Consider the following 57,262-nt stretch of genomic DNA (forward strand, 5'->3'; position numbering starts at 1 on the left):
CCCCTGCGGCACTCTGTACGCCCGCCCCGGCCCACCGTCGGACCGTCACGCAACGTATTCGACTGTCACGTCCGTCTGCACTGCTTCTGCCTCCGCGACCCCCCGGCGCCCGCACGCGGAACACCGCCGGATCGCGGTGCCGACAGCCTATGCGGTACGACTCCGCCGGTCACCGGCGCCGGTCACCCGCCCCTCCGCTTCCGTGACCGGCCGTCACCCTGCCGTGACAGCCCGCCCCCGCCCTGGCGTGTCGCCCCGCCCCAGCTTCCCCAGCCGCCACCCGATTTGGCACTCTGTGACCACCGGGGGGATGCTCGGGAGGGGATGACGATCATGAACGCGACGCAGACGGGGACGCACACCGGACCAACCGGCGGCCCCCACTCCGGCGACCCCCGCGTCGGCTGGAGCGCCACCGACACCACCCCGGCGCCCCTCCTCCTCCAGCGCCGCGACGGCATCCTCCCCACCATCGCCGCCGCCCTCTCCGTCCGCGGCGCCACCCTCACCGGCACCGCCGCCCGCGGCGACACACCCCCCGCGCTCCACCCGCTCGTCCAGGACTTCCTCGACACCCTCACCAGCGACCAGCGCGACCGCTTCACCGGACGCTGCGCCGAAACGATCCTCATCTCCCGGCACATCGCCACCGCCGACGCCGCCCGCAGCAAGCGCGCCGCCCGCAAACCCATGACCAACGGCGAGGCCCGCAAGGCCCTCAAGCACGCCAAACTCACCACCCGCCGCATCCGCGAGGACGGCGACCCCCTCCACGGCAGCTACGCCGCCCCCTGCCGCGCCTGCACCGCCCTCACCGCCCACTTCGGCGTCCGCACGGTCGACCCCGCCGCCACCGACGGCTGAACCACCCCCCGCACCACCGAACGACCTCGACGAACGAAGGGCCGATGCACACCGACCGCACCTCGACCACCCGGTTCGCCGTCCCCGTCGACGCCGCACTGCGCGCCGCCGGATGGCAGCCCGGACGCTGGGACATCAAACAGGCCGAGGTCTGGGCCGACACCCTCCGCGACCACACCTCGCCCGCCGGACACCGGCACACCGTCTTCCCCGCCGCCGTCGAGGCCTGGGCCGAATTCGGCGGACTCCACATCCGGCCCACCGGACCCGGCCGCCAGGTCGCCCCCACCGCACTCCACCTCGACCCGCTGCACGGCCTCCACCTCGCCCGTACCCTCGGCGACCTCGGCCGCGCCCTGGACACCGAGGTCTGCCCCCTCGGCGCCGAGACCGACACCCAGGCACTCCTCGCCATCGACGCACAGGGCCGCGTCTACGCCCTCGACCACACCGGCGACTGGTACCTCGGCCCCGACATCGACCACGCCCTCGCCACCCTGGTCTCCGGCATCCAGCCCCAGCGCCTCACCGCGGGCTGACCCCCACCGCAGGGCCCCCATCGCGGGCTGACCCCCCACCGGAGGGCAGGGCCCCCGTCGAAGGCCGGCCCCGCAGCACCCACAGCGCCCTACGACGCCGGAATCACCGCCGACACCCGGAAACCCCCCGCGTCCGTCGGCCCCGACACGAACACCCCGCCCAGCGCGGACACCCGCTCCCGCATCCCCACCAGACCGTTGCCCCCCGACGGCAGCCCCGCCGACGACCCCACCCCCGACGGAGGCTCGTTCTCCACCTGCATCGCGATCTCCGACACCCGGTGCGCCAGACGCACATACGTCTTCGCACCCGCCGCGTGCTTGTGGACGTTCGTCAACGCCTCCTGCACCACCCGGTACGCCGTCGCCTCCACCTCCGGCGCGTACGACCGGTACTCCCCCTCCACCGACAGATCGACCACCATCCCCGCCGCGGCCGACTGCCCCACCAACTCCTCGATCTCCGACAACGACGGCCCCTCGACCGCCTCCTCCCGCACCACCCGCGACGCCGCGGCCGCCGCGGCCACGCCCACCGCCGCGAGCGGCACCGACGCCCCCTGCGCCCGCGACCGCACCGCGTCCCCGCCCGCACGCAGCACCCCGAGCATCTCCCGCAGCTCCGTCAGCGCCTGCCGGCCCATGTCCCCCACCAGCGCGGCGTTCTTCACCGCCTTCTCCGGATCCTTACGCGCCACCGCCTGCAACGCCGCCGCGTGCACCACCATCAGACTCACCCGGTGCGCCACCACGTCGTGCATCTCCCGCGCGATCCGCGTCCGCTCCTCACCCCGCGCCCACTCCGCGCGCTCCTCCGCCCGCTCCGCGAGCAGCTGCAGCTCCCGCTCCAGACTGTCCGCCCGCTCCCGCAGACTCTCCATCAGCCGCCGCCGCGCCCCCACGTACAGACCCAGCAGCAACGGCGGAGCCGTCACACCCACCGCCATCGTCACCGACGCGAACGGCACCAGCCAGTCACCGACATCCACGTCCCCCCGCGCGATGTCCTGCCGCATCCGCACGAACATCACGATCAGCACGCCCACCGACTGCATGCCCGCCAGCGACCCGATGATCCGGCGCGGCAGATCCGACGCGGCCAGCGAATACAGCCCCACGATCCCCAGCAGGAACCCCATCGCCGCCGGCGTCACCGCGATCGCCACCAGCACCACCGCGATCGGCCACCGGCGCCGCACCAGCAGCACCGAACCGGCCACCAGCCCGAACAGCACCCCCACGGCCACCGGGATGCCCGCCTCCCAGGCGAACGGCACCCCCTCGAACCCGCACTCCAGCGCGGACACCACCGCGAGCCCCACATCGAGCACGGCACCGCGCCGCCGCTCCCACCACCAGGGCCCTCCCCGGGCCGTCACATGGTCTTCCCCCGTCGTGGTCATGCCCCCAGCCTAAAGGCGCCCCCAGCCCCATTTCCGGGGAGTTTTCACCTCGGCGACGGACCACACCGAGTGACCGGTCGGCCGCGATACGCCCCACAATCCCTCGAACTGCTGAATCGCTCACCGTTCGACCCGGGAACCCTCCATTCCGCCCGGACGGTATGCCCATGGCACATCCGACCGGCACATACGCCGACTTCGAAGGTCTGCGCGAGCAGGCCGTCGCCCTCCGGCGCGCGGGCCTCAGCCGACGCCAGATCCGCGACCGCCTCCACGTCGACAACAACGACATCCTCAACCGCCTCCTCCAGGGCGAACCGGCCCCGGAGTGGACCAGGCGCCCCAACGCCAAGGACGACCTGCGGGCCAAGGCCCGCGAGCTACGCCTCCAGGGCTGGACGTACGACCGGATCCAGGTCGAACTGGGCTGCTCCAAGAGCTCGATCTCCTTGTGGGTACGGGATCTGCCGAAACCGGAGCGGAAGCGAAGCCGTGAGGAGGCGGAGGCCATCGCCCGGCGGGGCTGGGAGGCGAAGCTGCGGCTCCGCGAGGAGGAGCGGCAGCGGACGCGAGCGGCTGCGACGAACGAGATCGGCTCACTGACGGACCGCGAGCTGTTCCTGCTCGGGGTGGGCCTCTACTGGGCCGAAGGCTCGAAGCGGAAACCGCACAACCCGCAGGAGCGCGTCACCTTCGTCAACAGCGACCCGGACATGATCTCGGTCTTCCTGGCCTAGCTGCGCCTGCTCGACGTGGACCCGGCGCAGATCAGGTTCGCCGTACACATCCACGAGAGCGCCGACGTCCAGGGCGCCGAACAGTTCTGGGCCGACCATGTGGGCGTGGACCGGGCCGACTTCCTCAAGACGACGCTCAAGAGGCACAACCCGGCGACGAACCGGAAGAACACTGGTGACACGTACCGGGGATGCCTCCGCGTGGACGTGAGGAACGGAGCCGACCTGTACCGTCGCATCGAAGGCTGGTGGTACGGCATAGTAGGGGCTGCCACCTCGTCCGATGCGCGAAATCGGACATGAAGGTAATCCCGGGTCGTCTAAGGGCAAGACGTCAGATTTTGGCTCTGATCATGGGGGTTCGAGTCCTCCCCCGGGAGCACATCCTCAGTTCGGGTCCTGACCGGTCACTGGTCAGGACCCGCTCTCATGTCCCCCCGGAAACGCCCCGGTATCCTGCGGATGTCCATCCCCCCACCTCCAACACAGCCGAAGGGCATCCCGTGAGCGCCAATCGCCCGGCAGCCGTAGTCGTTCTCGCAGCGGGTGAGGGCACCCGTATGAAGTCGGCCACACCGAAGGTCCTGCACGACATCTGTGGCCGTTCCCTGGTGGGCCATGTACTCGCCGCCGCCGGTGAGCTGGACCCGGCCAGCCTCGTCGTGGTCGTGGGTCACGCCCGCGAGAAGGTGACCGCCCATCTCGCCGAGGTCGCCCCCGAGGTGCGTACCGCCGTGCAGGCGGAGCAGAACGGCACGGGGCACGCCGTGCGGATGGGTCTGGAGGAGCTGGGCGGTTCCGTGGACGGGACCGTGGTGGTGGTGTGCGGCGACACCCCGCTGCTGACCGGTGAGACGCTGCGCCGGCTGTCCGAGACGCACGTGGCGGACGGCAACGCGGTGACGGTGCTGACGGCGGAGATGCCGGACGCGACCGGCTACGGCCGCATCGTGCGGGACGGCTCCGGCGCGGTGACCGCGATCGTGGAGCACAAGGACGCCTCCGACGAGGTGCGGGCGATCCGGGAAATCAACTCGGGTGTGTTCGCGTTCGACGGCGCCCTGTTGGCGGACGCGCTGAAGAAGGTGCGGACGGACAACAGCCAGGGTGAGGAGTACCTGACGGACGTGCTGGGGATCCTGCGTGAGGCGGGGCACCGGGTGGGTGCGTCGGTGGCGGGTGACCACCGGGAGATCGCGGGGATCAACAACCGTGTGCAGCTGGCCGAGGCGCGGCGGATCCTGAACGAGCGGCTGTTGACGGCGGCGATGCTGTCGGGCGTGACGGTGGTGGATCCGGCGTCGACGTGGGTGGACGTGACGGTGACGTTCGAGCAGGACGTCGTGGTGCATCCGGGGACGCAGCTGCATGGTGCGACGCATCTGGCGGAGGGCTGCGAGGTGGGTCCGAACACGCGGCTGACGGACACCCGGGTGGGTGCCGGGGCGCGGGTGGACAACACGGTGTCGATGGGTGCCGAGGTGGGTCCGGAGGCGTCGGTGGGTCCGTTCGCGTATCTGCGTCCGGGGACGCGGCTGGCGCGCAAGGGCAAGATCGGTACGTACGTGGAGACGAAGAACGCGTCGATCGGTGAAGGGACGAAGATCCCGCACCTGTCGTACGTGGGCGATGCCACGATCGGCGAGTTCTCGAACATCGGTGCGGCGAGTGTGTTCGTCAATTACGACGGACAGGACAAACATCACACGACGGTCGGGTCGCACTGCCGGACCGGGTCGGACAACATGTTTGTGGCTCCTGTCACGGTCGGCGACGGCGCCTACACGGCCGCGGGCTCGGTCATCACGAAGGATGTGCCGCCCGGTTCGCTGGCGGTGGCCCGCGGCCAGCAGCGGAACATCGAGGGCTGGGTGGCGCGTAAGCGTCCCGGGAGTGCTGCCGCGAAGGCCGCGGAGGCGGCGTCGCGGGAGCAGGCCGGCGAGGACTGACCGGAAAGCGTTCCGTCCGGGACGGCGTACCGTGATAGGTGCAGATGCGCACCCCCACCAGCTGAGAAACCTCTGAGGAGACAGTGCTGTGACCGGGATCAAGACGACCGGCGAGAAGAAGATGATGTTCTTCTCCGGCCGCGCCCACCCCGAGCTTGCCGAGGAGGTCGCCCAGCAGTTGGGTGTCGGGGTTGTCCCGACGAAGGCCTTCGACTTCGCGAACGGCGAGATCTATGTGCGGTATCAGGAGTCGGCCCGTGGCGCCGACTGTTTCCTGATCCAGAGCCACACGGCGCCGATCAACAAGTGGATCATGGAGCAGTTGATCATGATCGACGCGTTGAAGCGTGCGTCGGCCCGTTCCATCACGGTGATCGTGCCGTTCTACGGGTACGCCCGCCAGGACAAGAAGCACCGTGGCCGTGAGCCGATCTCGGCGCGGCTGATCGCGGACCTGATGAAGACCGCGGGTGCGGACCGGCTGCTGACGGTGGATCTGCACACGGACCAGATCCAGGGCTTCTTCGACGGCCCGGTGGACCACCTGTTCGCGCTGCCGCTGCTCGCGGACTACGTGGGTGCGAAGGTGGACCGCTCGAAGCTGACGGTGGTGTCCCCGGACGCCGGCCGGGTGCGGGTGGCGGACCGCTGGTGCGACCGGCTGGGCGCGCCGCTGGCGATCGTGCACAAGCGCCGGGACAAGGACGTGGCGAACCAGGTCACGGTGCACGAGGTCGTCGGCAAGGTGAAGGGCCGCGTCTGCGTCCTGGTGGACGACATGATCGACACGGGTGGCACGATCTGCGCGGCGGCGGACGCCCTGTTCGCGCACGGCGCGGAGGACGTGATCGTGACCGCGACGCACGGTGTGCTGTCGGGTCCGGCGGCGGACCGGCTGAAGAACTCCCGGGTGAGCGAGTTCGTGTTCACGAACACGCTGCCGACGCCGAGCGAGCTGAGCGAGAGCCTGGACAAGATCACGGTGCTGTCGATCGCTCCGACGATCGCGCGGGCGGCGCGTGAGGTGTTCCAGGACGGGTCCGTGACCAGCCTGTTCGACGAGCAGTAAGGGTTCTGCAGTCGCGCGTCTGTTCGACTGCCGGTGATCGTTTTGGGTACGGCCTCCTGGTCCGAGTAGACTTCTCGAGTTGCTCGGCGAGGGAGGCCGTACCGCTTCTTCTGAGGCTCGTACGGCGGTCCGTTATCGACGCGCTCTTCGTAGCAGGCCGTTCGTGGCCGGGTGACCACGTCCGTTTCTGACTTCGAGGAGTGAGTATGTCCGAGGTGAAGATCTCCGCCGCGTCGCGCACCGAGTTCGGCAAGGGTGCCGCGCGCCGTATCCGTCGTGAAGACAAGGTTCCGGGTGTCCTGTACGGCCGCGGTTCCGACCCGCTGCACCTGACCCTTCCCGGTCACGAGCTGCTGCTGGCGCTGCGTACGCCGAACGTCCTGATCGCGCTGGACATCGACGGCGAGAGCAACGAGCTGGCGATCCCGAAGTCCGTGCAGCGTGACCCGCTGAAGGGCTTCCTGGTCCACGTCGACCTGCAGCTGGTGCAGCGCGGCGAGAAGGTCCAGGTCGAGATCCCGGTGCACACCGAGGGCGAGCTGGCCCCCGGCGGCAACCTGCTGGAGCACGTCCTGTCCGCGCTGCCGGTCGAGGCCGAGGCCACCCACATCCCGGAGAGCGTGACCGTGTCGGTCGAGGGTCTGGCGGCCGGCGCCGCCGTCCTCGCCAAGGACATCACGCTGCCGAGCGGTGTGACCCTGTCCGTGGACGACGACGCCGTGGTGCTGCAGGTCCTGGCCGCGCAGGCCGAGGAGGCCCCGGAGGGCGCCGAGGGCGACGAGGCCGCCGCCGAGGCCTGAGCCTCGTAGTTCGAGGTCTGAGCCTCGTAGAGAGTCGTCGTTCGTCGGCCGCTGCTCCCGTGCGGGGGCGGCGGCCGACGCGTATGTGTGGAGGAGGGCGTGGGTGTGACGGCGGATGCGGGTGCGGCGGGTCCCTGGCTGATCGCGGGTCTGGGCAATCCGGGGCCGGGGTACGCGATGAACCGGCACAACGTGGGGTTCATGGTGGCGGACCTGCTGGCGGAGCGGATGGGCGGCCGGTTCAAGCGGGCGGCGAAGGCGCAGGCCCAGGTCGTGGAGGGCCGGGTCGGGCCGCCGGGGCCGGGGAGCCGCCGGGTGGTGCTGGTGAAGCCGATGTCGTACATGAACCTGTCGGGCGGGCCGGTGAACGCGCTGCGCGACTTCTACAAGGTGCCCGTGGACCGGGTGGTGGCGGTCCACGACGAGCTGGACATCGACTACGGGACGCTGCGGCTGAAGCTGGGCGGCGGGGACAACGGGCACAACGGCCTGAAGTCGCTGACGGGGGCGTTCGGGCGGGAGTACCACCGGGTGCGGTTCGGGATCGGCCGGCCGCCGGGGCGGATGCAGGTCGCGGACTTCGTGCTGAAGGACTTCTCGTCGGCGGAGCGCAAGGAGCTGGACTACTTGGTGGACCGGGCGGCGGACGCGGTGGAGTGTCTGGTGACCGAGGGGCTGGAGCGGGCGCAGAGCGCGTACAACTCGTGACCTGCTGAGGAGGACTTCGCGGGACATGTCGCCCGGTGCCGCCCCCGCGGGTTGACCAGCCGCGAGGTCATGGCCAAAGATCGCGGCCATGCCTTCTGCGGTCCGTCCTTCGCGCGGTGACTCCGCGCTGCGTTTCGGCCGGCTCGTGGCGATGGGCACGGTCGCCGTGCTGATCCTGATCGCCGGTGTGTGGGCGTCGTGGGGCACGGCGCAGCACGTGATGCTGACCAAGGGGCGTGAGCGCGGCACGGTGGAGGTGACGCGGTGCGCCGACGACGGCGGCTGCTCGGGCCCGTACGCGCCGCTGTCTCCCGGGTCGCAGCCGCGCGCGAAGGTGGTGCTGGACGACTCGGTGGCGGTGGAGAAGGGCCGCACCTACACGGTCGTGCTGAAGCCGGGTGGCCGGGAGGCGGTGCGGTCCGGCCCGGCGGGGGTCCTGTACGCGTGGGTTCCGCTCGGGGGCGCGCTGCTGCTGGCGTCGGTGGTGGTGGCGGGCGGTCTGCTGCGGACGCGGCTCGCGTGGCTGATGGCGCTGGCGGGCGCGGGGCTGCTGACGGCGGCGTTCGTGGCGCTGTAGGTGCCGCTGGTGCGTGGAAAGGGCGGTGCCCCTGACCTCCTCGAGGTCAGGGGCACCGCCCTTTCGTGCGGCCGGCCCGTCAGCCGGTGTTGCGGCCCGTCAGCCGGTGTTGCGCAGGCCGGCGGCGACGCCGTTGACGGTGAGCAGCAGGGCGCGGGAGAGCAGCGGGTCGGGCTGCTGCTCCGCGGCGGCCGCGTCGCGCTGGCGCTTGAGCAGGGCCACCTGGAGGTAGGAGATCGGGTCCAGGTAGGCGTCGCGGATGGTGAAGGTCTGCTTGAGGACGGGGTCGGCGTCCAGCAGTTCCCGCTCGCCGGTGACGCGCAGCACCTCGGCGACGGTCAGCTCGTGCTCAGCCTTGATGGTGTCGAAGATGTGCTTGAGCTCGTCGGGGACGAGGGTGTCGACGTAGTGCTGGGCGATCCGCAGGTCGGTCTTGGCGAGGGTCATCTCCACGTTGGAGATGAAGTTGCGGAAGAAGTGCCACTGCCCGTACATCTCGTCGAGCACGCCCTCTCCTCCCAGTGTTGCGGTCAGGCCGGCCTCGCGCAGGGCCTTGAGGCCGGAGCCGACGCCGAACCAGCCGGGGACGATCTGCCGGGACTGGGTCCAGCCGAACACCCACGGGATGGCGCGCAGTCCGTCGAGCGAGACGCCCGAGCCGGGGCGGCGGGAGGGCCGCGAGCCCAGGTGCAGCTCGGCGAGCTGGTCGACGGGCGTGGAGGCGAGGAAGTACGTCGGCAGGTCGGGGTCCTCGACGAAGGCCCGGTACGCGGTGTGGGCGGCGTCGGAGACGACGTCCATGGCGGCGTCCCAGCGGGCGAGGGCCTCGACGGACTGGCGGGGCGCGGTGTGCAGCGCGGACGCCTGCAGCGTGGCGGCCACCGTCAGTTCCAGGTTCTCCCGGGCCAGGGACGGGATGAGGTACTTGTCGGAGATGACCTCGCCCTGCTCGGTGACCTTGATCTCGCCTTCCAGGGTGCCCCAGGGCTGGGCGAGGATCGCGTCGTGGGAGGGGCCGCCGCCGCGGCCGACGGTGCCGCCGCGGCCGTGGAAGAGGCGCAGGCGGACGCCGTAGCGGTGGGCGACGTCGCGCAGCCGGCGCTGGGCGCGGTGGATCTCCCACTGGCTGGTGGTGATGCCGCCGAACTTGGAGGAGTCGGAGTAGCCGAGCATGACCTCCTGGACGTCGCCCCTGAGCGCGACGAGGCGCCGGTAGGACGGGTCGGAGAGCATGTCCTCGAGGATGGTGTCGGCGGCCTTGAGCTCGTCGGTGGTCTCCAGCAGCGGCACGATGCCGATCCTGGCCCAGCCGGCGTGCAGGTCGATGAGGCCGGCCTCGCGGGCGAGGACCGCGGCGGCGAAGACGTCGTCGGCGCCCTGGCACATGGAGATGATGTACGACTCGACGACCTCGGGTCCGAAGACCTCCAGGGCGCGCTTGACGGTCCGGAAGACGCCGAGGGTCTTCTCGCCGGCCGCGTCGACGGGCGCCGGGGTGGGGGCGAGCGGGCGCCGGCTGCGCAGCTCCTTGGCGAGGAGCTTGGAGCGGTAGTCGCGGGGCATGTCGGCGTAGCGCCAGGACTCCTCGCCCAGCCGGTCGAACAGCTGGCCGAGGGCGTGGTGGTGGGCGTCGGCGTGCTCGCGGACGTCCATGGTGGCGAGCTGGAGGCCGAAGGCGGCGAGGGTGCGGATGGTGCGGGCGAGGCGCCCGTCGGCGAAGAGGCCGCCGCGGTGCTCGCGCAGGGAGGCCTGGATGATCCGCAGGTCGGTGAGGAGTTCACCGGTGCCGAGGTAGTCGCGGCCGGGCTCGTGGGGGGTGCCCTTGGCGAGGCGGAGCTTGGTGTTCTCCAGCTTCTGCCGGATGCAGGTGGCCTTGAGCCGGTAGGGCTCCTCGGCGTTGAGTCGCTTGTAGCGGGGGCTGATCTCCGGGAGGGCCTCGAGGTCGGCCTGCAGGGAGGTCAGCAGTTCGTCCGTCGCGCCGGTGTAGCGGATGGAGTTGGACAGGAAGCCGCGCAGCTCGTCGATCATCTCCAGGGCGTCGTTGATGCCGTGTTCGTGCTGGAGGATGAGGACGTCCCAGGTGACCTGGGGGGTGACGTTGGGGTTGCCGTCGCGGTCGCCGCCGATCCAGGTGCCGAAGGTCAGCGGGCGGGTGTCGTCCGGGAGATGGACGCCGACGCGCTCCAGCTCGGCGGTGAGGTCCTCCAGGACGTCGCCGACGGCGCCGGCGTGGAGTTCGTCGAGGTAGTAGATGGCGTTGCGGGCCTCGTCGGCGGGCTCGGGGCGCACCACGCGCAGTTCGTCGGTCTGCCAGACGAGGTCGATGTTCTCCGCGAGGCGGGTGTCCAGGCGGCGCCGGTCGGAGGCGAGGACCGGGGTCTCCAGGAGGGCGGCGATCCGGCGGAGCTTGTTGAGGACGGAGCGGCGGGCGGCCTCGGTGGGGTGCGCGGTGAAAACGGGCCGCACGTTGAGGTGGCGGACGGTCTCGCGCAGGTGCTCGGGGTCGGCGTCCTTGAGGCGGTCGGCGGTGCGGGAGAGCAGACCGCCCTCGGCGGCGCGACGGGCCGCCAGTTCGCGTCCGCGGTGGACCTGTTCGGTGACGTTGGCCAGGTGGAAGTACGTGGAGAAGGCGCGGACCAGCTTGGCCGCCGTCTCCAGTTCGGTGCCGCGCAGGAGCTCGGCGGCGGCCTCGCCGTCCTCGCGGGTGAGGCGGCGGACCTTCTCGACGAGATCGAGGAGCTCCGGGCCCTCCTGCCGTACCAGGGTCTCCCCGAGGAGGTCGCCCAGTCGGCGGATGTCGGCACGCAGCTCGGTGCTCGTCGTGGTGGTCTGGTCGTCGGCACTGCTCACAGGTGCGGCTCCTTGCAGTGTTGAAGCTCGTCTGGGAGGGAACCCGAACGGGCGTCTCGCGCGGCGTGCGCCTTGCGGGCCGGACGTCCGGGAAGAAATCAGAGCGGACCGCGCTGTCCGACCGACTTCCAAGGATAGGTGCGAGCCGGACGCGCTGGCCCACGGGCTCTTGCCGCCGGGCAACGCACTGCCATACTTACGATGCCGTAGGTTACGGGACCGTAGGAAAGCGAGGCGGTTCCGGCGGTTCGGCACCTTCCCTCAGTCCACATACCCCACAGGGGAACGCATGACCTCACGCTCCGATGTGCTCGACGAAGCCCCGAAGCAGTCCCGGTCCGACGACGACGTGCCCTCCGCCACGCTGGGCGGGGAGCGGAAACGCTCCGTCGAGCAGCTGACACTGCTGCTCTTCATCGTCGTCCCCTTCCTGGCAGTGGTGGCCGCTGTGCCGCTGGCCTGGGGATGGGGAGTGAGCTGGCTGGACCTCGGCCTGCTGGTCTTCTTCTACTTCCTGGGATGCCACGGCATCACCATCGGCTTCCACCGTCACTTCACCCACGGCTCGTTCAAGGCGAAGCGGCCGCTGAAGATCGCGCTGGCGATCGCCGGTTCGATGGCGGTCGAGGGGCCGCTGGTGCGCTGGGTGGCCGATCACCGCAAGCACCACAAGTTCTCCGACGCCGAGGGCGACCCGCATTCGCCGTGGCGGTACGGGGAGACGATCCCGGCGCTGATCAAGGGCCTGTGGTGGGCGCACATCGGGTGGATGTTCGACGAGGAGCAGACACCGCAGGAGAAGTACGCGCCGGATCTGATCAAGGACCGCACGCTGCGGGCGATCTCCCGGCAGTTCGTGCTGTGGACGCTGGTGTCGCTGGGGCTGCCCGCGCTGATCGGCGGCCTGGCGACCATGTCGTGGTGGGGCGCCTTCACCGGCTTCTTCTGGGGTTCCCTCGTCCGGGTGGCCCTGCTGCACCACGTGACGTGGTCGATCAACTCGATCTGCCACGCGGTCGGCAAGCGTCCCTTCAAGTCGCGGGACCGTTCGGGCAACGTGTGGTGGCTCGCGGTGCTGTCGTGCGGTGAGTCCTGGCACAACCTGCACCACGCCGACCCGACGTCCGCGCGGCACGGGGTGGAGCGCTGGCAGGTGGACTCCTCGGCCCGGCTGATCCGTTGGTTCGAGCAGCTGGGGTGGGCGTCCGACGTGCGGTGGCCGTCACGCTCGCGTATCGATTCGCGGCGCGTCGCCTCGGATGGCGCCGCCCGGCGCGGGAAGGAACCCGCCGAGGCGGCATGATGGGCGCCGTGGCGACCGACTCCAGCACCCCCAGCAATGACAAGCCGCGGCGTGCGCGCCGCACCCGGATGACCGGTGCGGAGCGCCGCCAGCAGCTGCTGGAGATCGGCCGCACCCTCTTCGCGGCGAAGGGGTTCGAAGGCACGTCGGTGGAGGAGATCGCGGCGAAGGCCGGGGTCTCCAAACCGGTGGTCTACGAGCATTTCGGCGGCAAGGAAGGGCTGTACGCGGTGGTCGTGGACCGCGAGATGCGGCGTCTGCTGGACATGGTGACCGGCTCGCTGACGGCCGGTCATCCGCGTGAGCTGTGCGAGCAGGCCGCGTTCGCCCTGCTGGACTACATCGAGGAGTACACGGACGGGTTCCGCATCCTGGTCCGCGACTCGCCCATCCCCCAGTCGACGGGGTCGTTCGCCTCGCTGATCTCGGACATCGCCACCCAGGTGGAGGACATCCTGGGCCGCGAGTTCAAGAGCCGCGGCTTCGACCCGAAGCTGGCGCCGCTGTACGCGCAGGCGCTGGTGGGGATGGTCGCCCTGACGGGCCAGTGGTGGCTGGACGTCCGCAAGCCGAAGAAGGCGGAGGTGGCGGCCCATCTGGTCAACCTCGCCTGGCACGGTCTGGACGGCCTGGAGCCGAAGCCGCGCCTGATAGGCCACCGGAAGAGCTGAATCTACGGCACACCAGATTAATCTTGTGTAATATCTGCGCATGACTGAGATCACGATCAGCGCAGCCCGTGCCCAGCTCGGCGACCTCGTGCGTCGCGCAGCCCACGGCCGCGAGACCATCGCCCTCACGGATCACGGGCACGTGGCCGCGCTTCTCGTGTCGCCGCAGGTCATAGAGGACCTGGAAGACGCGCTGGCGGTTGCCGACCACGAGCGCCGCAAGGCCGCCGGCCTCCTCGGCGAAGGCATCCCCCACGAAGAGGTCGGACGCATGCTGGGGCTGCGCCCGTGACCTACCGCATCATCTGGGAGCCCAACGCCACAGACGCGGCCGTACGGTTCCTCCGCGACGACCCGTCAGGGCTGGCCGCTGTCTACGAGGCCGTCGACACCCTGGCGAAGGAGCCCCGGCCCGCCCACTCCGTCGCCTACGGACCGACAGCGCGCCGACTGCGCGTCGGCGACTACCGGGTGCTCTACGTCATCGACGACGACGTGATCCACATCCTCGTCACCCACCTGGGCCGCACCCCCTGAATCACGTCTCCCTGACGGCGACGGCGAAGACGCGGCGGAACGGGAACGGGGTGCCGTGCGCGGTGGCCGGGTAGGCCTCGCGCAGCGCGGCGCGGTACTCGTCGAGGAAGGCGTCCCGCGCCCCGGGTTCGTCGGCGAGGGCGGTGAGGACGGGCCGCAGGCCGGTGCCCTTGACCCAGTCGAGCACCGGGTCCTGGCCCGTCAGCAGGTGGACGTAGGTGGTCTCCCAGGCGTCGACCGCGCAGCCGAGGTCCGCCAGGTGCGCCAGGTATTCCTCGGGGCGGGAGACGGCGTCCTCGTGGCGCAGCACGCCGGTCAGGCGGTCCCGCCAGCGGGGGGAGGCGGCCAGGTCGCGCATCAGGGTGTGGCTGGGGGCATCGAAGTTGCCGGGTGCCTGGAAGGCGAAGGTGCCGCCGGGCGCGAGCCCGTCGATCCACGCGCCGAACCGCCGCACGTGCCCGGGGATCCACTGCAGGGTGGCGTTGCTGACGATCAGGTCGTACGGCTCCCGCGGGGTCCAGGTGCGGACGTCGGCGTGGGCGAAGTCGAGCCGGCCGCCCCCGTCGGTGGGGCCCTCGTGGTCGACGCGGGCCTTGTCGAGCATCTCGGGGGCGTTGTCGTAGCCGGTGACGCGGGCGGTGGGCCAGCGGCCGGTGAGCAGGGCGGTGACGTTGCCCGCGCCGCTGCCGAGGTCGGCGATGCGGGGCGGGGCGCCGGGCAGGCGGGGGACGCGGGCGAGCAGGTCGGTGAAGGGCCGGGTGCGGTGCCCGGCGTGGCGCAGGTACTGGGCGGGGTCCCAGACGGGACGGGCGGCGGCTGCGGACACGGGACCTCCCGGATCGCGGATCGGCGTCACCTCCAGCGTCACCCACCATTCCTCTCGACGTCAAGACACTCGACATCAAGAGACTTCACGTCGACACAACCACTACACTGATCCTTATGGAGGACGAGGTCGATCGGCTGGTCGCAGCGTGGCGCCGGGAGCGCCCGGACCTCGACGTGGAACCGCTCGAGGTGCTGAGCCGGGTGAGCAGGCTGGCCCGGCACCTGGACCGCGCGCGCCGCCTCGCCTTCACCGAGCACGGCCTGGAGTCCTGGGAGTTCGACGTCCTGACCGCGCTGCGCCGCGCGGGCACCCCGTACCAGCTCTCCCCGGGGCAGCTGCTCACGCAGACGCTCGTCACCTCGGGCACGATGACCAATCGCATCGACCGCCTCGCCAAGAAGGGTCTGGTGGAGCGGCTGCCGGACCCCACTGACCGGCGCGGTGTGCTGGTGCGGCTGACCGAGGAGGGCCGGGACCGCGCCGATCAGGCGCTGGCCGGGCTGCTCGCCCAGGAGCGGGCGATCCTCGAAGGCCTCACCCGCACCCAGCGTGTGGAACTGGCGTCCCTGCTACGCCAGTTGACCGCCCCGTTCGACAACATTCCCGGTTAGGTCCACCGGTCCGACACCCGCCCGGCGGGCGAGGGCCACCGCGGCCAGCGTGGAGTGCACGCCCAGCTTGCCGAGGACGTTCTGCATGTGGGTGCGCACGGTGTGCGGGGACAGGTACAGGCGCTCGGCGACCGCCTTGCGCCCCAGGCCCGCGACCATGCACCGCAGCACCTCGCGCTCCCGCGGGGTGAGCGACTCCACCAGCCGTTCGCTCTCCGTGCGGTGGCGGCGGGCGGCGGTCAGCTCCCGCAGGACGCCCGTCAGCAGGGCGGGCGGCAGATGGGTCTCGTCGCGCAGCACCCCGCGGATGACGGTGAGCAGCCGGCTCAGCGAGCAGTCCTTGGCCACCCAGCCGCAGGCGCCCGCCTGCAGGGCGAGGGCCGCGCGGGCCGGGTCGTCCTTCTCGGCGAGGACCACCACCCTGACCTGGGGCTGCGCCGAACGCACCCCGGTCACCAGCGAGATGCCGTCGACCAGCCCGTCCTCGCCGACGGCCTGCACGGGCACGGCCGGGCGGCCGGCCGGTGCCGCCGGCACGCCCAGATCGGCGTCGACGAGCAGCACGTCGAACCGCCGCCCCTCGGCGGCCGCCCGCTCCAGACACCGCAGCGCCGCCGGGCCACTGCCCGCCGCGGACACGTCGACGTCGGGCTCCGCGGCCAGCGCCGCGGCCAGTGACTCGGCGAAGATGCGATGGTCGTCGACGACCAGGACTCGAATGCGAACCACGTAACCCCCTTCCCCGTGCTCTTCCCAGAGCAGGGGACTACCCCGTCGCCGGTGGACGACACCGGCGCGGACCCGGCACCGAGGCCCCCGTGGCTTTCCCTCGCCGGACGCGGGACGGGCCGACGCCCGCGCCCGGCCGCCGTGCCCGGCTGTCTCGCCCCCTGAACGCACGCCGGCCCCCACCGGCGCTGAGCATCAGAGTACGGGCGGGGGCCCGGAGCGGAAGCGGATTTGCAGAACTTGCGGCCTTGCGCGTTTAAGGTGTGCCGCATGTTTCGTCTTGAGACAGAAGTCGACAAGGCCCGACGCGATCTGCTCCACAAGCGGCTCCGGGACACCAACACGGCGGCCTCGCCGATCCTGCGTGCGCTGCGCGGCACCCCCGCCGAGCGTCAGGCGCCTTTGCACGTGTGGGCCCTGGACGCGAACGGCGAACTCGCCGGCGGCCTGGTCGGCCACACCTGGACGACCTGGCTCCACGTCACCTACCTGTGGGTCGACGCCGCCCACCGCGGCCGGGGCCTCGGCTCCGCCGTCCTCACCGAGGCGGAACGCCTCGCCGCCACCGACCGCGCCTGCACCGCGGCCCGCGTGGAGACCTGGGACTTCCAGGCCCCGGACTTCTACAAGAAGCACGGCTACGACGTGGTCTGCGTCATCCCCGACTACCCCCCGGGCATCACGGAGTACACGCTGACGAAGCGGTTGGGGTGATCACCAAGGGTGCTTCCGGGCCGGGCGGTTCACCCTGACCCACCACCGAACGTCATCCCTGGTCGGCCCAGGGCACCTCCGTCGACGGCCACCTCGGCCCAGACGGTGAGGCACCCGCCCTCCCGCAAGGTCCCCCACCGTTCGGCCAGGGCGTCCGTGATCAGCAGCCCGCGACCGTTCTCCTGCTCCACTCCCGGCACGTGCGGCACGACGGCCGCGCCTCCCCCGCCCTCGTCGGGGCAATCCCCAGGACCGGGCGGTGTCCCGCATCTGATGGCGAGCGGCTCGGGCGGAGCCGAAGTCGTCACCAGGAAGAGTGAGCTCCGCGACCATGCCCGCGGCTTGGAACCGCAAGCAGCCGTGGAGGGGCACAGGTCGACCTGTGATCCGCTCGAGGATGTCGCGGCGCAGACGCTGGATCCGGGCCTTCTCCTCTTGCTCGACCGAGGCGACGTACGGACGCACCAGAGGGCTGGACTCACCGTCGATGCGGGCGTGCCAGTGACGGACGGTAGGGGCGATCGTTCTGCGCACCGATGCGCGGCCGGGCGCCCTCGGGATCGCCGGCCCCTCCGCCAGGGACCCTGCGGACGTGCCGCACGGACACCTGACGCGACGCCGCCCCCCTCCCTTGACGGCGCGATGCCTTCCAGGTGGGGCACCGACAGCGCGAAGCCAGTCCCGTACGCGGGCGACGAATCCTCTCATGCACTTCACCTCTGTTCACGATGTGCTCTCGCCGCCCGGCGCGTGTGGCCGGCGACGGTCGAACTCCGCCCAGACCTCCGCGCCCCTTGCCGTCACGTCATGGCCGTACCGGTCCGCGTCGGCGAGGACCAGGAGCAGGGCACGACGGCTGGACTCGGTGAGCCGCGCGGGAAGCCGCACCCGGACACGGATGCGCCGAGGAAGCACTTCGGCCGACGCCTAGCTCCCCGTCACGGCAACGAGCCGAGCGGCCAGTGCGCGAACACGCGCCTCGGAAGCGCACACGGAAACACCTCCTGTAGCGACGTGAGCACGCTGGCGGACTCGCTGCGCGCGCGGATCCTGGCAGGTGAATGGGAGGTCGGCGCACGTCTGCCGTCGCGCGCCCAGCTCGCCGAGGAGTACGGCGTGGGCCGCAACGTGACGCAGCGGGCCATGGACCGGCTGATCGTCGAGGGCCTTGCGGAAGGCCGGGCGGGATCGGGCACGTTCGTGCGAAAGCCCCGCGAGCGCCTGCGCATGGTCCGTTCACGCCACCGTGAGCGCAGGGGCGGGTCTCCCTTCCGCGCGGACATGAAAGAGCGTGGACGGGACGGCACTTGGGAGTCGCACAGCCAGGCGCGCGTGCCCGCCCCGGAGGCCGTCGCCGAACGCCTCGCCATCGCTCCGGGGGACCTGTGTGTGAGCACCCGCTACGAGTTCCTCGCCGACGGGCAGCCCGTCCAGCTGTCCCACTCCTGGGAGCCGTTGGCGGTCACGGACGGGACTCCGGTCGTCCTGCCGGAGATGGGCCCGCTCGCCGGAGCCGGCGTGGTGGAGCGCATGCGCTCGATCGGCGTGCACGTCGAAAGCGCGGTGGAGGTGCCGCGCCCCGCCCGTGCCACGCAAGCCGAGGCCAACCTGCTGGGCATCAGCGTCGGCGACCTCGTGCTGCACATCGAACGGACCTACTACGACGCGGACGGCAGGCCGGTCGAGACGGCGGACATCACGGTGCCGGACGCGCGGTGGGAAGTCGCCTACGAGTTCGGCGTGGACCGCCCTGCCTGACGGCTGTCTCGCAGCGGGCCTTGGCCGGCCGGAGAACTGGCGAAGTCGGCGAGCGCGCGGAAGTCGTTCTCCCTCAGGCCTGTCCGCGGGTTGACGTGGTGCAGGAGCCCGGGCCCTGGATGGTGGGCGGACACGTACGTCCGGTCCAGCTCACTCTGCTCGTCGTCCACCCAGGCAAAAGGGCGGCCCCCCGCGTAGTCCACCAGCGCCGCGGTCTTCCAGTGGACTCCGTCGGGACGTTCTCGCAGCAGGACGTCCCCGAAGTCGACGAAGGGGAGTTCCGGAAGACCGACGACCGGTGCGATCCACCGGTTGGCGTCGTCCATCCACGTGGTGGCCCAGCACAGCTCGAAACCGAGCTGGAGCAGGCTGCGCCCGTGCTGCGGGTTGAGCCAGACACGCAGGGGACGTCTCCGGGACGTCAGACCCCCGTCGTCGCGGCCGGTTCCGCTCCGGGGGACTCTGAGGGTGGTGTAACCGTCGGGGCGTCTCTCCCGGCTGGGCCGCGTAAGGGTTGAGCGGCCCGTCCACGTCGAGGAACAGCAACGGTCGGTTCACGGTCGCCTCGCTCCTGCTCGCTGTGGACTGCCCCGATCAGCGTAGCCGCGGGATCGAGCCGGATTCGGCCGGTTCACATGATGGTCGACGCCTCGAAGGGGACGGGTCCACCGCGTCCTGCACGGGGATGCCCCGCCCGGCGACGGCCGTGGCGGGGCATCTCCAGGCGAGCGCGGCGGTTACCGCACCCGCCGCGCCCCCGCCGAAGGCACCGCCTCGAAGACGCGGGGGGTCTTGTGGCCCGCCGCCGCGAAGGCTTCCTCCACCGCCTTCGTGATGGTGGGGACGTCCGCCTCCTCCGCGAGGACGATCGCCGAGCCGCCGAAGCCGCCACCCGTCATGCGGGCGCCCAGCGCGCCGGCCGAGACCGCCGTGTCGACGACCAGGTCGAGTTCCGGGCAGGAGACGCGGAAGTCGTCGCGCAGGGAGGCGTGACCCTCGATGAGGAGGGGGCCGATGGCGCGGGTGTCACCGGACTCCAGGAAGGAGACGACCTGCTCGACGCGGTGGTCCTCCGTCACCACGTGACGGACCAGGCGCCGCACCTCCTCCTCGTCGCCGAGGCGCTCCAGCGCCGCGTCCAACTGCTCGTACGGCACGTCCCGCAGGGCGTCGACGCCGAGCAGGGCGGCGCCCTTCTCGCAGCCCTCGCGGCGCTTGCCGTACTCGCCCTCGCTGTGGCTGTGCTTGACCTGGGTGTCGACGACGAGCAGGCGCATGCCCTCGGCGGCCAGGTCGAAGGGGATCTGACGCTGGGACAGGTCCCGGGTGTCGAGGAACAGGGCGTGGCCGGCCTCGCAGCAGGCGGACGCCGTCTGGTCCATGATGCCGACCGGCGCGCCGACGTAGACGTTCTCCGCGCGCTGCGAGAGGCGGGCGAGCCGCCAGCCGCGCAGGCCCAGGTCGTACAGGTCGTTCAGCGCGAGGGCGACGACGACCTCCAGGGCCGCCGACGAGGACAGGCCGGCGCCCGCCGGGACGGTGGACGCCAGGTGGATGTCCGCGCCGGTGACGGCGTGCCCCGCCTCGCGCAGCGCCCACACCACGCCCGCCGGGTAGGCGGTCCAGCGCTTGTCCGACTCGGGGACGAGGTCGTCCGGCGTGAGTTCGACGACCGGCCCGTCGATGTCGGCGGAGTGCAGCCGCAGGACGCCGTCGTCGCGCCGGGACACCGCCGCCACCGCGGTGTGCGGCAGGGCGAACGGCATGACGAAGCCGTCGTTGTAGTCGGTGTGCTCGCCGATGAGGTTGACCCGGCCGGGTGCCGCCCACACCCCGTCGGGCGCACTCCCGTACAGCTCCTCGAACCGTTCGGCGACGGCTCCCGCGACGGCCGCGCTGGACTCGCTCATGCCCTTGACCCCTGCCCCTTCGTTGCCTCTTACTTGGCGCGCTGCTGCGCGAACTCCCACGCGTCCGCGACGATCCCCTCGAGGTCCGCGCGCGACGGGTTCCAGCCCAGCTTCTCGCGGGCCGTGGCGGCGGACGCCACCAGGACCGCGGGGTCGCCGCCCCGGCGCTCCGCCACGACCTCGGGGATCGGGTGCCCGGTGACCTTGCGGACGGTCTCGATCACCTCGCGGACCGAGAAGCCGTTGCCGTTGCCGAGGTTGCAGACCAGGTGCTCGCCGGGCGTGGCCGCCTTCAGCGCGAGCAGGTGGGCCTCGGCCAGGTCGGCGACGTGGATGTAGTCCCGTACGCAGGTGCCGTCGGGCGTCGGGTAGTCGTCGCCGTAGACGGAGATCGCCTCGCGCCGGCCCTGGGCGACCTGGAGCACCAGGGGGATGAGGTGCGACTCGGGGTCGTGGCGCTCGCCGTACCGCCCGTAGGCGCCGGCCACGTTGAAGTAGCGCAGGGAGACCGCGCCCAGGCCGTGGGCCTTCGCCTCGCCGGTGATCATGTGGTCGACGGCGAGCTTGGAGGCGCCGTAGGGGCTGGTGGGGCGGGTCGGGGCGGTCTCCAGGATCGGCACCTGCTCGGGCTCGCCGTACGTGGCGGCCGTGGAGGAGAACACCAGGCGGCCCACGCCCGCCTCGCGCATCGCGCCGAGCAGCGCCATGGTGCCGCCGACGTTGTTGTCCCAGTACTTCTCCGGCTTCTGCACCGACTCGCCGACCTGGGAGAAGGCGGCGAAGTGCAGCACTCCGTCGTACGAGGAGTCCAGCCATTTGGCGGCATCGCGGATGTCGCCCTCGACGAACGCGGCGCCGTCGGGGACGCCCGCACGGAAGCCGGTGGAGAGGTTGTCGAGCACGACGACCTCGTGGCCGGCCTCGACCAGATGCTGGGCGACGACACTGCCTACGTATCCCGCGCCCCCGGTGACCAGGTATTTCCCGCTCATGAACTCGCTACCTCCCGCAGTCGCTCGGCCGCGCGCTCCGGCGGCACGTCGTTGATGAACACGTTCATGCCGGACTCGGAGCCCGCGAGGAACTTCAGCTTGCCGGACGTACGGCGGATGGTGAAAAGCTCGAGGTGCAGCGCGAAGTCGTCGCGCGTCACGCCCTCGAAGTCCTCCAGCGGACCGAACGGCGCCTGGTGCCAGGCGGCGATGTACGGCGTCGGCGGTTCGTTCTCCCCGAAGATCCGGTCGAAGCGCCTGAGCAGTTCCAGGTACACCTGCGGGAACTCCGCGCGTGCCGCTTCGTCCAGTGCCGGCAGGTCGGGCACCCTGCGCTTGGGATACAGGTGGACTTCGTAGGGCCAGTGCGCCGCGTACGGCACGAACGCCACCCAGTGTTCACCCTCCAGGACGACCCGCTCGTCCGCCCGCTCGCGCTCGACCACGGCGTCGAACAGGTTCTCGCCGCCGGTCGCCTCCTTGTGCGCGGCCACCTGACGCAGCATCAAGGCGGTGCGGGGGGTGGTGAAGGGGTAGGCGTAGATCTGCCCGTGGGGGTGCTGGAGCGTGACGCCGATCTCGGCGCCGCGGTTCTCGAAGCAGAACACCTGTTCAACGGAGGGCAGATGCGACAGCTCGGACGTCCGGTCCGTCCAGGCGTCCAGCACCAGCCGTGCCTGCCGTTCGCTCAGAGCGGCGAAGGAGGCGTTGTGGTCGGAGGTGAAGCAGACGACCTCGCAGCGGCCGGAGTCCCCGGCGAGCGAGGGGAAGCGGTTCTCGAAGACCACCACGTCGTACGAGGAGTCGGGGATCTCGCTCAGCCGCTCGCCCTCCGACGGGCACAGCGGGCACTGGTCGGCCGGCGGGTGATACGTACGCCCCTGCCGGTGCGAGGCGATGGCGACGGCATCGCCCAGCAGGGCGTCGTGCCGGATCTCGGAGGTGGTGACGGTGGCGTCCAGCGGACGGCGGTCGACCGCGTCCCGGACCGTGTCGTCACCGAGGTCGTAGTAGATGAGCTCGCGGCCGTCGGCCAGCCGGGTCGAGGTCTTCTTCACTGGGGTACTCCTCCACGCCCGCCCGTCACTCAACACAATCGAACATAACACATCACAACCAACCAGCGGACGGCTCTCATCACAATCAAACAAAGAACATGTAGGAACGTGTTCAGTCCTTGAACACGGAAGCGTAGATTCCGCATCGATCAGTTCGCGAACGAAGCGAGTGCGTATGCATACCCCCACATACCTGGCCGCGGAGCTTCGGCTCCCCACCAACTGGCTGGACTACACGATCCTCGGGATCTACTTCGTCGTCGTACTGGGCATCGGTTTCGCCGCCCGCCGGTCGGTCAGAACCAGCCTGGACTTCTTCCTCTCCGGGCGCTCGCTGCCCGCCTGGGTCACCGGACTGGCCTTCATCGCCGCCAACCTCGGTGCCACCGAGATCCTCGGCATGGCCGCGAACAGCGCGCAGTACGGCGTCTACACGACGCACTGGTACTGGATCGGCGCCATCCCCGCGATGGTGTTCCTCGGCCTGGTGATGATGCCGTTCTACTACGGCTCCAAGGTCCGCTCGGTCCCCGAGTTCCTGCTGATGCGCTTCGACAAGGCGGCGCACCTGCTGAGCTCGATCCTCTTCGCGGCCGCCGCCATCCTGATCGCCGGCGTCAACCTCTACGCCCTCGCGATCGTCGTCGAGGCCCTCCTCGGCTGGCCGCAGTGGGTGGCCATCGTCGTCGCCGGGGCCTTCGTCCTCGGCTACATCACCCTGGGCGGCCTGTCCTCGGCCATCTACAACGAGGTCCTGCAGTTCTTCGTCATCCTGGCGGCGCTCATCCCGATCACCGTGCTCGGCCTGAAGAGCGTCGGCGGCTGGGACGGCCTCAGCGACTCCCTCACCAAGGCGCACGGCGACAACTTCGTCACCGCCTGGGGCGGCACCGGCATCGGCAGCGACAACCCGCTCGGCGCGAACTGGCTGACCATCGTCCTCGGCCTGGGCTTCGTCCTCTCCTTCGGCTACTGGACGACCAACTTCGCCGAGGTGCAGCGCGCGCTGTCCGCGAAGAACCTGTCGGCGGCCCAGCGCACGCCGCTGATCGCCGCGTTCCCGAAGATCTTCATCGTCTTCCTGGTGATGATCCCCGGCCTGGTCGCCGCCGTGCTGGTCCCGAAGATCGGCACCAGCGGCTCGGACCTCCAGTACAACGACGCCATCCCGTTCCTGATGCAGCAACTGCTGCCCAACGGCGTGCTGGGCATCGCCGTGACCGGTCTGCTGGCCGCGTTCATGGCGGGCATGGCCGCGAACGTCTCCTCGTTCAACACCGTCTTCACCTCCGACATCTGGGCGAAGTACGTGGTGACGGACCGCGAGGACTCCTACTACGTGCGCTTCGGCCGCCTGATCACCGCGATCGGCGTGGTCGCGTCCATCGGCACGGCGTTCCTGGCCAGCTCCTTCTCCAACATCATGGCCTACCTCCAGACGCTGTTCTCCTTCTTCAACGTGCCGATGTTCGTCGTCTTCATCATCGGCATGTTCTGGAAGCGCGCGTCGATGAAGTCGGGCTTCTGGGGTCTGGTCGCCGGCACCACCGCCGCGATGATCAACTACTTCGTCATCTACGAGCAGGGCATCATCGACATCCCCTCCGACCAGGGCGCCAACTTCGTCTCCGCGATCGCGGGCTTCGTCGCGGGCGCGGTGGTCATGGTCGCCGTGTCGCTGTTCACGGCACCCAAGCCGAAGGCCGAGCTGCAGGGGCTGGTGTACGGCACCCGCTCGCCCGGCATGGCGGAGCCGCCCGCGGAGGGCGACGACGCGTGGTACCGCAAGCCGGCGCTGCTGGGCTGGGGTGCGGTGATTCTGGCTGCCGCCTGCTACATCCCGTTCTCGTTCTGACCGCGGGAGGATTGAGAGAGCATGTCCGAGCACAACTCCGAGAGTGACCTCCAGAAGGAGATCACCGAGCTGGAGACCAAGTCCGCGACGGCCGCCCGGTTGTTCGACATCCGGCGGATCATCGGTGGGTTGTTCGTGCTGTACGGGGTGATCGTGATGATCGCCGGGTTCACCGCGTCGGATGCCGACATCGACAAGGCGCAGGGGGTCAACATCAACCTGTGGACGGGGTTGGGGATGCTGATCCTCGGCCTGCTGTTCCTTCTCTGGCTCTGGCTCCGCCCGACGGCGCCGCCGCCACCCCCTGTCGACGAGGACACCCCCACGACCTGACGGTCCCCTTCCGACACGGGGTGTGCGGCTCCCTTCTCACGGGACTGCACACCCCGTACCCATATCCGCCAACGGGCACGGGCACGGGCCCTGCACCCCCGTGTGCGGATACGTCACCGGCGCGCGTACGGACCCTGCACCTCCGTGTGCCGGTGACCGCCCGGCGCCTGGTGCGGGCCGGGGGGAGTCCGCACACCCCGGCGCTGACGGGGTGCCGCCGCGCCCACCCTCCCCCACTCTCGGCTCCGCTCGAGCGGGGGGACCCCCATCGCCCCAGCGGCACGACTGCCCGCAGTTGGCGGCAGGCGCGCCGCCAAGCTGCGGAGGGTGATGGGCGCCACGGTGTTGGTGAAGTCGCCGACGGCGGGGAGGGGACGGGGTGGGGGTGGGCGCCCGCAGCGGCTGGCGCGTCAACACCCCACACCCCACAAGCACGCTTCATCGCGCCAGACCGAGGACGACCGCCCCACCGCGGCCCCGCACCACCACCCCACCCTGGGCGCTACACCCGCCCCCACCGCACAGAACCCTGCGCCGCAGGCATCACACCCCAGCCCCCACCGAGCCGCGGGCGTCTAACCTCAGCCCCACCGAGCCGCGGGCGTCGGACCTCAGCCCCACCGAGCGCCAAGGCGTCAGCCCTCCGCCTCCCGTGGCGACGCGCGGTCCAGGAGGCCCGTGCGGGCCGCCAGGGCCGCCGCCTCCAACCGCGACCCCACCCCCAACTTCATCAGCACCCGCTGCACATGCGTCCGAGCAGTCGACGGCGCGATCCCCATCCCCGCCGCGATCAGCCGCGTGTCCTCCCCGTCCGCGACCCGCACCAGCACCTCCACCTCCCGAGGCGTCAGCATCCGCAACAACCGCGCCCCCTCGTCATCCGGCTGAGCCGCGGGATTCAGCAGCTCCCCGAACGCCCCCTGCAACAACGCCGGCGCCACCGCGGCCTCCCCCGCCCGCGCCTTCAGCATCGCCCGCTCGACCCCCTCGATCCGCTCGTCGTGCCGGACGTACCCCGACGCCCCCGCCGCGAACGCCGCCGCGATCCCCCGCGGCGACGGCACCGGCCCCAGCACCACCACCGCCACCTGCGGCCGCTCCCGCTTGATCTTCACCACGGGATCGAACGTCCCGGCCTCCGCCGGCGCCGCCGTCCCCAGCAGACACACCTCCGGCGCCCTGCTGATCACCAGATCCGCCGCCCCCGCCGCGGGCGCCGCCGCGGCCAGCACCCTGTGCCCTCGCAGCTTCAGCGCCGAGGCCAGCGCCTCGGCGAGCAATCGGTGGTCGTCGACCACCATCAGCCGCACTCCCATCGGACAATCATCCCCCCAGACAACACGCCCCCGGATGCCCCCGGAAGCTACACGCTTGTTCGACGTCGCGCTCCCCCTACCGGCGAGAATCGCCCCGGAACGCCGAAATTCTCGTGTTCGGTGGCGAAGAGCGCGTGATGAGCGGTACGCGAACGGCCCCGCCCCTGAACAGGGACGGGGCCGTTGCAGCCCACCAGGGATACGACCGAAGCCGAACGGCGACCGATCAGCTCGTACCGAACGCGATCACCGAGTACTCCTTGTCACGACTGGTGTAGTCACTCGCGAACACGGAGGACATGTACAGACCCCCCTGCCCGTAGAGGACCTCCGAGTAGTCCGGCGACATCCGCGACTCGACGTCCCGCACGGCCTCCGTCGACGGGTTCTCCATCAGCACGGTCTGCTTGAAGGAGCCGCCGTCGATGCTGACGACCTGCCCGCCCTTGTCGTACGGCGGACGCTTGTACGCGATCACGTTGCCGCCGTCCATCCGCAGCGGGTAGATCTCGTAGTCGTCACCGGCGTCGGCCCGCTGGCCGGTCTGCTTGCCGGTCGCCAGGTCGAAGGCCACGACCTCGTTGGTCTGGCCGTAGGACTCCCCGCCGGTGTCGTGCTCCTCGGTCGCGATGTACAGCCGGTCGTTGCCGACCGTGACCCCCGTGCAGTTCTCGACCTTGTAGATCGCGTCGCAGCGGGCCGCGAACTCGTCGCCCGGCGCGGAGAGGCGGGCGCGCAGCTTGCCCGTCTTGTTGTCGACGGAGAAGAAGTCGGAGATGCCGCTGCCGTCGCCGGCGGAGTCACCGACGTCGGCGGCCACCACCAGCGGGTCGGTGGACACGACGGCCGCGTACTCGATGCCGGCGTCCATCTTGTACTCGGTGATGACGTCGCCGGTCTTGGGGTCGAGGGTCTGGATGTGCAGCTGACGGTCCTCACCGTACGAACCGCACTTGCGGACCGCGACCAGCTTCGCGCCGCCGCCGTACCCGGCGTCGTAGCAGGAGTCGGACGTCTTGGGCGCCCACAGCTCCTTGCCGTCGGCGATGCTCCAGGCGGCGCCGCCGCTGGTGCTGCCGGCCGCCACGGTGCCGCCGCTGAGCGTCACGTTGTTGAAGTTGATCGGCATGGTGCCGGACTTGGCCGACTTGGACCACACCTGCTTGCCGGACTCCAGGTCGATCAGCGCGACCTGGGTGCAGGACTGGGGGTTCCCCTTGGTGGGCATGGCCGGCTTGTGGGCGATGGCCGTCTTGTTGTCCTCGGTGAGGTGGCCGGTCGACGCGCACACCGGACCGGGCAGGTCCAGCGTCCACTTCTTGCCGCCGGTCGCGCGGTCGTAGCCGGTGATCTCGGAGAGCCCGCTCTTGGCGTAGACCGTGTCGGTCAGCCAGGAGCCCGCGATGGGGATGCTGGTGGTGCCCTTGGGCACCTTCGGCGCGGGCACCTGGAAGAGGACCTTGGACTTGGGGTCGGAGGGCGCCTTCTCCTTGGCCTCGCCGGACGTGCCCCCGGTGCCCTCGCCGGAGCCGCCGGTGGAACCGTCGCCCTTGCCCTTCTCCTCGCCCTTGCCGTCGCCGCCGCCGGCGGTGGTCTGCTTGTCGTCGTCGCCGGACGAGGACGCGTACCAGACGCCGCCGCCCACGATGAGGGCGATGGCCACGACGGCCGCGGCGATGATGGCCACCGTGCTGTTGATCTTGCGCCCGCCCGGCTGCCCGGGCTGCGCCTGCATCGGCACCGTCGTCTGCGGATAGCCGTACCCCTGCTGCCCGTATCCCGGCTGCCCGTACCCGGGCTGGCCGTACGGACCGGGCTGCTGCGGCTGGCCGTAGGGCCCCGGCTGCTGCGGCTGTCCGTACGGACCGGGCTGCTGGCCCGGGTAGCCGTAACCGGCCTGCGGCTGCGGAGGCTGCGGCTGCTGCGGGTAGCCGTATCCGGGCCCCTGCGGGGGCGTCGGCGGCGCGGCGGGCGGCTGCCGGCCCGGGGCCTGCGGGTAGCCGTACCCCGGCTGGGGCGACTTGCCGAGATCCGGCCCGGCGGACGGCTGCTGCCCCGGAGGCTGCGCGGGCGGAGCCGGCTGCCCGGACGGGGCGGGCGGCGTGGGCTGAACGGGCTGCTGCGGCGGATCGGACGGGTCCTGCGGCGGTCCGAACCCCGGCTGCTGCGGGGGCTGGTTGGGCGGCGGGGGTGGCTGGCTCATGACGTGGGTACCTCGGGGAAGGGAACGACGGGCGGCGGGAAAGTGACGTGAGCGGTGCCCACGGGTCTCACTTGCCGTAGGCGAGCATCAACTTCTCCTTAGCGTCGTCGTTGCCGTTCAGCCGGGTGGTGGACAGGTAGAAACGGCCGTCGACCCAGTCGATCGCCTTGCTGAAGAAGCCGTTCTCGATGTCGGCGACGGCCTGCGGGTTCTGCATCAGCACGACCGGCTTGTGGTTCGCGCCGGACACCGGCAGGGCCACGATGCGGCCGCCCGCGTCGTAGGACGGCTCGACGTACGCGACGAGCTTGCCGTTCTCGACCTTCATGGGGACCATCGACTCCTCCACGGGGGAGGACTGCCGCCACAGTTCCTTGCCGGTGGCGAGGCTGATGGCGACGATCTCGTTGGCCCCGGTGGTCGCCGCGGTCGGCAGGTAGAGGGTGTCGCCCTCGGCGACGACGCCGTCGCAGCCCTGGAGGTCGCGCGCGAGGATGGCCCAGCCGCAGCCGGCGTCGAACTTCTCGTCGACGGAGACCTGCGAGCGCAGCTTGCCGGCCGCGGTGAAGGAGGCGATGTTCCAGGCCTTCTTGTCGCCGTCCTCCTCCTTGGTGGCGTAGACGACCAGCGGGTTCACGGAGTACGTCCGCTCGACCCTCCAGCCCTTCTGGTACTGGTAGGTCCACTTGACCTTGCCGGTCGCCGGGTCGAGCTCACGGACCTCGTCGTGCTCGTTGGTGCCGCCGGCACCGCAGGACGCGACCTGGATCAGCCGCTCACCGCCCGCGAAGGCGGAGGGGAAGCAGGGGGCGTCGCCGTACCGCTTGGAGTCGAACAGCTTCCTTCCGGTCCGCACGTCGTACGCCGTGCCGGACTGCGAGCGGCCCACCATCAGCGTGTTGCCGGTGAGGGACATCTCGATGGACAGCACGGAGTCGAACAGGGCGCCGTCGGCGACCTCCTGCGTCCAGCCCTTCTCACCGGTGGTGAGGTCGAGAAGCTGGAGCCGGTTGCACTTGGCGCTGTCGCTGCTGCTGCTCATGTAGGCGACGACGACCTTGTCGTCGGCCGTCTTCTGCGGGGTGACCGCGCAGATCTTGTTCGGGAAGCTGATGGTGTCCCAGGCGGGCTTGCCGTCGCTCACGTTGTAGGCGTAGACGTCCTTGTAGGCCGCCTTGACCGCCGTCTTTCCGGTGACCCACAGGCCGGGGGCGTCGGCGCCGGAACCGGGCGCGTCGGGCGCCTCCTTGTACCAGAGCACCTTGGACTCACCGGCCTGGCGGCCCTCGTTGAGGTCCTCGGGGTCCTCGCCGCCGTCGCCGCTGCCGTCGCCGGGGTTGACCGGGGCGGCGTCGGACTTGCCGGGCTTGGGGTCCTCGGTCGGCTGGGCGACCGGCTCGTCCTTCTTGTCGTCGCCGCCGGCGACGGCCCACACGGTGCCGCCGACGACGAGCGCCACCGCGACCGCCGCGGCGACGATCAGCAGGGGCTTGCCCTTGAAGGGGTTGCGGGAGCCGCCGCCGGGCGGGGTGCCGGGCGCGCCGGGGAACTGCGGCTGCTGCGGGTGGCCGTAGCCGGGCTGGCCGTACGGTCCCGGCTGCTGCGGCTGGCCGTAGGGGCCGGGCTGCTGCGGCTGGCCGTACGGGCCGGGCTGCTGCCCCGGGTAGCCATAACCGGCGGGCGGCTGCTGCGGGTAGCCGTACCCGGGCTGCGGAGCGCCGGCCGGCGCGTTCTGCGGGGGCGGCGGCGTCGACGGCGGGCCCTGCGGCGGTCCGAAGCCACCGCCCGGCGGCGGATCCTGCGGTGGTCCGAAGCCGCCCTGAGGCGGCTGGTTGGGCGGCTGAGTCATCAGCGCGTTCCCCCTTGCTCACTGATTTTTAGCCACGCCCTGAGGTACGTGATGACCCAGAGTCGTCGTCGGTCACTTATCAGACGGCTCTTTCTATCACCCGGTACCGACACGCCACCGGGCCGCGTCCTCCCCTGTTCCCAAGGGAGGACCGGCCTGTGATGCGCCCGTTACGTGCCTCCACGCCCTCTTCACGCGCCGTGCGCTCCCCGCGCGCAGGCGCGCGGCGCGGACCTCGCGCCGGGTCAGGCGTCCTCGGCCAGTTCCAGCCAGCGCAGCTCCAGTTCGTCGCGCTGACCTGCCAGGTCCCGCAGTTCGGCGTCCAGTTCGGCCACCTTCGCGAAGTCCGTCGCGTTCTCGGCGATGGCGGCGTGCAGGGTGGCTTCCCTGGCCGAGACCTTGTCCAGCTGGCGCTCGACCTTCTGCAGTTCCTTCTTGGCGGCGCGCTGGTCGGCGGCGCTCTTCTCGGGCGCCTCGGACCGGGACGCCGCCGCGGCCGGGGCGGAGGAGGCCGCGGCGGCCTCCTCCATGCGCCTGCGCCGCTCCAGGTACTCCTCGATGCCGCGCGGCAGCATCCGCAGGGTGCCGTCGCCGAGGAGGGCGAAGACCCGGTCGGTGGTGCGCTCGACGAAGAACCGGTCGTGGGAGATGACGATCATGGAGCCGGGCCAGCCGTCGAGGAGGTCCTCGAGCTGGGTGAGGGTCTCGATGTCGAGGTCGTTGGTGGGCTCGTCGAGGAAGAGGACGTTGGGCTCGTCCATCAGCAGCCGCAGCAGCTGCAGCCGGCGGCGCTCACCGCCGGACAGGTCGCCGACCGGCGTCCACTGCTTCTCCTTGTTGAAGCCGAAGGTCTCGCAGAGCTGGCCGGCGGTCATCTCGCGGCCCTTGCCGAGGTCGACCCGCTCGCGCACCTGCTGCACGGCCTGCAGCACCCGCAGCTCGGGGTCGAGTTCGGCGACCTCCTGGGAGAGGTAGGCCAGCTTGACCGTCCTGCCCACGCGGACGCTGCCCGCCGCGGGCTGCACCTCGCCCTCGCTGCGGGCGGCCTCGGCGAGCGCCCGCAGCAGGGACGTCTTGCCGGCGCCGTTCACCCCGACCAGGCCGATGCGGTCGCCGGGGCCGAGCTGCCAGGTCACGTGCTTCAGCAGCACCTTCGGCCCGGCCTGGACGGTGACGTCCTCCAGGTCGAACACCGTCTTGCCCAGCCGCGTGGAGGCGAACTTCATCAGTTCGCTGCTGTCGCGCGGCGGCGGCACGTCCGCGATCAGCTCGTTGGCCGCCTCGACGCGGAAGCGCGGCTTGGAGGTGCGGGCGGGGGCGCCGCGGCGCAGCCAGGCCAGCTCCTTGCGGACCAGGTTCTGCCGCTTGGCCTCCTCGGTGGCCGCGATGCGCTCACGCTCGGCGCGGGCGAAGACGTAGTCGGAGTAGCCGCCCTCGTACTCGTGGACGACGCCGCGCTGCACGTCCCACATGCGGGTGCAGACCTGGTCGAGGAACCACCGGTCGTGGGTGACGCAGACGAGCGCGGACCGGCGGTTGCGCAGGTGCTCGGCGAGCCAGGCGATGCCCTCGACGTCGAGGTGGTTGGTCGGCTCGTCGAGGACGATCAGGTCCTGCTCCTCGATGAGCAGCTTGGCGAGCGCGATACGGCGACGCTCACCGCCGGACAGCGGTCCGATGACGGTGTCCAGGCCCTTGGGGAAGCCGGGCAGGTCGAGTCCGCCGAACAGCCCGGTGAGCACGTCCCGCACCTTGGCGTTGCCGGCCCACTCGTGGTCGGCCATGTCGCCGATGACCTCGTGCCGGACGGTGGCCTCGGGGTCGAGCGAGTCGTGCTGGGTGAGCACGCCGAGCCGCAGCCCGCCGGAGTGCGTCACCCGCCCGGTGTCGGCCTCCTCCAGCCGGGCCAGCATGCGGATCAGCGTGGTCTTGCCGTCCCCGTTGCGCCCCACGACCCCGATCCGGTCCCCTTCCGAGACGCCGAGCGAAATCCCGTCCAGCAGCGCACGCGTCCCGTACACCTTGCTGACGTTCTCGACATTGACCAGATTGACGGCCATTTCTCTCCTGCCCGGTGGATCGATCAGTTCTCAAGCGTAGGCCCTGCCGGGGGGCGCCCGGGACGCGAGGAGATGGTCACCCTTGTGATGACCTGATCGGAATCGGGCTGACCGCGGTCGACCCGCGCCGCCGACGCGTCAGAGGACGGTCGCTCCCGGGACCGGGCCCGGGGCCGTGCGGGCGGTGCGGGTGGTGGCCAAGGGGCGGAGTTCGGCGGCGATCTTCTCGGCCGTCCTCCCGTCGCGGGCCAGGAAGGCCGTGGTCGGGCCCGAGCCGGAGACCAGGGCGGCGAGCGCTCCCGCCGCCCGGCCGGCCGCGAGGGTGTCCGTCAGCTCCGGGAAGAGGGAGAGGGCGGCCGGCTGGAGGTCGTTGGTGACGGCGGCGGCGAGGGCGTCCGGGTCGCCCTTGGCGAGGGCGTCGAGCACGGGCCGGGACGCCGTCGGCTCCGGGATGTCCCGTCCCTCGGCCAGCCGGTCGAACGCGCGGAAGACGGCGGGCGTGGACAGCCCCCGGCCGGCCGTCGCGAACACCCAGTGGAAGGTGCCGCCGACCTCCAGCTCCGTCAGCTTCTCGCCCCGTCCGGTGCCGAGCGCCGCCCCGCCGACCAGGCTGAACGGCACGTCGCTGCCCAGCTCGGCGCAGATGTCGAGGAGCTCCTCACGTCCGGCGCCGGTCCCCCACAGCGCGTCGCAGGCCAGCAGCGCGCCGGCGCCGTCCGCGCTGCCGCCGGCCATGCCGCCGGCGACGGGGATGTCCTTGGCGATGTGCAGATGGACGTCCGGTGTGCGGCCGTACCGCTCGGCGAGGGCCAGGGCGGCGCGCGCGGCGAGGTTGGTGCGGTCGAGGGGGACCTGGGCGGCGTCGGGTCCGTCGCAGGTGATCCGCAGCCCGTCCGGCGACGGGGTGGCGGTCACCTCGTCGTACAGGCCGACCGCGAGGAAGACGTTGGCCAGCTCGTGGAAACCGTCGGGGCGTGCCGCGCCGACGGCGAGCTGGACGTTGACCTTGGCGGGGACGCGGACGGTGACGCTCACTGCTGGCCCCGCTCCTTGTGTTCGGCGATGCGGGCGAACTCCTCGACGGTCAGCGACTCGCCCCGCGCCTGCGGGGAGACGCCCGCCGCGACCAGCGCCGCCTCGGCGGCGGCGGCCGAGCCGGCCCATCCGGCGAGCGCGGCGCGCAGCGTCTTGCGGCGCTGGGCGAAGGCCGCGTCGACGACGGCGAACACCTCGCGCCGGGTGGCGGTGGTCTTCAGCGGCTCCGCGCGCCGCACCAGCGACACCAGTCCGCTGTCGACGTTCGGCGCGGGCCAGAAGACGGTGCGGCCGATGGCCCCGGCCCGCTTCACCTCGGCGTACCAGTTGGCCTTGACCGAGGGGACGCCGTACACCTTCGAGCCGGGGGCGGCGGCGAGCCGGTCGGCGACCTCGGACTGCACCATCACCAGGGTGCGTTCGATGCTCGGGAAGGTTTCGAGCATGTGCAGCAGCACCGGGACGGCGACGTTGTACGGCAGGTTGGCGACCAGGGCGGTCGGGGCGGGCCCGGGCAGTTCGGCGACATGCATGGCGTCGGAGTGGACCAGCGCGAACCGGTCGGCGCGCTCCGGCATGCGGGCGGCGACGGTGGCGGGCAGCGCGGCGGCCAGCACGTCGTCGATCTCGACGGCGGTGACCCGGTCGGCGGCCTCCAGCAGTGCCAGGGTGAGCGAGCCGAGCCCGGGGCCGACCTCGACGACCACGTCGTCGGGGCGGACCTCGGCGGTGCGCACGATGCGGCGGACCGTGTTGGCGTCGATGACGAAGTTCTGGCCGCGCTGCTTGGTGGGCCGTACGCCGAGGGCGGCCGCGAGTTCGCGGACGTCGGCGGGGCCCAGGAGGGCGTCGGGGGTGGGGCTGGTCACGGGACAAGGGTACGGGGCTCACGGGTCCGCCCCGGTCACCCCGTGTGCCGGCCGGCGCCCCGGCGGTGTGGGGGGTGTCGGGCCAACAGTGCGGGGGTGCCGCCCCGGCAGTGCGGGGGTGCCGCCCCGGCAGTGCGGGGGTGCCGCCCCGGCGGTGCGGGGGTGTCGGGCCACCGCCCCCCGCACTGCCGTCAGCCCTCCAGCCGGGTCCCGCAGTGCGGCCAGGCCGCGGCGCCGCTGCGGACGTACAGCTTCTTGGCGCGGTACGTCTGCTCGGCGGCGGGCGCGTCCTGGGGCCGGCCGGTGCCGCCGAGGTCCTGCCAGGTCCGGGTGTCGAACTGGTACAGCCCGCCGTAGGTGCCCGAGGGGTCGGCCGCGCCGGGCCGGCCGCCGGACTCGCACCGGGCCAGCGCGTCCCAGTCCAGCGCGTCCGCGCCCCGCACCGACAGCGGCACCGGCCGGGTGCCGACCCGTACCCGCCGCGGCAGCGGGTCGCGCACCACCTCCATGCCCAGCAGCCGCGGCTTCTGCCGGACCCCGTTGACGGTGCGCTGCGCGTAGGTGAGGCGGCGCAGGCCCGGCCGTCCCGGGCGGTCGACGACCTCGGCGCCCCGGGTGAGCGCCGGGTCCTCGACGCGGACCTCGGTGAACGGGATCGCCTCGTCGCGGACCTCCGTGCCGTCGGTGATGCGCAGCACGGTGACGGTCTGGCCGTCGCGCGGGAAGCTCCCGGGGGCGACGGAGGTGGTGTCCCGGCCGCGCAGGGTGACCCCGGCCTGCGTGACGGCCTCGCGCACGGTCGCGGCGTTGGTGCGGACCGTGCGGGCCCGCCCGTCGGCCAGCACGGTCACCGCGCGTTCGGTGCGGACGTCCAGGGCGAGCCCCGCCGGTCCGATGCGCCGGCCGGGCGGCACCGACAGCCGGGCGCCGGACACCCGCACGCCGATCCGCTCCAGCGCCTCGCGCACCGTCTCCGCGGTCGTCCACACCTCCTGGCGGGTGCCGTCGAGGGTGAGCAGCAGGGGGCGGGCGTGCCGCACCTCGATGGCGTCGCCGTCCTCCAGTGCGGTGCCGGGGGCGGGGACGATCTCGTCGTACGGCCCGGTGCGCACGCCCTCCTCGGCGAGGAGGGCGGTGACGTCGTCGGCGAAGGTGTGCAGGGTGCGGGGCCGGCCGTCGACGTTCAGCTCTACGGCCTTGTCCTCGGCCACGAAGGCGGTGGTGCCGCCCGCGAGGAACGCGACGACCAGTGCCCTGGGCAGCAGCCGGCGGGCGGCGTCGGCCCGCTCGGCGTACCGGCCGGGGCGCCGGTGCGCGGACCGCCGGGGCGGCGCGGGGGCGGGCGCGCGGCGGGGCAGCGCGGGCACGGTCTCCGCCTCGTGGATCCCGCCGCACACGGCATGCGTCGGGCACGTCTTGTCGTACGTCTCGAACCGCAGGGTGGTGCTCACGCCGACACGCTCCAGGGCTGGCCAGGGGGTCCCGATGGGGCTCCCAGAACCTAGCCGAGCGCCGGTGACTCTCCCAAGCGACACGACTACGGAACGTGCGCGATTGTGGGGCCGTCAGTAGCCGAAGGCGCGGGCCGTGTTGGCGCCCAGCGCGGCGGCGAGGGTGTCCTCGTCGACGCCGCGGACGGCGGCCATGGCACGCACCGTGACCGGCACCAGGTAGGGGGCGTTGGGCCGCCCGCGGTAGGGCACCGGGGTGAGGAAGGGCGCGTCGGTCTCGACCAGGACCAGCTCCGGCGGGGCGACGGCGAGGGCGTCCCGCAGGTTCTGCGCGTTCTTGAAGGTGACGTTGCCGGCGAAGGACATGTAGTAGCCGGCGCGGGCGCAGACCTCCGCCATCTCGGCGTCGCCGGAGTAGCAGTGGAAGACGGTGCGCTCGGGGGCGCCCTCCTCCTTGAGCACGCGCAGCACGTCGGCGTGGGCGTCGCGGTCGTGGATCACGAGCGTCTTGCCGTGCCGCTTGGCGATCTCGATGTGGGCGCGAAAGGACCGCTCCTGGGCCTCCTTGCCCTCCTCGCCGGTGCGGAAGTGGTCGAGACCCGTCTCGCCGACGCCCTTGACCTGGGGCAGCGCGGCCAGCCGGTCGATCTCGGCGAGCGCCTCGTCCAGCGCCGCGTCCCCGCCGGGCTCGCGGGCGCCCTGCCGCGACCACCCTCCCCCAGCCCCAGAGGGCTGGGAGGTGCCCCCAGGGCGGTCCCCGAGCACGATCCGCGGGGCCTCGTTGGGGTGCAGCGCGACCGTCGCGTGCACGGCGTCGTACGCCGCCGCCGTGTCCGCCGCCCACCGGGACCCCTTGAGGTCGCAGCCGACCTGCACCACGGTCGTCACCCCCACCGACGCGGCCTTGGCGAGGGCCTCCTCGACCGTGCCGGACTGCATGTCGAGGTGGGTGTGGGAGTCCGCGACCGGCACCCGCAGGGGCTCCGGGAGCGGCGGCGCGGCGTTCTTGTCGGGGTCGTTGGCAGGCATGCCTCCGATCCTACGGAAGCGGCGCGGGCCCCTCCGCGGTGTCCGGGGTCCAGGGGGCCTCGACCGGTCCGGCGGCGGGCACCCGGCGCTCGCGGTGGGCGGCGTCGCGGGCGGAGTCGACCCGGCCGGGGCGCAGGATCCGTACGAGGTGCCCGTCGCAGCTGTGGCAGGTGGGCCGGTTCAGCGGGGAGGGCACGATCCGGCCGTCCGCCACGTACAGCACGAAGGTCCGGCCGTCGCCGTCGGTGTGGTGCTCTATCTCGTACGACTGCTCCCAGCCGTACCCGCAGCGCATGCAGGCGAACGCGTACGCCTCGGTGACCACGGCGGTGGCGCCCGCGCGCAGTCCGCCCTGCCCGGAGATCTCGGTCATGCCGGCTCCCGTCGGTCCGCTGACGGGACGGACCCGCGTCCGCCCCCACCGACCAGTGGACTCCTCGCGGACCGTGAACACACGGGCGCCGACGCAGTATTGGCGCCGATTTGGCCGTGGATTACCACAATGCCCCGAGCTCTTTGCCAACGCCCGGGTTCGCGCGGCACAGGCGCCGGGTTCCAGCGCTCCCCTGCGGCCCGCGTCAGCGCTCCCGGGCGCTTGGCGTCGCCCTCCCGGGCGGCCCGCGTCAGCGCTCCCCCGCGCGCGTCAGCGCTTACCTGCGCCCCGCGTCAGCGCTCCGAGGCGACCCGCCCGTCGGCGTTCTTGGCCGCGACGACCGCGTCGAACACCTGCCGCTTGGGGAGCCCGGCCTCCGCCGCGACCGCCGCGATGGCCTCCTTGCGCCGCTCCCCCGCCTCCTCGCGCACCCGCACCCGGCGCACCAGCTCGGCGTCGTCGATCTCCTCGGGGCCCTTCTCGGGCGCGCCCTCGACGACCACCGTGATCTCCCCGCGCACGCCCTCGGCCGCCCAGGCCGCCAGCTCGGCGAGCGGGCCCCGCTTGATCTCCTCGTACGTCTTGGTCAGCTCCCGGCAGACGGCGGCCCGGCGCTCGCCGCCGAACACCTCGGCCATCGCGGCGAGGGTGTCGTCGAGGCGGTGCGGGGCCTCGAAGTAGACGAGGGTGCGGCGCTCGTCCGCGACCTCCCGCAGCCGTCCCAGCCGTTCGCCGGCCTTGCGGGGCAGGAACCCCTCGAAGCAGAAGCGGTCCACGGGCAGCCCGGACAGGGCGAGCGCGGTCAGCACGGCGGACGGTCCCGGCACCGCGGTGACCTTGACGTCCCGCTCGACGGCCGCGGCGACCAGCCGGTAGCCGGGGTCGGACACGGACGGCATACCCGCGTCCGTGACCAGCAGCACGCGCGCGCCGCCCACCAGCTCCTCGACCAGCTCGGGCGTCCGCGCGGACTCGTTGCCCTCGAAGTACGACACCACCCGGCCCTTGGGCCTGACGCCGAGCGCCTGCGTCAGCCGGCGCAGCCGCCGGGTGTCCTCGGCGGCGACGACGTCGGCGCCGGCGAGTTCCTCGGCGAGCCGGGGCGGCGCGTCGGAGATGTCGCCGATGGGGGTGCCTGCGAGTACGAGGGTTCCGGTCACCCGCCCATCCTCCCAGGAGCCGACGGACGCGGGGCATACCGCCCATGCGCGGGACTCACACAGCGCCGTTCCCTACGATGGCGCGGTGACCAGTACCGCGTCCTCCACGGACACCCGGCAGGAGCAGCCGCCGCACGAGCAACGGCAGACGTGGCAGCAGCGGCTGCGGCGTTTCGGCTACCGGACGTCCGGCCCCAGAGGCGACGTCCGCGACCGCCTGGTCCCGCCGTACACCGAGCCGTCGGGCCGGCTGTGGAAGACGCTCGGCGTGCCGCCGGTGCTCGCCGACCGCCTCGTCCGTTGGTCGGGGTGGGGCGGCCCGCTGCTGGTGACGCTGGTGGCGGGCGTGCTGCGGTTCTGGAACCTGGGTCACCCCAAGGCGGTGATATTCGACGAGACGTACTACGCCAAGGACGCGTGGGCGCTCGTCCACCGCGGGTTCGAGGTCAACTGGGACAAGGAGGTCAACCGGCTCGTCCTGGACTCGGGCGGCAACGTCCCGATCCCCACGGACGCGGCCTACGTCGTCCATCCGCCGGTCGGCAAGTACGTCATCGGACTGGGCGAGCTGATCTTCGGCTTCGACCCGTTCGGCTGGCGGTTCATGACGGCGCTGCTCGGCACGCTGTCCGTGCTGATGCTGTGCCGGATCGGGCGGCGGCTGTTCCGCTCCACGTTCCTCGGCTGTCTCGCGGGCGCGCTGATGGCGGTGGACGGGCTGCACTTCGTGATGAGCCGCACCGCGCTGCTCGACGGCGTGCTGATGTTCTTCGTGCTGGCGGCCTTCGGCTGCCTGCTGATCGACCGGGACAAGGCCCGCGAGAAGCTGGCCGCCGCGCTGCCGGTGGACGCGGACGGGCGGGCGCGCCCCGACGCGGGGATCGCCGAGAGCCTGAGGATCGGCTTCCGCCCCTGGCGTCTCGCGGCCGGCCTGATGCTGGGCCTGGCCGTCGGCACCAAGTGGAACGGCCTGTACATCATGGCCGCGTTCTGTGTGATGTCCGTGCTGTGGGACGTCGGCGCGCGCCGGGTCGCGGGCGCCGCCCGGCCCCGGCTGACGGTACTGAAGCGGGACCTGGGCTGGGCGTTCCTGTCGACGGTGCCGGTGGCGGTGGCCACCTACTTCGCGTCCTGGATCGGCTGGTTCCTCTCGCCGTCCGACGGCAGCGGCGGCTACTACCGCGACTGGGCGACCCGCGACGGGCGGGGGAGCGACTGGTCGTGGCTGTTCCCCGACTGGTGGCGCAGCCTGTGGCACTACGAGAACCAGGTGTACGACTTCCACGTCGGCCTGTCCTCGCCGCACACGTACGAGTCCAACCCGTGGAGCTGGATCGTCACCGGCCGGCCGGTGTCGTACTTCTACGAGTCCCCGGCGCCCGGTGTGGACGGCTGCCCGACGGACGCGGGTGAGAAGTGCGCGCAGGAGGTGCTGGCCATCGGCACCCCGATGCTGTGGTGGGTGGGCTGCCTGGCCCTGCTGTACGTGCTGTGGCGCTGGTTCTTCCGCCGCGACTGGCGGGCGGGCGCGATCGCCTGTGGTGTCGCCGCGGGGTATGCCCCCTGGTTCCTCTACCAGGAGCGGACGATCTTCTACTTCTACGCGATCGTCTTCCTGCCGTTCCTGTGCCTGGCGGTGGCGATGCTGCTGGGCGCGGTCGTCGGCCCGCGCCGCTCGTCCGACACCCGCCGCGTGGCGGGCGCGACGGCCGCGGGCGTGGTGACCCTCCTGATCATCTGGAACTTCATCTACTTCTGGCCGATCTACACGGGCACCCCGATCCCGATCGACGACTGGCGGTCGCGGATGTGGCTGGACACGTGGGTCTAGCGACGGCCCGGGGCGCCCGCGGACACCCGCCGGCGTCCCGGTCCCGTATCGGCGTCAGCCGTGACGCCGTGACCGTCGGCTAGTGACGCGTCGCGTGGGATGCTCCGAGTGCCGCGAGTGTGAAGCCGTCCCGTAGCTCTCCCGCGCGGATCGCCATGGCGATGTCGTGCGGACTCCACCAGCGCGCCTGGGCGATCTCGCCGTCGCCCGCCCAGCCGGGGCGGAGGGGGGCGTCCTTTCGCACCAGGACCTCGACGACGGCGACCTCGCTCTCCAGCATGCCGGAGTCGACGTCCAGGTACGTCAGCACGGTCGCCGTGGAGCCGGTCAGCCCTGTCTCCTCGGCCAGTTCGCGCAGTGCGTCCGAGGCAGGGTCGGTTTCACCGAAGCCTCGTGGGAGTTCCCAGGCCCACCGGCCGATCGCCGGACGCCACTGGCGGACCAACAGGACGTCGTCGCCGCATCGGGCCACCACCACGACACCGGTACGGCCGCCGCCGACGCGGATGCGGTGCCGGGCCGTCTCGGCGCCGGAGCGCAGGCGGTAGGTGTCGACATAGACCTCGCACCACCGCCCGCCGTCGGCATCGGTGTACGCCGTACGGGTGTGTGTGCGCGGCGCCTCAGCGTCCATCGGGTCCTCCTCCCAGCACCCCGGGAATCTCCACGACGTCATACCGCCCCCGGAAGTCGGTCAGGCGGTCCACTCCGGCGGTGACGGCCGCGACGACCACCGGGGCGAGCACTCCCCCGGCGCCACCGGCGAGCACGCCGACGGTGTCCTGGCCGAGCAGACTGGTCGCCCAGCTCATACCGCCTCCGGCGGCCATCTGGACGGTGATCCCCCGGGTGCTGTGCGCGAAGCGCTGGAGACGGGTCACCGGCACCTCGTCCCTGCCACCGGACGGTGGCTCCTTGGTTCGCTGTCCGAGCAGGTCGCCCACCTCCTGCAGCGCTTCGAGATCACGCCGGTGCCACCAGCGGGTGAGGGCATCGGCCGCGTCGTCCGTGTAGCGCTGCCATTCCCCGCTGCTCATCGAGCCCAGTCTCAGTTCGAACCGGGTCGGGTACATCACGACCGGCGTCTGCTCGGCGAGCGGTGCGGCGTCGCGGCGCCTGACCCCGCGTCGCGGTGAGGACAACCCGAGCAGACAGCCCTCGCCCACTGCGATCGCCCGGTAGTACGTCTCGTCGAAGGCCTCACGCAATGTCCGCGCGTCCGCTTGCGCAAACGGATCACCGGAGCGTCGGAGAGCGGCGAGGCTGCCGTGCAGGCGACTGCGGCTGGGCATGCCGTCCACATCGAGTCCCCCGCTCGTCCAGGCGGTGAGCACCGCCCGCCCCTCGTCGCTGGTCACGTCCTGCGGACCCGGCGGAGGGCACAGGGCGTACGCCGTCGCGTAGTCGGCCGGTGTCAGAGGGCTGACCTCGAGCTGACCGCGCTCCGCGGCTTCCAGCCATTCGCCCCACCGCGCGACGGTGCGGCGCCGCAGCGGTGTGTCGAGGACACCGGTGGCCGCCAGCAGGCGCTCCGCCGCGCCGGCCCATCCCTCCGTGGCGAGTGCCGCGGCCGCGGCCTCGGCGTCCGCGTGGGCGGCCAGCTCCCGTTGCAGCAGCAGGCACTGTTCGTCGGGTATCGGGAGAGACGAGAAGAGGAAACCGGTCGAGAGCATCGCGATCAGCTGGCCGGCCAGGTCCGCGTCCCGGGCGTTGACCCGGACGGGCAGGACCGCGCCGCCTCCGATCGCCCGGATCGCCAGCTCGTCGAGAAGTGCTGCGGGTCGAAGTGCGGCGAAGGCGGCGCCGTCGAGCAGTTGGGGATAGGTCAGGAACAGGGCACCGCCCTGGATGACCTCCCAGCGCAGCCGACCGAGTGTCTCGGCCCGCATGAGTTCGGGCAGGCGTTCCACCGGGGCGGAGGGCCCGGCCGACCGAGCGCTCAGCCTGGCTCGCTGCCGTACGCTGTCCCACTCCGTGCTGAGGACCGCGGTCATGTGCCGGCCCTTTCTGTGACGTCGAATGTGCGCGGACAGCAGTGAGTTCAGCACATGCGGCGGGTCGGATCGACCGTCGGGGACGGTCTCCGTTCGGACAACAAACGGAAACAGCGGCCCCTTCGGTATCCCCAGCGCATAGAGTTCAGGGCGCGCCGGGCTTTTGAACACGTTCAGATGGCGTGGGGTCCGGCCGGGGGAGGGATCGCCCGATGGGCAAGGGGGTCAAGGTCGCCGTCGTCGGCGGCATATTCGCCGTGATGGTCGGCGGAGCCGGGTACGGGGCGTACAACATCGTCTCGGCACTGGACGGCGGCGGGGGCGGCGGCTCGAGTGCCGCGGACACGCCGAAGTCGGGGCCGCCGGACAAGGACGAGGTCCGCGAGGCCACCGAGGCGTTCTTCGGCGCCTGGGAGAAGGGGCAGGCGACCGAGGCCGCCTCGTACACGAACAACGCGCAGGCGGCCGGCGCGCTGCTGACCGCGTACGGCGAGGAGGCGCGGATCGGCCGGGTCGACATCACGCCGGGCACCCCGCGCGGCACCGTCGTGCCGTTCACCGTGAAGGCGACCGTCGCCCTCGACGGCGCCTCCAAGCCGCTGCGCTACACCAGCAGCGTGAAGGTCGTCCGCGGGCAGACCACCGGGCGGGCGCTGGTCGACTGGAAGCCGTCCGTCGTGCACCCGGACCTGCGGGACGGCGACACCCTCGTCACCGGTGAGTCCGCGCAGCCGCCCATCGAGGCGGTGGACCGCGACGGCACCGTGCTGACGAAGGAGAAGTACCCCTCCCTCGGCCCCGTGCTGGACACCCTGCGGCAGAAGTACGGCGACAAGGCGGGCGGCACCTCCGCCGTCGAGCTGTCGATCCGGCACGCGAACGAGGAGGCCGACACCCCGCTGCTCACCCTCGCCGAGGGCAAGGCGGGCAAGCTGCGCACCACGCTCAGCGCCGGGGTGCAGGCGGCGGCCGAGAAGGCGGTGAAGGCGTACCCCGAGTCCTCGGTGGTGGCCGTGAAGCCCAGTACGGGCGAGGTGCTGGCGGTGGCCAACCACCGCGGCGACGGCTTCAACGCGGCGTTCCAGGGTCAGGTCGCGCCCGGCTCCACCATGAAGATCATCACCGCCGCGATGCTCATCGACAACGGCGTGACCTCCATGAACGGCCCCGCGCCCTGTACGGACACCGCCACCTGGCAGAGCCAGACCTTCAAGAACCTCACCGGCATGGAGCCGAACGAGGGCGCCAGCCTCGCCAACAGCTTCCTGCGCTCCTGCAACACGGCGTTCATCAAGCTGATCGACGAGAAGCCGCTCAGCGACGCCTCGCTCACCCAGGAGGCGCAGGAGCGCTTCGGTCTCGGCCGGGACGACTGGAAGACCGGCATCGCCTCCTTCGACGGCAGCGTGCCGGCCTCCGGTGGCCCGGACCGCGCGGCGAACGCCATCGGCCAGGGCCAGGTGCAGATGAACCCCCTGAACATGGCGTCCGTGACGGCCACCGCCATCACCGGCACCTTCCGCCAGCCGTACCTGGTCTCCCCCGACCTCGACGGCCGGGAGCTGGCGCAGGCCAAGGGCCTGTCGGGGGACACCGCCGCGCAGCTCAAGGAGATGATGCGGCTCACCGCCACCCAGGGCACCGGCCAGAAGGCGATGTCCGGTCTGGGCGGGGACATCGGCGCGAAGACCGGTTCCGCGGAGGTCGACGGGAAGGCCACCTCGGACAGCTGGTTCACCGGCTTCCGCAACGACGTCGCGGCGGCGGCCATGGCGCAGCAGGGCGGCCACGGCGGCGACGCGGCCGGCCCGATTGTCGCAGCCGTGCTACGAGCGGGCGGCTGAGCGCACCGCCCGGCCGGCGGGACTTTAGGGTGGGGGCCGACCTCGGCGTACCCGCGCCGAGGTGGCCTTGACTCGAATGAGAGCCACGCGGGCCGCGGGGGGCCGGGGCGGGCGACGGAGGAACGAACAGCAGTGGGGACCAGAGGGCGCGCCGCGGACCGGCGAAGAATGAAGCCGGCCGTGCTCGGCGCAGCGATAGTCGTGGTCGCGGGCGGTGCCGGTTTCGGCGCGTACGCACTCGTCGGCGGGGCCGGGCAGGACGGCAAGGGCCAGGCGTCCACGCAGGCGGAGGCCGTCAAGACCGGGCCGCTGTCGGCCGGCGAGGTCACCACCGCGGCCCGGAACTTCCTCACCGCCTGGCAGGCCGGCAAGGTCGGCCAGGCCGCCGCCGCGACCGACGACCCGAGGGCCGCCACGGCGCTGCTCACCTCGTACGCCAGGGACGCCCGCGTCCGGAACCTCACCCTCACCCCGGGCGCGCCCGCAGAGGGGACGGTCACCTTCTCCGTCAAGGGAACGGTGTCGTACGAGCAGCTGACGAAGCCGCTGGCGTACGACAGCACGCTGACCGTGGTGCGCCGCGCCGGGGACGGCGAGCCGCGCGTCGACTGGCGGCCGTCGGTGCTGCACCCGGAGCTGAGGGACGGCGACAAGCTGGTCACCGGCGAGGCGGGCACCCCGCCGGTGAAGGCGCTGGACCGCGACGGCGGCGAGCTGACCACCGCGAAGTACCCCTCCCTCGGCTCCGTGCTGGACGGGCTGCGCGAGAAGTACGGCGACAAGGCGGGCGGCAAGGCGGGCGTCGAGCTGCGTGTGGTGCGCGGCGAGGAGTCGAAGAAGGCGGAGCTGTCCGACACGACCCTGCTGGAGCTGAGCGAGGGCACGCCGGGCACGGTGAAGACCACGCTGAACCCGTCCCTCCAGGCCGCCGCCGAGGCGCAGGTGGCGAAGAAGCAGAAGGCGTCGGTGGTGGTGCTGCGCGCCTCGACCGGCGAGATACTCGCGGTGGCGAACTCCTCGCGCGGCTTCAACGTCGCCTTCCAGGGGTCGCTGGCCCCGGGCTCCACCATGAAGGTGATCACCTCCTCGCTGCTGATCGAGAAGGGGCTGGCGTCCGCCGACAAGAAGCACCCGTGCCCCAAGTACTTCAGCTACGGCGGCTGGAAGTTCCAGAACGACGACAAGTTCCAGATCAAGGACGGCACGTTCAAGGCGAGCTTCGCCCGGTCCTGCAACACCGCCTTCATCAGCCAGGCCCCCGAGCTGGAGGACGACGACCTGACCGAGCAGGCGCAGGACGTGTTCGGGCTCGGGAAGAACGACTGGCAGGTCGGGGTGGCGACGTTCGACGGCTCCGTGCCGGTGCAGTCCAAGGCCCCGATGGCCGCGTCCCTGATCGGCCAGGGCGGGGTGCGGATGAACCCGCTGAACATGGCGTCGGTGTCGGCGACGGTCAAGGCGGGGGTGTTCCACCAGCCGTACCTGGTGTCGCCGGAGGTCGACGGGCGGCAGCTGGCGACGGCCCCCCGCACGCTGTCCGCGGACACGCTCGCGCAGCTGCGGGACCTGATGTCGTACACCGCGTCGGCCGGCACCGCCGCGGAGGCGATGGCCGGGGTGGGCGGCGACCGGGGCGCCAAGACGGGGTCGGCGGAGGTCGACAACCAGAAGAAGCCCAACGGCTGGTTCACCGCGTACGCCGGTGACCTGGCGGCGGCGGGTGTGGTGCAGGCCGCCGGACACGGCGGCTCGACCGCGGGCCCGATCGTGGCGGCCCTGCTGAAGGCAGGCAGCTGAGCGAACCCCCGGCTCGGTCGGGGACCGGCCGGGGGAGTCTCGGGCTCGGTCAGGACCGGCTGGGCGGGGGGCCTCGGAACTCAGCGCGGGGCCGGTGAGCAGAGCCCCGGGCTCGTGTCCGGCATCGGCCGGGCGAAGCTGCCGGGCTCAGCGCGGGCCGGTGAGCGAAGCCTCAAACTCAAGGCAGGACCGACTGAGCGCTGTCGCGGGCTCGTGTCCGGCATCGGCCGGGCGAAGCTGCCGGGCTCTGCGCGGGCCGGTGAGCGAAGCCTCGAACTCAAGGCGGGACCGGCCAGGCGAAGCCACGGGGCTCAGCCCGGAACCCGCTGAGCGACGCCGCGGGCCCGGTCGGGACCGGCCAGGAGGCGCCGGACTCTGCGCGGGCCGGTGAGTGGAGCAGCCCTGGGCTCAAGGTGGGACCGGCCGGGCGGAGCCGCGGGGTCGGTGCGGCGGGTGTGGGACCGGCCCGGCGAAAGTGCCAGGTTCAGCGCGGGCCCGGTGACGGGAGCCGCGCTGCGCACCCGGCCCCCGGCGGAGCCGTGACGTTCAGTGCGGGACCGGCTGGGCCGTCGGCACGTGGGTCAGGCGCAGGAAGCGGGAGAGGGTCTTCGTCTCGAACTCCACCACGGAGACGCCCTGCGAGGTGTGGAACTCCACCACGGCCTGCACCCGGCCGCAGGGCCACACCCGTATGCCGGCCTGTTCCGCGGGTGCGGTCAGACCGCGTTCCAGCAGGTCCCGTTCGATGACCCACTCGCGGGGCATGGCGCCGGGCAGGCCGACACGCACGTGCCGGGGGTCGGCCTCGGGGTCGTACCGCAGCACCACGGGGACCGCCCCGCGGTTCTCCAGGAGGGGTTCCGCATCCGTCACGATGTGGACTCGCGCGTACTGCTCGATCACGGACATCGGTGGGCCCCTTTACGCTGCGTCACACGCCGCCATAGGCATACAAGCCGACTACCCACCCCTGTCCCATCCTGCACCCAAACTGGAAGCTGCGCTTCCGAGCGGCGGATAGCACGGATGAGGTAGGGCGGAAGTAAAACAAGTCACTCGCTCTTGCGAAAGGTTCGCAACAGGACACATCATCGAGTCCGTGCACGCACCTGACGGATTCATCGACGCCCCCATATCCGCCGCCGCCGGCCTCCTCGCCGCCGGTGCGATCGCCGTGAGCCTGCGCGGCGCGCGCCGCGAGCTGGACGGCACCTCGCGCCCGGGCGCGGCCGGGGCCGGGGCGGAGCGCACCGCTCCGCTGGCCGGGCTGGTGGCGGCGTTCATCTTCGCCGTGCAGATGCTGAACTTCCCGGTGGCCGCCGGCACCAGCGGCCACCTCCTCGGCGGCGCCCTGGCCGCGATCCTCGTGGGCCCGTACACCGGTGTGCTGTGCGTGTCCGTCGTGCTGCTGATGCAGGCCGTGCTGTTCGCCGACGGCGGCCTGACCGCGCTCGGCGTGAACATCACCACGATGGCGATCACCACGACCCTGGTCGCCTACGCCCTGTTCCGCGGCCTGGTGAAGGTGCTGCCGCGCACCCGCCGCTCGGTGACCGCCGCGTCCTTCGTCGCCGCCCTGGTCTCCGTCCCCGCCTCCGCCGTGGTCTTCACGCTGCTGTTCGCGGTCGGCGGCACCACCGACGTGTCCCTCGGCAAGGTCGCCGGCGCCATGGTCGGCGTGCACGTGCTCATCGGCCTCGGCGAGGCCGTCATCACCGCGCTGACCGTCGGCGCGGTCGTCGCCGTCCGCCCGGACCTGGTGCACGGGGCGCGCGGGCTGCGGCAGAAGCTGAAGCTGCGGGTGGACGGCGAGCTGGTCGACGCCCCGGACACCGACGCGCAGCCCGTGCCCGCCGCGGCGCGGTCCCCGCGCACGGTGTGGATCGCCGGCCTGGTCACCTCGCTGGTGCTCGCCGGGTTCGTCAGCTTCTACGCCTCGGCCAACCCCGACGGCCTGGAGAAGGTCGCCGCCGACCACGGCATCGACAAGCAGGCCGAGGAGCACGGAACCGCCGACTCCCCGCTCGCCGACTACGGCGTGAAGGACGTCGACGACGCCCGCCTCTCCGGAGGTCTCGCGGGCGTGATCGGTGTCGGTGTGACGGTCGTGGCGGGCACCGGCGTGTTCTGGGCGGTCCGCCGGCGCCGCACCGAGGAGGAGACCGAGGCCACCTCCCCCGCCGGCACGAGCGTCTGACGTGGGCGCGGGTCACACCCACCGGCTCTACCGGCACGGGCACTCCGCCGTGCACGCCCTGCCGCCGCACACCAAGCTCGCCGCGGTCCTCGCCTTCGTGGTGGTGGTCGTGTCGACGCCGCGCGAGGCGATGTGGGCGTTCGCGGGGTACGCCGTGCTGCTCGCCGCCGTCGCGTACGCGGCGCGCGTCCCGGCGGGCTTCCTGCTGAAGCGGCTGCTGATCGAGGTGCCGTTCGTCGCCTTCGCGGTGCTGCTGCCGTTCGTCGCCGAGGGTGAGCGGGTCGACGTCCTCGGGCTCTCGCTCAGCGTGAACGGCCTGTGGGGTGCCTGGAACGTGCTGGCCAAGGGCACCCTGGGCGTCGCCGCCTCGGTGCTGCTCGCCTCCACCACCGAACTGCGCGAACTGCTGCTGGGTCTGCAGCGGCTGCGGCTGCCGTCGCTGCTGGTGCAGATCGCGTCCTTCATGGTCCGCTACGGCGACGTCATCACCGACGAGATGCGCCGGATGCGGATCGCACGCGAGTCCCGGGGCTTCGAGGCGCGGGGCGTGCGGCACTGGGGGGTGCTCGCCAAGTCGGCGGGCGCCCTGTTCATCCGCTCCTACGAACGCGGCGAACGCGTCCACCTGGCGATGGTGAGCCGCGGCTACACCGGGTCGATGCCGGTGATCGACGAGGCGGCCGCGTCCCGGGCGCAGTGGTCGTACGCCCTGACCCTCCCCTGCGCCGCCCTCGTCCTGTGTCTGCTGGGATGGACCCTGTGAGTACTGCTTCCCTGGAGGTCTCCGGCCTCGCCTTCGCCTACCCCGACGGCCATCAGGCCCTGTTCGGCGTGGACTTCCGCGTCGCGCGCGGTGAGCGGGTGGCGCTGCTCGGGCCGAACGGCGCCGGCAAGACCACCCTCGTCCTGCATCTCAACGGCATCCTCACCGGCGGCACCGGCACGGTGCGGGTGGCCGGCCTGGAGGTCGGCAAGCGGCACATGGCGGAGATCCGGCGCCGGGTCGGCATCGTCTTCCAGGACCCGGACGACCAGCTGTTCATGCCGACCGTGCGGGAGGACGTGGCGTTCGGGCCCGCGGCGGCCGGGCTGAAGGGGCCCGAGCTGGAGGCGCGGGTGGACCGGGCGCTGGAGCAGGTCGGCATGGCCGAGTTCAAGGACCGCCCGCCGCACCACCTGTCCTTCGGGCAGCGGCGCCGGGTGGCCGTGGCGACCGTCCTCGCGATGGAGCCGGAGATCCTCGTCCTGGACGAGCCGTCCTCCAACCTCGACCCCGCCTCCCGCCGTGAACTGGCCGACATCCTGCGCTCGTTGGACGTCACCGTCCTGATGGTCACGCACGACCTGCCGTACGCCCTTGAGCTGTGCCCGCGCGCGCTGGTCCTCAGCGACGGGGTGATCGCGGCGGACGGCGTCACCGGCGACCTCCTCGCCGACCACGACCTGATGCGCGCGCACCGCCTGGAGTTGCCGTACGGCTTCGACCCTCGCTCCGTGCCCGCGCCGCCCGGCCGCGGGTGACGAACGCGCCGCACCCCGGAATCGCCGGCGCACCGGCGTGGTTGCACCCACAGTCGCAGGCGAGTGGAAGGAACGACAGGAACGTGGACGTCGACGTGCACGGCACAGTGGCCGAGGGCTTCGAGCCGGTCCGGGAGGCGTTCGCCCGTAACTTCGAGCGGCTCGGGGAGCGGGGCGCGGCGCTCGCCGTGTACCGGGACGGGCGCCGGGTCGTGGACCTGTGGGGCGGGACGAAGGACGTCGACGGCACCGGACCGTGGCAGCGGGACACCGCCCAGGTCGTGCGGTCGGCCACCAAGGGTGTCGCCGCCGCCGTGCTGCTGATGCTGCACGAGCGGGGTCTGCTGGACCTGGACGCACCGGTCGGCCGGTACTGGCCGGAGTTCAAGGCGCACGGCAAGGAGGGCGTGCTGGTCCGGCACGTCCTCGGCCACCGCGCGGGGCTCCCGGTGCTGGACCGCCCGCTGAGCTTCGCGGAGGCCACCGACCCGCCGCGGGCCGCCGAGGCCCTCGCCGCCCAGGCGCCGGTGTGGGAGCCGGGTACGGACCACGGCTACCACGCGCTGACCTACGGCTGGCTGGTGGACGAACTGGTGCGCCGGGTGACCGGCCGGGGCACCGGCGAGTGGATCGCCGCCGAGATCGCCGCCCCGCTGGGTCTCGACCTGTGGGTGGGGCTGCCGGACGCCGAGGCCCGCCGCGTCGGACGGGCCGGGAAGGTCGAGGGGCCCGAGCCGTCGGGGTTGCTGCGCGCCCGGCCCAAGCGCTCGGTCACCGCCGCCTACGCCGACCCGTCGTCCCTCACCCGCCGTGCCTTCGCCGCGATCGACCCGTCCCCGGACCACAACGACCCGGCGTTCCGCGCGGCGGCCCTGCCCGCCGCGAACGGCATCGCGACCGCGGACGGGCTGGCCCGCTTCTACGCGTCACTGACCGGCCAGGTCGACGGCACCCGACTGCTGGCGGCGGCCACCGTGGAGCGCGCCCGCGCCGAGGAGTCGGCGGGCCCCGACCGGGTCCTGATGGTGGGCACCCGCTTCGGGCTCGGCTACATGCTGCACGGCAGCGCCTCCCCCCTCCTGGCCCCCGGCTCCTTCGGCCACCCCGGCCGCGGCGGCTCCCTCGGCTTCGCCGACCCGGAGTCCGGCGTCGCCCTCGGCTACGTCACCAACGGCTTCCGCAGGACGGTGACGGCGGACCCCAGGGCCCAGGCGCTGATCCGCGCCGTACGGGAGTGCCTCGGCTCGTAGGGCCCGCCGGGGTTCCCTACACGTGGATCGGGTGCGAGGTGCGGCCGGACGCGTCGTCGATCTCGCTGTGCGCCTTGGTGAGCATCTGCATGGCGAGTTCGTTCAGCGCCCTTGCGCCGGCGATCTCCTCCCCGACCCGTGGCTGATTGGAGTCGGTGTAGTGCCGGGACGCCTGTCCGTGCGCCCGCACCTCGGAGCCGTCGGGCAGCCGGACCAGCGCGACCGCGCGGGTGTGCTGCTCGTCCTCCGTGAACTCCATCTCCACGTGCCATCCCACTGCGGTGTGCATCATGACGGATCACCTCCGGATTCCTCTCGTTCCAGAGTGCGCCTCGCCCCGTCCCCGTGCACCCGGCCCGCCCTCGCCGCGCGCCTACGCCGCGTGCAGCATCAGCCCGATGCCCACCACCAGCAGCCCGGCCGCGGCGACGCGCGGCGCGCCGAACCGCTCCTTGAAGAACACCGCGCCGATCGCCGCGCCCACGATGATCGACGACTCGCGCAGCGCCGCGACCGGGGCGAGCGGTGCCCGGGTCTGTGCCCACAGGACCAGGGCGTAGGCGAGGACGGACAGCGCGGCGCCGAGCAGGCCGAGCCGGGCGTGCGGCCGCATCCTCGTGACGGCCTCGCCGCGCAGCCGTATCAGGGCGTACGCGGGGATGACCGCCCCCTGGACCGCCATCAGCCACGCGACGTACCCGGCCGACGAGCCGGAGGCGCGGACGCCGAGACCGTCGACGACGGTGTACACGGCGATGGTGAGCCCGGTCGCCAGGGCCGCGCCGACGGCCGCCCAGTCGGGCCGCCGGCCGCGCAGCCCCCACAGGGCGACCCCGGTCAGGCCCGCGCAGGAGACGACGATCCCGGCGGCGGCCCACGGGTCGGGCACCTCGTGCGCGAACACGGCGGCCAGCACGGTGACGACCAGCGGCGCGCTGCCCCGGGCCAGCGGGTAGGCCTGGCCGAAGTCGCCCAGCCGGAACGACGTCATCAGCAGCGCGTAGTACAGGATGTGCACGGCCGCCGAGCCGAGCAGGTACGGCCAGGCCCCGGCCGCCGGGAACGGCACGAACGGGGCGGCGGCCAGCCCGATCAGCAGCCCGCCGCCGGAGATCAGCGCGAACCCGACGAGCTTGTCGGTGATCCGGTGCGCGAGCGCGTTCCAGCCGGCATGGGTGACCGCGGCGAACAGCACCGCCACGACGACCAACGGCGTCACGCGGCGCGCTCGCGTACGTCCGTGAGGGTCGCGCCCGCGTGGGCGATCAGCGTCTTGGGTTCCATCGGGAAGACGGTGTACGGGGTGCCGGCCGCCGCCCACACGGTGGCGTGGCCGAGCAGCGAGCGGTCGGCGAGGACCCGGGTGCTGGTGCGGTGGCCGAAGGGCGGGACGCCGCCGATGGCGTACCCGGTGGTCTCGCGGACGACATCGGCCTTGGCCCGGGTGACCCGGCCGGCGCCGAGTTCCTCGCGGACCCGCTCGACGTCGACGCGGGAGGCGCCGTCCATGAGCACCAGCACAGGTACCCCGTCGGCGGCGAAGATCAGGGACTTGCAGATCTGGCTCAGCTCGCAGCCGATCGCGGCGGCGGCCTCGGCGGCGGTGCGGGTGGCCTCGGGGAAGCGGCGGACCTGGCCGATCACGTCCGCGAGGCCCAGTTCCCGCAGGGCCTCGGCGAAGCGGGGGTGGGCTCCGGAGCCCTCGGCGGCGGTGGCGGAGGTGGTCATGCGGGGCACGCTAGCGGTCGGTGCACAGGCCACGCGACCTCGTTCCGCGAGCCGGACGAGGGCCCGGGCAAGGGGGCCTGGCGAGCGGGCCGACCGTAGGGAACGAGGAAGCCGGTGAGGGCGCCCCGTCCCCACGGAGCCCTCACCGGCTGGTCGTGACCGTCCGGGCGGTCAGGCCCGGACGAGTTCCTTGTCCTCGTCGTCCTTGTCCGCCGCGCCGTCGTGCGCGGCGAGGCTCTCGCCCTCGACGTCCACGTTGGGCAGGGCGCGGTCCAGCCACTTGGGCAGCCACCAGGCCTTGTCGCCGAGCAGCGCCAGGACGGCCGGGACGATCGCCATACGGACCACGAACGCGTCGAAGAGGACGGCGATCGCGAGGCCGAAGCCGATCATCTTGACCATGGAGTCGCTGGCCCCGATGAATCCGGAGAACACCGCGATCATGATGATCGCCGCGGCGGTCACCACCCGGGCGCTGTACCGGAATCCGGTGACCACGGCCTGGGACGGCTTCTCGCCGTGGACGTGGGCCTCCCGGATGCGGGTCACGAGGAACACCTCGTAGTCCATGGCCAGTCCGAAGACCACGCCGACCATGAAGATCGGCATCATCGACATGATCGGGCCGGTCTCCTCGACGCCCATCAGGCCGGACAGCCAGCCCCACTGGTAGACCGCGACGACCGCGCCGAGGGCCGCCAGCACCGAGAGCAGGAAGCCGAGGGCCGCCTTCAGCGGCACCAGGATCGAGCGGAACACCACGATCAGCAGCAGGAACGCGAGCCCCACCACCAGCACCAGGTACGGCACCAGCGCGTCGTTGAGCTTCTGCGAGACGTCGATGTTCATCGCCGTGGCCCCGGTGACCAGGACGTCGGCGCCGCTGTCGGCCCTGATGTCCGCGCCGGCGGCGCGGATGTCGTGCACCAGGTCCTCGGTGGTGACCGAGGAGGGCTTGGCGTCCGGGATGACGGTGATGGTGGCGGTGTCGCCGGCCTTGTTGGGCTGCGCCGGGGCGACGTTCACGACGTTGTCGAGGGCCTTGATCTCGTCGCCGGCCTGCCGGAAGACGGCCTGCGGGTCCTCGCTGCCCTGGGCGTCGACCACGACCACCAGCGGGCCGTTGAAGCCCGGGCCGAAGCCCTCGGAGAGCAGGTCGTAGGCGCGGCGCTGGGTGGTGGACGTCGGCTGCGAGCCGTCGTCGGGCAGGCCCAGCTCCAGGGAGCCGGCCGGGACCGCGGCGGCGCCGAGGCCGACGATGCCGAGCAGCAGCACGGCCAGCGGACGGCGGACGACGAAGCTCGCCCAGCGGGTGCCCATGTTGGGGCGGTCCGCCTTCTTCCTGGCGCGGCCGCCGCCGAGCAGCTTGCTCTTCTCACCCGCGGCCGGGATCCGGCGGCCGGCGTAGCCGAGCACGGCCGGGATGAGGGTGAGGGCGATCAGGACGGCGACGGCGACGGTGCCGGCGGCGGCGATGCCCATCTTCGTCAGCATCGGGATGTTGACGACGGCGAGGCCCACCAGGGCGATCACGACGGTCAGGCCGGCGAAGACCACCGCGGAACCGGCGGTGCCCACGGCGCGGCCGGCCGCTTCCTCGCGTTCGCGGCCCTCGGCGAGTTCGGCGCGGTAGCGGGAGACCACGAACAGGGCGTAGTCGATGCCGACCGCGAGCCCGATCATCGAGGCCAGGATGGAGGTGGTGGAGCCCAGGTCGAGCGTGCTCGCCAGCGCGGTGATGGTGGCGACACCGATGCCGACGCCGACGATCGCGGTGAGCAGCGGCAGTCCGGCGGCGAGCAGCGAGCCGAGGGTGATGACCAGGACGACCGCGGCGATGCCGATGCCGATGATCTCGGCGGAGCCGGTCTCCGGTATGGCCTGGAGGGCGTCACCGCCGATCTCGACGGTCAGCCCCGAGTCGCGGGCGTCCTCGGCGGCGGCCTTCAGGGCCTCGCGGGTCGGTTCCTCCAGCTCCATGCCAGGGACCTTGTAGGTCACCGAGGCGTAGGCGACGGTGCCGTCCTGGCTGACGCCGCCGGCCTGGTAGGGGTCGCTGATCCGGGCGACCTCGGAACCGCCGGAGAGCTCGTCGACGGTCTCCTGGACCGTCGTCCTGTTCCCGGGGTCGGTCATCTTCTCGCCGTCCGGCGCCTTGAAGACGACGCGTGCGGTCGCCCCGTCGGCGCTGGAACCGGGGAATCGTTCCTCCAGCAGGTCGAAGGCCTTCTGGGCCTCGGTGCCGGGGATGGAGAAGGAGGAGTTGCCGGCCGCGGGGGCGCCGGCCGCGCCGGCGCCCGCGAGCGCCAGCAGCGCCACCCAGAAGAGGGCGACGACGTGCCGTTTCCGGAAGGAGAACCGGCCGAGTCGGTACAGGAATGTGGCCACGAGGGCGTGCTCCCGGTCAGGTCGTGGATGTTTCAGGGCAAGGGGGATCAGCCCGACGGCGTGAGCGGATACGTCAGGAAGTGGCTGACTCTGGTACGACTGGGGGTCAGTCGGCTGGGGCGACTCCGAGGGCGGGGAGCACCACGGCGTCGATGTACGACCGGAGGAAGGCCTGCGTGGGCGGCTGTTCGTCGATCAGCATCCGTGTGGCGAAGGCGCCGACGAGCATGTGCACGATGTAGTCCAGCGCCGGGTTGTCCGGGCGGACCTCGCCCCGTTCGATCGCGCGGTCGACGATGCGGCGGAACTCCTCGACCTCCGGCTCCACCAGCAGCTCGCGGAGCGCCTGGCGCAGGTCGTCGTTCTGGTGCACCGCCATGGCGAGGGCCCGCATGAGAGCCACGTTCTCCGCCATGACGCAGTCGTCCTCGCGGCCGATGATGATGTGCAGGTCACCCCGCAGGGACCCGGTGTCCATCTCTGCGATGCCGCCCGGCTTCTGGCTGCGCATCGCCCGGACCACCAGCTCGGCCTTGCCGCCCCACTGCCGGTAGAGCGTGGCCTTGCTGGACCGGGTGCGGGCGGCCACGGCGTCCATGGTGAGGGCGTCGTAGCCGACCTCACGGAGCAGTTCGAGCACGGCGCCGTACAGCTCTGCCTCGCGCTCGGGGGTGATCCGGCTGCGACGTGATGTCGCGATGTCACTCATGCCGGCCACCTTTCCGCTCCGGGTCCCACCGCGTCAAAGGAACGACACGGTTTCGTACAAGACGAAGGTACCTCTCCGCCTTAACGAAACGAAACGGTTTCGTTCGTGTTCTGCGTCACGGTTGTTCGGTCCGCATAAGCGATCCGCACGAGTTGCGGCGATGCGCACGAGTTGCTGCGGTCCGTCCCCCGGAAAAGCATGGGGAGGGTGACTTATCTGCGTCTGCCGCACCTCAAGGACGACCTGCTGTGCTTCGTCGCGGAGGACGACCTCTGGCTCGCCCCGCTCGACGGACCGGGTCGCGCCTGGCGGCTCACCGTCGACCGCACCAAGCTGGGACACCCCCGCTTCTCCCCCGACGGCCGCCACATCGCGTACACCAGCTGGCGCACCCTGGACCCCGAGGTGCACCTGGTGCCGGTGGACGGCGGGCCCGGGCGGCGCCTGACGTACTGGGGCAGCTCCGACACCCGGGTGTGCGGCTGGGCCCCGCCCCACGAGGACGGCCACGCCGAGATCCTCGCCGTCACCTCGCACGGCGAGCCCTTCTCCTACTTCACCTGGGCCTACAAGCTGAGCCTGGACGGGAGCCCCGGACGCAAGCTGCCCTGGGGACCGGTCTCCGACATCCAGGTCGCCGACCTCGCGGGCGAGCGCAGGTCCCTGCTGCTCACCGGCACCCCGCCGCACGAACCGGCGTCCTGGAAGCGCTACCGGGGCGGCGCCACCGGCAGGCTCTGGCTGCACGGGCACCGGCTGCTCGACGGCCTCGACGGCCATCTGCACTCCCCCATGTTCGTCGGCGGACGGATCGCCTTCCTCTCCGACCACGAGGGCATCGGCAACCTCTACTCCTGCGCCCACGACGGCACCGACCTGCGCCGCCACACCGACCACGACTCCTTCTACGCCCGGCACGCCGCCACCGACGGCACCCGCGTCGTCTACCAGTGCGCCGGCGACCTGTGGATCGTGGACGACCTCTCCCCCGGCTCCGCCCCGCGCCGGCTCGACGTGCGGCTGAGCGGTCCGCGCTCCGGCCGGCGCCCCTACCAGGTGCCCACCGCGCAGCACCTGGACGGCCTCTCCGTCGACGAGACCGGCCGCGCCAGCGCCGTCGTCGTACGCGGCAGCCTGTACTGGCTCACCCACCGCGACGGGCCCGCCCGCACCCTGACCGACACCCCGGGCGTACGGGTGCGGCTGCCGGAGATGCTCGGCGCCGGCGGGCAGGTCGCGTACGTCACCGACGCCGAGGGCGAGGACGCCGTGGAGATCGCCTCGCTGCCCCGGGCCACCGGCCACCGCGCCCACCGGCGGCTGGCCGCGGGCAGGCTGGGCCGGGTGCTGGAGATGGTGGCCGACCCCGAGGGGCAGCGCCTCGCCGTCGCCGCGCACGACGGCCGGCTGCTGCTGGTGGACACCGACGAGGCGACGGACGGGACGCCGGGCGAGGTCACCGAGCTGATCCACTCCGGCAACGGCCCCGTGCGCGACCTCGCCTTCTCGCCCGACGGTGCCTGGCTGGCCTGGTCCCACCCGGTGATCGGACGCTCCCTGCGGCAGATCAAACTCGCCCGCATCAAGGACCGGCTGGTCATCGATGTCACCAACGGACGCTTCGAGGACGAGAACCCGGTCTTCACCCGGGACGGCCGCTACCTGGCCTTCCTGTCCTGGCGCGGCTTCGACCCGGTGTACGACGTGCACACCGGCGACCTGTCCTTCCCGCTGGGCTGCCGCCCGTATCTGGTGCCGCTGTCCTCGGCGACGCCCTCGCCGTTCGCGCTGAGCCCCGAGGGCCGTCCCGCGGCGGGTGGTCTCGACCCGCTGGAGCAGGAGGAGAGCGAGGAGGGCGGCAC

50 protein-coding genes, 1 tRNA gene and 2 pseudogenes (1 of these 53 running past the window's edge) are annotated in these 57,262 nt (G+C 72.1%); 26 read left to right on the plus strand and 27 right to left on the minus strand.

All coding sequences use genetic code 11. The features are described 5' to 3' along the window. The first annotated feature begins 324 nt into the window (after positions 1-324). Together B100_RS0121815 and B100_RS0121820 are read left to right on the plus strand one after the other, a co-directional pair. Positions 325-864 carry a YwqJ-related putative deaminase gene (locus tag B100_RS0121815; protein WP_024886534.1) on the plus strand — a complete coding sequence of 180 codons (540 nt, stop codon included), beginning with the start codon at positions 325-327 and terminating at the stop codon, positions 862-864. 44 nt (positions 865-908) lie between these two features. Next, positions 909-1,403 (plus strand): SUKH-3 domain-containing protein, encoded by a 495-nt coding sequence (locus B100_RS0121820; RefSeq protein WP_024886535.1) that lies wholly within the window; start codon positions 909-911, stop codon positions 1,401-1,403. 89 nt (positions 1,404-1,492) lie between these two features. Here the strand turns inward: B100_RS0121820 and B100_RS0121825 are convergent, their stop codons facing one another. Further along, a complete protein-coding gene (locus B100_RS0121825) occupies positions 1,493-2,806 on the minus strand; it encodes a histidine kinase (protein WP_024886536.1) in 1,314 nt (437 codons plus the stop codon). A 167-nt stretch (positions 2,807-2,973) separates the two neighbouring features. Here B100_RS0121825 and B100_RS34095 point away from each other — a divergent pair. The 7 genes and pseudogenes from B100_RS34095 to B100_RS0121860 all read left to right on the plus strand — a co-directional run bounded on the left by B100_RS34095 (position 2,974) and on the right by B100_RS0121860 (position 8,646). Beyond that, positions 2,974-3,846: pseudogene (locus B100_RS34095) on the plus strand (hypothetical protein). Positions 3,847-3,852: 6 nt separating this feature from the next. Continuing rightward, positions 3,853-3,923, plus strand: a tRNA-Gln gene (locus B100_RS0121835). Positions 3,924-4,046: 123 nt separating this feature from the next. Further along, positions 4,047-5,492, plus strand: a complete 1,446-nt coding sequence (gene glmU, locus B100_RS0121840; RefSeq protein ID WP_024886537.1) for a bifunctional UDP-N-acetylglucosamine diphosphorylase/glucosamine-1-phosphate N-acetyltransferase GlmU — start codon at positions 4,047-4,049, stop codon at positions 5,490-5,492. Between the two features lie 88 nt (positions 5,493-5,580). Further along, positions 5,581-6,561, plus strand: a complete 981-nt coding sequence (locus B100_RS0121845) for a ribose-phosphate diphosphokinase (RefSeq protein ID WP_024886538.1) — start codon at positions 5,581-5,583, stop codon at positions 6,559-6,561. Between the two features lie 206 nt (positions 6,562-6,767). Continuing rightward, positions 6,768-7,361: a 50S ribosomal protein L25/general stress protein Ctc gene (locus B100_RS0121850; RefSeq protein ID WP_024886539.1), complete on the plus strand. Its 594-nt coding sequence runs from the start codon at positions 6,768-6,770 to the stop codon at positions 7,359-7,361. 99 nt (positions 7,362-7,460) lie between these two features. After that, positions 7,461-8,069, plus strand: a complete 609-nt coding sequence (pth, locus tag B100_RS0121855; RefSeq protein ID WP_024886540.1) for an aminoacyl-tRNA hydrolase — start codon at positions 7,461-7,463, stop codon at positions 8,067-8,069. Between the two features lie 88 nt (positions 8,070-8,157). Continuing rightward, positions 8,158-8,646 carry a hypothetical protein gene (locus B100_RS0121860; RefSeq protein ID WP_024886541.1) on the plus strand — a complete coding sequence of 163 codons (489 nt, stop codon included), beginning with the start codon at positions 8,158-8,160 and terminating at the stop codon, positions 8,644-8,646. A 99-nt stretch (positions 8,647-8,745) separates the two neighbouring features. On the opposite strand, the gene ppc is transcribed toward B100_RS0121860, so the two are convergent. Further along, positions 8,746-11,496, minus strand: coding sequence for a phosphoenolpyruvate carboxylase (gene ppc, locus B100_RS0121865; RefSeq protein WP_024886542.1), 2,751 nt, complete (start codon positions 11,494-11,496; stop codon positions 8,746-8,748). 289 nt (positions 11,497-11,785) lie between these two features. On the opposite strand from ppc, the gene B100_RS0121870 reads away from it, so the two are divergent. From B100_RS0121870 to B100_RS0121885, 4 genes are read left to right on the plus strand one after another with little or no spacing between them, the layout of a single operon-like run. Beyond that, positions 11,786-12,799, plus strand: coding sequence for a fatty acid desaturase (locus B100_RS0121870; protein ID WP_024886543.1), 1,014 nt, complete (start codon positions 11,786-11,788; stop codon positions 12,797-12,799). Continuing rightward, positions 12,796-13,470 (plus strand): TetR/AcrR family transcriptional regulator, encoded by a 675-nt coding sequence (locus tag B100_RS0121875; RefSeq protein ID WP_024886544.1) that lies wholly within the window; start codon positions 12,796-12,798, stop codon positions 13,468-13,470. The genes B100_RS0121870 and B100_RS0121875 overlap by 4 nt, the downstream gene beginning before the upstream one ends. A 40-nt stretch (positions 13,471-13,510) precedes the next feature. After that, positions 13,511-13,762 (plus strand): type II toxin-antitoxin system Phd/YefM family antitoxin, encoded by a 252-nt coding sequence (locus B100_RS0121880; protein WP_024886545.1) that lies wholly within the window; start codon positions 13,511-13,513, stop codon positions 13,760-13,762. Next, complete coding sequence (locus B100_RS0121885; protein ID WP_024886546.1) at positions 13,759-14,007, plus strand: type II toxin-antitoxin system RelE family toxin; 249 nt, start codon at positions 13,759-13,761, stop codon at positions 14,005-14,007. Before B100_RS0121880 ends, B100_RS0121885 begins: the two co-directional genes overlap by 4 nt. A gap of 1 nt (position 14,008) precedes the next feature. Here the strand turns inward: B100_RS0121885 and B100_RS0121890 are convergent, their stop codons facing one another. Next, the gene (locus tag B100_RS0121890; RefSeq protein ID WP_024886547.1) at positions 14,009-14,833 is read right to left on the minus strand and encodes a trans-aconitate 2-methyltransferase; all 825 of its coding nucleotides are present in this window, start codon (positions 14,831-14,833) and stop codon (positions 14,009-14,011) included. Between the two features lie 116 nt (positions 14,834-14,949). On the opposite strand from B100_RS0121890, the gene B100_RS0121895 reads away from it, so the two are divergent. Beyond that, positions 14,950-15,447, plus strand: a complete 498-nt coding sequence (locus tag B100_RS0121895; protein ID WP_024886548.1) for a MarR family transcriptional regulator — start codon at positions 14,950-14,952, stop codon at positions 15,445-15,447. Here the strand turns inward: B100_RS0121895 and B100_RS0121900 are convergent. Continuing rightward, positions 15,406-16,176, minus strand: coding sequence for a response regulator transcription factor (locus B100_RS0121900; RefSeq protein WP_024886549.1), 771 nt, complete (start codon positions 16,174-16,176; stop codon positions 15,406-15,408). The genes B100_RS0121895 and B100_RS0121900 overlap by 42 nt on opposite strands. A 270-nt stretch (positions 16,177-16,446) precedes the next feature. On the opposite strand from B100_RS0121900, the gene B100_RS0121905 reads away from it, so the two are divergent. After that, positions 16,447-16,890 carry a GNAT family N-acetyltransferase gene (locus B100_RS0121905; RefSeq protein WP_037723242.1) on the plus strand — a complete coding sequence of 148 codons (444 nt, stop codon included), beginning with the start codon at positions 16,447-16,449 and terminating at the stop codon, positions 16,888-16,890. Between the two features lie 723 nt (positions 16,891-17,613). Here B100_RS0121905 and B100_RS36990 read toward each other — a convergent pair. After that, the gene (locus B100_RS36990) at positions 17,614-17,778 is read right to left on the minus strand and encodes a hypothetical protein (RefSeq protein WP_158686734.1); all 165 of its coding nucleotides are present in this window, start codon (positions 17,776-17,778) and stop codon (positions 17,614-17,616) included. A gap of 135 nt (positions 17,779-17,913) precedes the next feature. On the opposite strand from B100_RS36990, the gene B100_RS0121915 reads away from it, so the two are divergent. Continuing rightward, positions 17,914-18,648: a GntR family transcriptional regulator gene (locus tag B100_RS0121915; protein ID WP_024886551.1), complete on the plus strand. Its 735-nt coding sequence runs from the start codon at positions 17,914-17,916 to the stop codon at positions 18,646-18,648. On the opposite strand, the pseudogene B100_RS34885 reads toward B100_RS0121915, so the two are convergent. The 4 genes and pseudogenes from B100_RS34885 to galT all read right to left on the minus strand — a co-directional run bounded on the left by B100_RS34885 (position 18,618) and on the right by galT (position 22,608). Beyond that, positions 18,618-19,206: pseudogene (locus B100_RS34885) on the minus strand (hypothetical protein). The gene B100_RS0121915 and the pseudogene B100_RS34885 overlap by 31 nt on opposite strands. A gap of 179 nt (positions 19,207-19,385) precedes the next feature. After that, on the minus strand, positions 19,386-20,558 hold the full coding sequence (gene galK / locus B100_RS0121925; protein WP_024886552.1) for a galactokinase: 1,173 nt from the start codon (positions 20,556-20,558) through the stop codon (positions 19,386-19,388). Positions 20,559-20,587: 29 nt separating this feature from the next. After that, complete coding sequence (gene galE / locus B100_RS0121930; RefSeq protein ID WP_024886553.1) at positions 20,588-21,550, minus strand: UDP-glucose 4-epimerase GalE; 963 nt, start codon at positions 21,548-21,550, stop codon at positions 20,588-20,590. Then, positions 21,547-22,608 (minus strand): galactose-1-phosphate uridylyltransferase, encoded by a 1,062-nt coding sequence (gene galT / locus B100_RS0121935; RefSeq protein WP_024886554.1) that lies wholly within the window; start codon positions 22,606-22,608, stop codon positions 21,547-21,549. Before galT ends, galE begins: the two co-directional genes overlap by 4 nt. Positions 22,609-22,783: 175 nt before the next feature. On the opposite strand from galT, the gene B100_RS0121940 reads away from it, so the two are divergent. Both B100_RS0121940 and B100_RS0121945 read left to right on the plus strand, forming a co-directional pair. Next, positions 22,784-24,463, plus strand: a complete 1,680-nt coding sequence (locus tag B100_RS0121940) for a sodium:solute symporter family protein (RefSeq protein ID WP_024886555.1) — start codon at positions 22,784-22,786, stop codon at positions 24,461-24,463. Between the two features lie 21 nt (positions 24,464-24,484). Then, a complete protein-coding gene (locus tag B100_RS0121945; RefSeq protein WP_024886556.1) occupies positions 24,485-24,796 on the plus strand; it encodes a hypothetical protein in 312 nt (103 codons plus the stop codon). Positions 24,797-25,431: 635 nt separating this feature from the next. Here B100_RS0121945 and B100_RS0121950 read toward each other — a convergent pair. The 10 genes from B100_RS0121950 to rsmI all read right to left on the minus strand — a co-directional run bounded on the left by B100_RS0121950 (position 25,432) and on the right by rsmI (position 38,141). Further along, positions 25,432-26,112: a LuxR C-terminal-related transcriptional regulator gene (locus tag B100_RS0121950; RefSeq protein WP_024886557.1), complete on the minus strand. Its 681-nt coding sequence runs from the start codon at positions 26,110-26,112 to the stop codon at positions 25,432-25,434. Positions 26,113-26,338: 226 nt separating this feature from the next. Next, on the minus strand, positions 26,339-28,315 hold the full coding sequence (locus tag B100_RS0121955) for an outer membrane protein assembly factor BamB family protein (RefSeq protein ID WP_024886558.1): 1,977 nt from the start codon (positions 28,313-28,315) through the stop codon (positions 26,339-26,341). Positions 28,316-28,382: 67 nt separating this feature from the next. Then, positions 28,383-30,164 (minus strand): outer membrane protein assembly factor BamB family protein, encoded by a 1,782-nt coding sequence (locus B100_RS0121960; protein ID WP_024886559.1) that lies wholly within the window; start codon positions 30,162-30,164, stop codon positions 28,383-28,385. A 245-nt stretch (positions 30,165-30,409) separates the two neighbouring features. Further along, on the minus strand, positions 30,410-32,224 hold the full coding sequence (locus B100_RS0121965; protein ID WP_024886560.1) for an ABC-F family ATP-binding cassette domain-containing protein: 1,815 nt from the start codon (positions 32,222-32,224) through the stop codon (positions 30,410-30,412). A 138-nt stretch (positions 32,225-32,362) separates the two neighbouring features. Then, positions 32,363-33,259, minus strand: a complete 897-nt coding sequence (locus tag B100_RS0121970) for a 4-(cytidine 5'-diphospho)-2-C-methyl-D-erythritol kinase (RefSeq protein WP_024886561.1) — start codon at positions 33,257-33,259, stop codon at positions 32,363-32,365. Beyond that, complete coding sequence (gene rsmA / locus B100_RS0121975) at positions 33,256-34,128, minus strand: 16S rRNA (adenine(1518)-N(6)/adenine(1519)-N(6))-dimethyltransferase RsmA (RefSeq protein ID WP_024886562.1); 873 nt, start codon at positions 34,126-34,128, stop codon at positions 33,256-33,258. The genes B100_RS0121970 and rsmA overlap by 4 nt, the downstream gene beginning before the upstream one ends. A gap of 191 nt (positions 34,129-34,319) precedes the next feature. Then, positions 34,320-35,579: a resuscitation-promoting factor gene (locus B100_RS0121980; RefSeq protein ID WP_024886563.1), complete on the minus strand. Its 1,260-nt coding sequence runs from the start codon at positions 35,577-35,579 to the stop codon at positions 34,320-34,322. A gap of 114 nt (positions 35,580-35,693) precedes the next feature. Continuing rightward, positions 35,694-36,608 carry a TatD family hydrolase gene (locus tag B100_RS0121985; protein WP_024886564.1) on the minus strand — a complete coding sequence of 305 codons (915 nt, stop codon included), beginning with the start codon at positions 36,606-36,608 and terminating at the stop codon, positions 35,694-35,696. A 10-nt stretch (positions 36,609-36,618) separates the two neighbouring features. Beyond that, positions 36,619-36,981 (minus strand): hypothetical protein, encoded by a 363-nt coding sequence (locus tag B100_RS0121990; protein WP_024886565.1) that lies wholly within the window; start codon positions 36,979-36,981, stop codon positions 36,619-36,621. A gap of 293 nt (positions 36,982-37,274) precedes the next feature. Continuing rightward, the gene (rsmI, locus tag B100_RS0121995; RefSeq protein WP_024886566.1) at positions 37,275-38,141 is read right to left on the minus strand and encodes a 16S rRNA (cytidine(1402)-2'-O)-methyltransferase; all 867 of its coding nucleotides are present in this window, start codon (positions 38,139-38,141) and stop codon (positions 37,275-37,277) included. 85 nt (positions 38,142-38,226) lie between these two features. On the opposite strand from rsmI, the gene B100_RS0122000 reads away from it, so the two are divergent. Next, a complete protein-coding gene (locus tag B100_RS0122000) occupies positions 38,227-39,972 on the plus strand; it encodes a phospholipid carrier-dependent glycosyltransferase (protein WP_024886567.1) in 1,746 nt (581 codons plus the stop codon). 79 nt (positions 39,973-40,051) lie between these two features. Here B100_RS0122000 and B100_RS34890 read toward each other — a convergent pair whose 3' ends face one another. Continuing rightward, positions 40,052-40,606, minus strand: coding sequence for an NUDIX domain-containing protein (locus B100_RS34890; protein WP_024886568.1), 555 nt, complete (start codon positions 40,604-40,606; stop codon positions 40,052-40,054). Next, on the minus strand, positions 40,596-41,966 hold the full coding sequence (locus tag B100_RS0122010; RefSeq protein ID WP_158686736.1) for a hypothetical protein: 1,371 nt from the start codon (positions 41,964-41,966) through the stop codon (positions 40,596-40,598). Before B100_RS0122010 ends, B100_RS34890 begins: the two co-directional genes overlap by 11 nt. A gap of 212 nt (positions 41,967-42,178) precedes the next feature. On the opposite strand from B100_RS0122010, the gene B100_RS0122015 reads away from it, so the two are divergent. After that, positions 42,179-43,810: a penicillin-binding transpeptidase domain-containing protein gene (locus B100_RS0122015; protein WP_024886570.1), complete on the plus strand. Its 1,632-nt coding sequence runs from the start codon at positions 42,179-42,181 to the stop codon at positions 43,808-43,810. Positions 43,811-43,978: 168 nt separating this feature from the next. Further along, positions 43,979-45,607, plus strand: coding sequence for a penicillin-binding transpeptidase domain-containing protein (locus B100_RS0122020; RefSeq protein WP_486585675.1), 1,629 nt, complete (start codon positions 43,979-43,981; stop codon positions 45,605-45,607). Positions 45,608-46,153: 546 nt separating this feature from the next. Here the strand turns inward: B100_RS0122020 and B100_RS0122025 are convergent. Further along, positions 46,154-46,516 (minus strand): SsgA family sporulation/cell division regulator, encoded by a 363-nt coding sequence (locus B100_RS0122025; RefSeq protein WP_024886572.1) that lies wholly within the window; start codon positions 46,514-46,516, stop codon positions 46,154-46,156. A 190-nt stretch (positions 46,517-46,706) separates the two neighbouring features. Between B100_RS0122025 and B100_RS0122030 the strand changes: the two genes are divergently transcribed. From B100_RS0122030 to B100_RS0122045, 4 genes are all read left to right on the plus strand, one after another. After that, a complete protein-coding gene (locus tag B100_RS0122030) occupies positions 46,707-47,804 on the plus strand; it encodes an energy-coupling factor ABC transporter permease (protein WP_024886573.1) in 1,098 nt (365 codons plus the stop codon). 1 nt (position 47,805) lies between these two features. Then, positions 47,806-48,567 carry a cobalt ECF transporter T component CbiQ gene (gene cbiQ, locus B100_RS0122035; RefSeq protein WP_024886574.1) on the plus strand — a complete coding sequence of 254 codons (762 nt, stop codon included), beginning with the start codon at positions 47,806-47,808 and terminating at the stop codon, positions 48,565-48,567. Next, a complete protein-coding gene (locus tag B100_RS0122040) occupies positions 48,555-49,325 on the plus strand; it encodes an ABC transporter ATP-binding protein (protein ID WP_024886575.1) in 771 nt (256 codons plus the stop codon). The genes cbiQ and B100_RS0122040 overlap by 13 nt, the downstream gene beginning before the upstream one ends. Positions 49,326-49,408: 83 nt before the next feature. Next, complete coding sequence (locus B100_RS0122045) at positions 49,409-50,575, plus strand: serine hydrolase domain-containing protein (protein WP_024886576.1); 1,167 nt, start codon at positions 49,409-49,411, stop codon at positions 50,573-50,575. Between the two features lie 16 nt (positions 50,576-50,591). Here the strand turns inward: B100_RS0122045 and B100_RS0122050 are convergent, their stop codons facing one another. From B100_RS0122050 to B100_RS0122070, 5 genes are all read right to left on the minus strand, one after another. Next, complete coding sequence (locus B100_RS0122050) at positions 50,592-50,867, minus strand: DUF1876 domain-containing protein (protein WP_024886577.1); 276 nt, start codon at positions 50,865-50,867, stop codon at positions 50,592-50,594. Positions 50,868-50,948: 81 nt separating this feature from the next. After that, the gene (locus B100_RS0122055) at positions 50,949-51,794 is read right to left on the minus strand and encodes an EamA family transporter (RefSeq protein WP_024886578.1); all 846 of its coding nucleotides are present in this window, start codon (positions 51,792-51,794) and stop codon (positions 50,949-50,951) included. Next, positions 51,791-52,303: a YbaK/EbsC family protein gene (locus tag B100_RS0122060; RefSeq protein ID WP_024886579.1), complete on the minus strand. Its 513-nt coding sequence runs from the start codon at positions 52,301-52,303 to the stop codon at positions 51,791-51,793. Before B100_RS0122060 ends, B100_RS0122055 begins: the two co-directional genes overlap by 4 nt. A 171-nt stretch (positions 52,304-52,474) precedes the next feature. Continuing rightward, on the minus strand, positions 52,475-54,691 hold the full coding sequence (locus B100_RS0122065) for an MMPL family transporter (RefSeq protein WP_024886580.1): 2,217 nt from the start codon (positions 54,689-54,691) through the stop codon (positions 52,475-52,477). A 106-nt stretch (positions 54,692-54,797) separates the two neighbouring features. Further along, complete coding sequence (locus B100_RS0122070; protein WP_024886581.1) at positions 54,798-55,400, minus strand: TetR/AcrR family transcriptional regulator; 603 nt, start codon at positions 55,398-55,400, stop codon at positions 54,798-54,800. A 207-nt stretch (positions 55,401-55,607) separates the two neighbouring features. Here B100_RS0122070 and B100_RS0122075 point away from each other — a divergent pair, with 207 nt between their 5' ends. Next, positions 55,608-57,262 carry the 5' portion of a S41 family peptidase gene (locus tag B100_RS0122075; RefSeq protein WP_024886582.1) on the plus strand. The gene runs 1,648 nt beyond the window's last position, so only the first 1,655 of its 3,303 coding nucleotides appear in the window; it begins with the start codon at positions 55,608-55,610; the stop codon falls past the right edge of the window.

The sequence above is a fragment of the Streptomyces sp. CNH189 genome (assembly GCF_000527195.1).

Excerpts from the sequence above, each read along its gene's own strand:
- B100_RS0122040 (WP_024886575.1), top strand. The coding sequence starts at position 48,555 with ATGGACCCTGTGAGTACTGCTTCCCTGGAGGTCTCCGGCCTCGCCTTC.
- B100_RS0121895 (WP_024886548.1), top strand. The coding sequence starts at position 14,950 with ATGGAGGACGAGGTCGATCGGCTGGTCGCAGCGTGGCGCCGGGAGCGC.
- B100_RS0121820 (WP_024886535.1), top strand. The coding sequence starts at position 909 with ATGCACACCGACCGCACCTCGACCACCCGGTTCGCCGTCCCCGTCGAC.
- B100_RS0121940 (WP_024886555.1), top strand. The coding sequence starts at position 22,784 with ATGCATACCCCCACATACCTGGCCGCGGAGCTTCGGCTCCCCACCAAC.
- galK (WP_024886552.1), bottom strand. The coding sequence starts at position 20,558 with ATGAGCGAGTCCAGCGCGGCCGTCGCGGGAGCCGTCGCCGAACGGTTC.
- B100_RS0122020 (WP_486585675.1), top strand. The coding sequence starts at position 43,979 with ATGAAGCCGGCCGTGCTCGGCGCAGCGATAGTCGTGGTCGCGGGCGGT.
- B100_RS0121905 (WP_037723242.1), top strand. The coding sequence starts at position 16,447 with ATGTTTCGTCTTGAGACAGAAGTCGACAAGGCCCGACGCGATCTGCTC.
- B100_RS0122015 (WP_024886570.1), top strand. The coding sequence starts at position 42,179 with ATGGGCAAGGGGGTCAAGGTCGCCGTCGTCGGCGGCATATTCGCCGTG.
- B100_RS0121815 (WP_024886534.1), top strand. The coding sequence starts at position 325 with ATGACGATCATGAACGCGACGCAGACGGGGACGCACACCGGACCAACC.
- B100_RS0122010 (WP_158686736.1), bottom strand. The coding sequence starts at position 41,966 with ATGACCGCGGTCCTCAGCACGGAGTGGGACAGCGTACGGCAGCGAGCC.
- B100_RS0121860 (WP_024886541.1), top strand. The coding sequence starts at position 8,158 with ATGCCTTCTGCGGTCCGTCCTTCGCGCGGTGACTCCGCGCTGCGTTTC.
- B100_RS0121965 (WP_024886560.1), bottom strand. The coding sequence starts at position 32,224 with ATGGCCGTCAATCTGGTCAATGTCGAGAACGTCAGCAAGGTGTACGGG.
- B100_RS0121870 (WP_024886543.1), top strand. The coding sequence starts at position 11,786 with ATGACCTCACGCTCCGATGTGCTCGACGAAGCCCCGAAGCAGTCCCGG.
- galE (WP_024886553.1), bottom strand. The coding sequence starts at position 21,550 with ATGAGCGGGAAATACCTGGTCACCGGGGGCGCGGGATACGTAGGCAGT.
- B100_RS0122060 (WP_024886579.1), bottom strand. The coding sequence starts at position 52,303 with ATGACCACCTCCGCCACCGCCGCCGAGGGCTCCGGAGCCCACCCCCGC.
- B100_RS0122070 (WP_024886581.1), bottom strand. The coding sequence starts at position 55,400 with ATGAGTGACATCGCGACATCACGTCGCAGCCGGATCACCCCCGAGCGC.
- B100_RS0121950 (WP_024886557.1), bottom strand. The coding sequence starts at position 26,112 with ATGGGAGTGCGGCTGATGGTGGTCGACGACCACCGATTGCTCGCCGAG.
- B100_RS0121880 (WP_024886545.1), top strand. The coding sequence starts at position 13,511 with ATGACTGAGATCACGATCAGCGCAGCCCGTGCCCAGCTCGGCGACCTC.
- B100_RS0122050 (WP_024886577.1), bottom strand. The coding sequence starts at position 50,867 with ATGATGCACACCGCAGTGGGATGGCACGTGGAGATGGAGTTCACGGAG.
- B100_RS0121990 (WP_024886565.1), bottom strand. The coding sequence starts at position 36,981 with ATGACCGAGATCTCCGGGCAGGGCGGACTGCGCGCGGGCGCCACCGCC.
- B100_RS0121850 (WP_024886539.1), top strand. The coding sequence starts at position 6,768 with ATGTCCGAGGTGAAGATCTCCGCCGCGTCGCGCACCGAGTTCGGCAAG.
- B100_RS0122025 (WP_024886572.1), bottom strand. The coding sequence starts at position 46,516 with ATGTCCGTGATCGAGCAGTACGCGCGAGTCCACATCGTGACGGATGCG.
- B100_RS0121945 (WP_024886556.1), top strand. The coding sequence starts at position 24,485 with ATGTCCGAGCACAACTCCGAGAGTGACCTCCAGAAGGAGATCACCGAG.
- B100_RS0121960 (WP_024886559.1), bottom strand. The coding sequence starts at position 30,164 with ATGACTCAGCCGCCCAACCAGCCGCCTCAGGGCGGCTTCGGACCACCG.
- B100_RS0121875 (WP_024886544.1), top strand. The coding sequence starts at position 12,796 with ATGATGGGCGCCGTGGCGACCGACTCCAGCACCCCCAGCAATGACAAG.
- B100_RS0121955 (WP_024886558.1), bottom strand. The coding sequence starts at position 28,315 with ATGAGCCAGCCACCCCCGCCGCCCAACCAGCCCCCGCAGCAGCCGGGG.
- B100_RS0121985 (WP_024886564.1), bottom strand. The coding sequence starts at position 36,608 with ATGCCTGCCAACGACCCCGACAAGAACGCCGCGCCGCCGCTCCCGGAG.
- B100_RS0121825 (WP_024886536.1), bottom strand. The coding sequence starts at position 2,806 with ATGACCACGACGGGGGAAGACCATGTGACGGCCCGGGGAGGGCCCTGG.
- B100_RS34890 (WP_024886568.1), bottom strand. The coding sequence starts at position 40,606 with ATGGACGCTGAGGCGCCGCGCACACACACCCGTACGGCGTACACCGAT.